50 protein-coding genes and 9 pseudogenes (2 of these 59 cut by a window edge) are annotated in these 55,696 nt (G+C 68.4%); 22 read left to right on the top strand and 37 right to left on the bottom strand.

From position 1 onward, the window contains the following. The 4 genes in view from ACNYS0_RS43745 to ACNYS0_RS43730 are tightly spaced (at most 59 nt apart) and all read right to left on the bottom strand, a layout consistent with a single transcriptional unit that may run on beyond the window. A protein-coding gene (locus tag ACNYS0_RS43745) for an ABC transporter permease (protein WP_422405000.1) crosses the window boundary here: on the bottom strand, positions 1-614 show its 5' portion. The gene continues 262 nt to the left of window position 1, outside the view; the window shows 614 of its 876 coding nt (coding positions 1-614); it begins with the start codon at positions 612-614; its stop codon lies off the left edge, out of view. Then, on the bottom strand, positions 611-1,564 hold the full coding sequence (locus tag ACNYS0_RS43740) for an ABC transporter permease (protein WP_422404999.1): 954 nt from the start codon (positions 1,562-1,564) through the stop codon (positions 611-613). The genes ACNYS0_RS43745 and ACNYS0_RS43740 overlap by 4 nt, the downstream gene beginning before the upstream one ends. After that, a complete protein-coding gene (locus ACNYS0_RS43735; RefSeq protein WP_422404998.1) occupies positions 1,561-3,219 on the bottom strand; it encodes an ABC transporter substrate-binding protein in 1,659 nt (552 codons plus the stop codon). The genes ACNYS0_RS43740 and ACNYS0_RS43735 overlap by 4 nt, the downstream gene beginning before the upstream one ends. 59 nt (positions 3,220-3,278) lie before the next feature. Continuing rightward, the gene (locus tag ACNYS0_RS43730) at positions 3,279-4,964 is read right to left on the bottom strand and encodes a CocE/NonD family hydrolase (protein ID WP_422404997.1); all 1,686 of its coding nucleotides are present in this window, start codon (positions 4,962-4,964) and stop codon (positions 3,279-3,281) included. A 104-nt stretch (positions 4,965-5,068) separates the two neighbouring features. Between ACNYS0_RS43730 and ACNYS0_RS43725 the strand changes: the two genes are divergently transcribed. From ACNYS0_RS43725 to ACNYS0_RS43715, 3 genes are all read left to right on the top strand, one after another. Next, complete coding sequence (locus ACNYS0_RS43725; RefSeq protein WP_422404996.1) at positions 5,069-5,665, top strand: TetR/AcrR family transcriptional regulator; 597 nt, start codon at positions 5,069-5,071, stop codon at positions 5,663-5,665. A 195-nt stretch (positions 5,666-5,860) separates the two neighbouring features. Continuing rightward, entirely contained in the window at positions 5,861-7,321 is a 1,461-nt protein-coding gene (locus tag ACNYS0_RS43720; RefSeq protein WP_422482943.1) for an amidase, read from the top strand. Positions 7,322-7,560: 239 nt separating this feature from the next. Further along, on the top strand, positions 7,561-9,276 hold the full coding sequence (locus ACNYS0_RS43715; RefSeq protein ID WP_422405065.1) for an IS1182 family transposase: 1,716 nt from the start codon (positions 7,561-7,563) through the stop codon (positions 9,274-9,276). Here the strand turns inward: ACNYS0_RS43715 and ACNYS0_RS43710 are convergent. Further along, positions 9,266-9,418, bottom strand: a complete 153-nt coding sequence (locus ACNYS0_RS43710; protein ID WP_422404994.1) for a hypothetical protein — start codon at positions 9,416-9,418, stop codon at positions 9,266-9,268. The two genes, ACNYS0_RS43715 and ACNYS0_RS43710, sit on opposite strands and share 11 nt — an antisense overlap. A 331-nt stretch (positions 9,419-9,749) precedes the next feature. Between ACNYS0_RS43710 and ACNYS0_RS43705 the strand changes: the two are divergent. Both ACNYS0_RS43705 and ACNYS0_RS43700 read left to right on the top strand, forming a co-directional pair. Beyond that, positions 9,750-10,205 (top strand): annotated as a pseudogene (locus tag ACNYS0_RS43705) (hypothetical protein); the annotation flags it as partial. Between the two features lie 27 nt (positions 10,206-10,232). Then, a pseudogene (locus ACNYS0_RS43700) lies at positions 10,233-11,071 on the top strand (IS5 family transposase). Positions 11,072-11,121: 50 nt separating this feature from the next. Here the strand turns inward: ACNYS0_RS43700 and ACNYS0_RS43695 are convergent. The 4 genes and pseudogenes from ACNYS0_RS43695 to ACNYS0_RS43680 form a co-directional block, all read right to left on the bottom strand. Further along, on the bottom strand, positions 11,122-11,340 hold the full coding sequence (locus tag ACNYS0_RS43695; protein WP_031031882.1) for a hypothetical protein: 219 nt from the start codon (positions 11,338-11,340) through the stop codon (positions 11,122-11,124). Positions 11,341-13,020: 1,680 nt separating this feature from the next. Then, positions 13,021-13,839 (bottom strand): annotated as a pseudogene (locus ACNYS0_RS43690) (IS5 family transposase); the annotation flags it as partial. A gap of 68 nt (positions 13,840-13,907) precedes the next feature. Then, positions 13,908-14,325: pseudogene (locus ACNYS0_RS43685) on the bottom strand (RacP protein). A 2-nt stretch (positions 14,326-14,327) separates the two neighbouring features. After that, on the bottom strand, positions 14,328-14,522 hold the full coding sequence (locus tag ACNYS0_RS43680; protein WP_422404993.1) for a DUF6192 family protein: 195 nt from the start codon (positions 14,520-14,522) through the stop codon (positions 14,328-14,330). 13 nt (positions 14,523-14,535) lie between these two features. Here ACNYS0_RS43680 and ACNYS0_RS43675 point away from each other — a divergent pair, with 13 nt between their 5' ends. Next, positions 14,536-15,828 carry an IS256 family transposase gene (locus ACNYS0_RS43675; protein WP_422404992.1) on the top strand — a complete coding sequence of 431 codons (1,293 nt, stop codon included), beginning with the start codon at positions 14,536-14,538 and terminating at the stop codon, positions 15,826-15,828. A gap of 189 nt (positions 15,829-16,017) precedes the next feature. Here ACNYS0_RS43675 and ACNYS0_RS43670 read toward each other — a convergent pair whose 3' ends face one another. The 7 genes and pseudogenes from ACNYS0_RS43670 to ACNYS0_RS43640 all read right to left on the bottom strand — a co-directional run bounded on the left by ACNYS0_RS43670 (position 16,018) and on the right by ACNYS0_RS43640 (position 23,597). Then, positions 16,018-17,070 carry a PP2C family protein-serine/threonine phosphatase gene (locus ACNYS0_RS43670; protein ID WP_422404991.1) on the bottom strand — a complete coding sequence of 351 codons (1,053 nt, stop codon included), beginning with the start codon at positions 17,068-17,070 and terminating at the stop codon, positions 16,018-16,020. A gap of 233 nt (positions 17,071-17,303) precedes the next feature. Further along, a pseudogene (locus ACNYS0_RS43665) lies at positions 17,304-17,644 on the bottom strand (transposase); the annotation flags it as partial. A 19-nt stretch (positions 17,645-17,663) separates the two neighbouring features. Further along, a complete protein-coding gene (locus ACNYS0_RS43660; protein ID WP_422404990.1) occupies positions 17,664-18,431 on the bottom strand; it encodes an IS5 family transposase in 768 nt (255 codons plus the stop codon). 99 nt (positions 18,432-18,530) lie between these two features. Beyond that, positions 18,531-19,465 (bottom strand): annotated as a pseudogene (locus tag ACNYS0_RS43655) (IS256 family transposase); the annotation flags it as partial. 87 nt (positions 19,466-19,552) lie between these two features. Next, a complete protein-coding gene (locus ACNYS0_RS43650) occupies positions 19,553-20,659 on the bottom strand; it encodes an FUSC family protein (RefSeq protein WP_422404989.1) in 1,107 nt (368 codons plus the stop codon). 18 nt (positions 20,660-20,677) lie between these two features. Further along, positions 20,678-22,111, bottom strand: a complete 1,434-nt coding sequence (zwf, locus tag ACNYS0_RS43645; RefSeq protein WP_422404988.1) for a glucose-6-phosphate dehydrogenase — start codon at positions 22,109-22,111, stop codon at positions 20,678-20,680. A 22-nt stretch (positions 22,112-22,133) separates the two neighbouring features. Then, positions 22,134-23,597 (bottom strand): sugar porter family MFS transporter, encoded by a 1,464-nt coding sequence (locus ACNYS0_RS43640; RefSeq protein WP_422404987.1) that lies wholly within the window; start codon positions 23,595-23,597, stop codon positions 22,134-22,136. Positions 23,598-23,884: 287 nt separating this feature from the next. Between ACNYS0_RS43640 and ACNYS0_RS43635 the strand changes: the two genes are divergently transcribed. Beyond that, complete coding sequence (locus tag ACNYS0_RS43635) at positions 23,885-25,090, top strand: IS256 family transposase (RefSeq protein WP_422405064.1); 1,206 nt, start codon at positions 23,885-23,887, stop codon at positions 25,088-25,090. Positions 25,091-25,367: 277 nt separating this feature from the next. Here the strand turns inward: ACNYS0_RS43635 and ACNYS0_RS43630 are convergent, their stop codons facing one another. From ACNYS0_RS43630 to ACNYS0_RS43615, 4 genes and pseudogenes are all read right to left on the bottom strand, one after another. Beyond that, complete coding sequence (locus ACNYS0_RS43630) at positions 25,368-26,009, bottom strand: DUF1345 domain-containing protein (RefSeq protein WP_422482942.1); 642 nt, start codon at positions 26,007-26,009, stop codon at positions 25,368-25,370. 137 nt (positions 26,010-26,146) lie between these two features. After that, positions 26,147-26,407 carry a phosphoketolase family protein gene (locus tag ACNYS0_RS43625; RefSeq protein ID WP_422404985.1) on the bottom strand — a complete coding sequence of 87 codons (261 nt, stop codon included), beginning with the start codon at positions 26,405-26,407 and terminating at the stop codon, positions 26,147-26,149. Then, positions 26,347-26,574, bottom strand: a complete 228-nt coding sequence (locus tag ACNYS0_RS43620; RefSeq protein WP_422404984.1) for a phosphoketolase family protein — start codon at positions 26,572-26,574, stop codon at positions 26,347-26,349. Before ACNYS0_RS43620 ends, ACNYS0_RS43625 begins: the two co-directional genes overlap by 61 nt. A 114-nt stretch (positions 26,575-26,688) precedes the next feature. Continuing rightward, a pseudogene (locus tag ACNYS0_RS43615) lies at positions 26,689-26,820 on the bottom strand (IS110 family transposase); the annotation flags it as partial. A 343-nt stretch (positions 26,821-27,163) separates the two neighbouring features. Here ACNYS0_RS43615 and ACNYS0_RS43610 point away from each other — a divergent pair. Then, positions 27,164-27,391: pseudogene (locus ACNYS0_RS43610) on the top strand (hypothetical protein); the annotation flags it as partial. A gap of 28 nt (positions 27,392-27,419) precedes the next feature. Here the strand turns inward: ACNYS0_RS43610 and ACNYS0_RS43605 are convergent. The 6 genes and pseudogenes from ACNYS0_RS43605 to ACNYS0_RS43580 form a co-directional block, all read right to left on the bottom strand. Further along, positions 27,420-28,671: pseudogene (locus tag ACNYS0_RS43605) on the bottom strand (IS3 family transposase). A 28-nt stretch (positions 28,672-28,699) separates the two neighbouring features. Further along, on the bottom strand, positions 28,700-30,115 hold the full coding sequence (locus tag ACNYS0_RS43600) for an IS4 family transposase (RefSeq protein WP_422404983.1): 1,416 nt from the start codon (positions 30,113-30,115) through the stop codon (positions 28,700-28,702). 271 nt (positions 30,116-30,386) lie between these two features. Beyond that, on the bottom strand, positions 30,387-31,289 hold the full coding sequence (locus ACNYS0_RS43595; RefSeq protein ID WP_422404982.1) for a hypothetical protein: 903 nt from the start codon (positions 31,287-31,289) through the stop codon (positions 30,387-30,389). A gap of 132 nt (positions 31,290-31,421) precedes the next feature. Then, positions 31,422-31,979, bottom strand: a complete 558-nt coding sequence (locus tag ACNYS0_RS43590; RefSeq protein WP_422404981.1) for an SPDY domain-containing protein — start codon at positions 31,977-31,979, stop codon at positions 31,422-31,424. 243 nt (positions 31,980-32,222) lie between these two features. Beyond that, the gene (locus ACNYS0_RS43585) at positions 32,223-33,257 is read right to left on the bottom strand and encodes a hypothetical protein (protein WP_422482941.1); all 1,035 of its coding nucleotides are present in this window, start codon (positions 33,255-33,257) and stop codon (positions 32,223-32,225) included. Positions 33,258-33,711: 454 nt separating this feature from the next. Then, complete coding sequence (locus tag ACNYS0_RS43580) at positions 33,712-34,524, bottom strand: zinc finger domain-containing protein (protein WP_422482940.1); 813 nt, start codon at positions 34,522-34,524, stop codon at positions 33,712-33,714. Positions 34,525-35,331: 807 nt separating this feature from the next. Here ACNYS0_RS43580 and ACNYS0_RS43575 point away from each other — a divergent pair. The 5 genes from ACNYS0_RS43575 (at position 35,332) to ACNYS0_RS43555 (ending at position 40,124) form a co-directional block, all read left to right on the top strand. Then, on the top strand, positions 35,332-36,423 hold the full coding sequence (locus ACNYS0_RS43575; protein ID WP_422404978.1) for a bifunctional DNA primase/polymerase: 1,092 nt from the start codon (positions 35,332-35,334) through the stop codon (positions 36,421-36,423). After that, on the top strand, positions 36,420-37,970 hold the full coding sequence (locus tag ACNYS0_RS43570; protein WP_422404977.1) for a DNA primase family protein: 1,551 nt from the start codon (positions 36,420-36,422) through the stop codon (positions 37,968-37,970). Before ACNYS0_RS43575 ends, ACNYS0_RS43570 begins: the two co-directional genes overlap by 4 nt. 160 nt (positions 37,971-38,130) lie before the next feature. Further along, positions 38,131-38,508, top strand: a complete 378-nt coding sequence (locus ACNYS0_RS43565) for a DUF6009 family protein (protein ID WP_422404976.1) — start codon at positions 38,131-38,133, stop codon at positions 38,506-38,508. A 395-nt stretch (positions 38,509-38,903) separates the two neighbouring features. Then, complete coding sequence (locus ACNYS0_RS43560) at positions 38,904-39,530, top strand: hypothetical protein (RefSeq protein WP_422404975.1); 627 nt, start codon at positions 38,904-38,906, stop codon at positions 39,528-39,530. 72 nt (positions 39,531-39,602) lie between these two features. Next, a complete protein-coding gene (locus ACNYS0_RS43555) occupies positions 39,603-40,124 on the top strand; it encodes an HAD family hydrolase (protein ID WP_422404974.1) in 522 nt (173 codons plus the stop codon). 1,423 nt (positions 40,125-41,547) lie between these two features. Here ACNYS0_RS43555 and ACNYS0_RS43550 read toward each other — a convergent pair. From ACNYS0_RS43550 to ACNYS0_RS43520, 7 genes are all read right to left on the bottom strand, one after another. Next, positions 41,548-41,811 (bottom strand): type II toxin-antitoxin system RelE family toxin, encoded by a 264-nt coding sequence (locus ACNYS0_RS43550; RefSeq protein WP_422404973.1) that lies wholly within the window; start codon positions 41,809-41,811, stop codon positions 41,548-41,550. Then, positions 41,808-42,110, bottom strand: a complete 303-nt coding sequence (locus tag ACNYS0_RS43545; RefSeq protein WP_422405063.1) for a DUF6247 family protein — start codon at positions 42,108-42,110, stop codon at positions 41,808-41,810. The genes ACNYS0_RS43550 and ACNYS0_RS43545 overlap by 4 nt, the downstream gene beginning before the upstream one ends. 84 nt (positions 42,111-42,194) lie before the next feature. Continuing rightward, complete coding sequence (locus tag ACNYS0_RS43540; RefSeq protein WP_422404972.1) at positions 42,195-42,791, bottom strand: hypothetical protein; 597 nt, start codon at positions 42,789-42,791, stop codon at positions 42,195-42,197. Then, positions 42,788-43,318, bottom strand: coding sequence for a hypothetical protein (locus tag ACNYS0_RS43535; protein WP_422404971.1), 531 nt, complete (start codon positions 43,316-43,318; stop codon positions 42,788-42,790). The genes ACNYS0_RS43540 and ACNYS0_RS43535 overlap by 4 nt, the downstream gene beginning before the upstream one ends. Positions 43,319-43,423: 105 nt before the next feature. Continuing rightward, positions 43,424-43,984, bottom strand: coding sequence for a telomere-protecting terminal protein Tpg (gene tpg, locus ACNYS0_RS43530; RefSeq protein WP_422404970.1), 561 nt, complete (start codon positions 43,982-43,984; stop codon positions 43,424-43,426). 4 nt (positions 43,985-43,988) lie between these two features. Continuing rightward, the gene (gene tap / locus ACNYS0_RS43525) at positions 43,989-46,109 is read right to left on the bottom strand and encodes a telomere-associated protein Tap (RefSeq protein WP_422404969.1); all 2,121 of its coding nucleotides are present in this window, start codon (positions 46,107-46,109) and stop codon (positions 43,989-43,991) included. Between the two features lie 192 nt (positions 46,110-46,301). Beyond that, positions 46,302-46,454 carry a hypothetical protein gene (locus ACNYS0_RS43520; protein ID WP_422404968.1) on the bottom strand — a complete coding sequence of 51 codons (153 nt, stop codon included), beginning with the start codon at positions 46,452-46,454 and terminating at the stop codon, positions 46,302-46,304. 345 nt (positions 46,455-46,799) lie between these two features. On the opposite strand from ACNYS0_RS43520, the gene ACNYS0_RS43515 reads away from it, so the two are divergent. Together ACNYS0_RS43515 and ACNYS0_RS43510 are read left to right on the top strand one after the other, a co-directional pair. After that, positions 46,800-47,654 carry a hypothetical protein gene (locus tag ACNYS0_RS43515; protein ID WP_422404967.1) on the top strand — a complete coding sequence of 285 codons (855 nt, stop codon included), beginning with the start codon at positions 46,800-46,802 and terminating at the stop codon, positions 47,652-47,654. 145 nt (positions 47,655-47,799) lie between these two features. Further along, positions 47,800-48,558: an Abi family protein gene (locus tag ACNYS0_RS43510; protein WP_422404966.1), complete on the top strand. Its 759-nt coding sequence runs from the start codon at positions 47,800-47,802 to the stop codon at positions 48,556-48,558. Positions 48,559-48,885: 327 nt separating this feature from the next. On the opposite strand, the gene ACNYS0_RS43505 is transcribed toward ACNYS0_RS43510, so the two are convergent. From ACNYS0_RS43505 to ACNYS0_RS43495, 3 genes are all read right to left on the bottom strand, one after another. Further along, positions 48,886-49,197 carry a hypothetical protein gene (locus ACNYS0_RS43505; RefSeq protein WP_422404965.1) on the bottom strand — a complete coding sequence of 104 codons (312 nt, stop codon included), beginning with the start codon at positions 49,195-49,197 and terminating at the stop codon, positions 48,886-48,888. Next, a complete protein-coding gene (locus ACNYS0_RS43500) occupies positions 49,194-49,394 on the bottom strand; it encodes a type II toxin -antitoxin system TacA 1-like antitoxin (RefSeq protein ID WP_422404964.1) in 201 nt (66 codons plus the stop codon). The genes ACNYS0_RS43505 and ACNYS0_RS43500 overlap by 4 nt, the downstream gene beginning before the upstream one ends. A 190-nt stretch (positions 49,395-49,584) precedes the next feature. After that, positions 49,585-50,028 carry a hypothetical protein gene (locus ACNYS0_RS43495; RefSeq protein ID WP_422404963.1) on the bottom strand — a complete coding sequence of 148 codons (444 nt, stop codon included), beginning with the start codon at positions 50,026-50,028 and terminating at the stop codon, positions 49,585-49,587. A gap of 198 nt (positions 50,029-50,226) precedes the next feature. On the opposite strand from ACNYS0_RS43495, the gene ACNYS0_RS43490 reads away from it, so the two are divergent. Then, on the top strand, positions 50,227-50,475 hold the full coding sequence (locus ACNYS0_RS43490; protein WP_422404962.1) for a hypothetical protein: 249 nt from the start codon (positions 50,227-50,229) through the stop codon (positions 50,473-50,475). After that, positions 50,472-50,933, top strand: coding sequence for a hypothetical protein (locus tag ACNYS0_RS43485; RefSeq protein WP_422482939.1), 462 nt, complete (start codon positions 50,472-50,474; stop codon positions 50,931-50,933). The genes ACNYS0_RS43490 and ACNYS0_RS43485 overlap by 4 nt, the downstream gene beginning before the upstream one ends. Before the next feature lie 128 nt (positions 50,934-51,061). Here the strand turns inward: ACNYS0_RS43485 and ACNYS0_RS43480 are convergent, their stop codons facing one another. Further along, positions 51,062-51,463: a hypothetical protein gene (locus tag ACNYS0_RS43480; protein ID WP_422482938.1), complete on the bottom strand. Its 402-nt coding sequence runs from the start codon at positions 51,461-51,463 to the stop codon at positions 51,062-51,064. Positions 51,464-51,975: 512 nt separating this feature from the next. On the opposite strand from ACNYS0_RS43480, the gene ACNYS0_RS43475 reads away from it, so the two are divergent. The 5 genes from ACNYS0_RS43475 to ACNYS0_RS43455 form a co-directional block, all read left to right on the top strand. Beyond that, positions 51,976-52,272 carry a hypothetical protein gene (locus ACNYS0_RS43475; RefSeq protein WP_422404959.1) on the top strand — a complete coding sequence of 99 codons (297 nt, stop codon included), beginning with the start codon at positions 51,976-51,978 and terminating at the stop codon, positions 52,270-52,272. Positions 52,273-52,964: 692 nt separating this feature from the next. Continuing rightward, positions 52,965-53,528 (top strand): hypothetical protein, encoded by a 564-nt coding sequence (locus ACNYS0_RS43470; RefSeq protein ID WP_422404958.1) that lies wholly within the window; start codon positions 52,965-52,967, stop codon positions 53,526-53,528. 285 nt (positions 53,529-53,813) lie between these two features. Continuing rightward, positions 53,814-54,293: a DUF6166 domain-containing protein gene (locus ACNYS0_RS43465; protein ID WP_422404957.1), complete on the top strand. Its 480-nt coding sequence runs from the start codon at positions 53,814-53,816 to the stop codon at positions 54,291-54,293. A 128-nt stretch (positions 54,294-54,421) separates the two neighbouring features. Continuing rightward, the gene (locus ACNYS0_RS43460; protein ID WP_422404956.1) at positions 54,422-54,820 is read left to right on the top strand and encodes an N-acetyltransferase; all 399 of its coding nucleotides are present in this window, start codon (positions 54,422-54,424) and stop codon (positions 54,818-54,820) included. 608 nt (positions 54,821-55,428) lie between these two features. Beyond that, positions 55,429-55,696, top strand: the 5' portion of a protein-coding gene (locus ACNYS0_RS43455) for a hypothetical protein (RefSeq protein WP_422404955.1). 224 nt of this gene lie beyond the right edge of the window; 268 of the gene's 492 nt are visible here — the first part of the coding sequence; it begins with the start codon at positions 55,429-55,431; the stop codon falls past the right edge of the window.

Below are 55,696 nucleotides of genomic sequence, written 5' to 3'. Positions count from 1 at the left end.
TTGGGCACCAGGTGGCGCAGGCAGATGCGTGGGCCCGACATGCCGAGCATCTCCAGCGCGGAGATGTAGGGCAGGGAGCGTTCCCGCAGGGCAGCGCTGCGGACGACACGGGCGACGTACGGGAGGTAGGCGATGGACAGTGTCACCACGGCGATGTCGAGGCCGGCCCCGAACACCGCCGCCCCGACCACGGCGAGGACGAGGCCCGGAAAGCCGAAGATGACGTCGAGCAGACCGGAGATGAGGCGGTCCCCCCAGCCTCCGAGCCATGCGGCGAGCACGGCGAGCGCGGTACCCACCGCTCCGGCGGCGACGGTGATGACGGCCGGGGCGAGCATGCTCGGCCGCGCGCCGTACAGGAGGCGGGAGAGGATGTCGTGCCCGGTGTCGTCGGTGCCCAACCAGTGGGCTCCCGAGCTGCCCTGCGAGACGGCGAGCGGGTCGACCGCGTTGGGGTCGTACGGCGCGAGCAGCGGGGCGGACAGGGCGGCGCCCACGACGAGCAGAACGACTACCCCGGCAGCGAGTTGAACCGCGTGGCCGCGGACGAGGGTGCGCACCCGCCCGGGGGCGGTGCGGGCCTGGGCCGCGGCAGCAATCTGGTAGGTGCTCATGTCGCCCTCTCCCCCAGTGGGATGCGGTGGTCCAGAGCTGCGGTGGCGAGGTCGACGGCGGTGTTGACGACGGCGAAGGCAATCACCGTGAGGAGCGCGATGGCCTGGACCACGGCCAGGTCCTGTTTGGCGGCGCTCTGCACGAGCAGCGCACCGACGCCGTTGACGCCGAAGGCCTGCTCGACGATGGCGCAGCTGGCGATCAGCCCCGCGACGGCGACTCCGGACACCGAGATGACGGGTCCGGAGGCGTTGCGCAGGATGTGTTTGCGGACGACGAGCCGTTCGGGAATGCCGCGGCTGCGCGCGGTCTGGACGTGCTCGGAGGCACGTTCGGCGCGCACGGAGGAGCGGGTGACCTGGGCGACGTAGGCGATCCATGCGGCGGCGAGCGCGGCGGCGGGCAGGGTGAGGCGTTCGAGCCGGCCGGTGAATCCGGTGCCGGACCCGTAGGCCGGGAGCCAGCCTAGGCCCACCGACAGCCACCAGATCAGCAGGACCGACGACACGAACACCGGGACGGCCATGAGCGTGGTGGTGACGACGGTGGTCAAGTGCTCGATCCAGCCACCGCGGAGCCCGCCGAGGGTGCCGAGGGTGACCCCGCAGACGACGATCAGCACGGCGGCGTAGGCGATGAGAAAGAGGGTGTTGCCGGTGCGGTCGGCGAGCAGATGGGTGACGGAGTCCTTGTAGCTGAGGGACTGTCCGGCGTCGCCGTGTGCGATGCCGGACAGCCACCGCCAGTAGCTGCGCACGAACGGGTCGTCCAGGTGGTACTGGTGGTGAATCTCCGCCAGCAGGGTGGGGCTTGGCGGCTTGCCGCCGCCGACGAGCAGGGTGGCGGGGTCGCCGGGGGCAAGGAACAGGGCGCCGTAGATGACGACGCTCGCAACGAGCAGGGTGACGGCGAGGGCGGCCGCGCGGCGGCCGAGGAACCGGACGATCACGAGGCCCCCTTGCCGGTGCCGCCGAGGTACGCCGCCCACGGCATGTGCAGGTAGGCGAAGGACGCCGGCACACCACTGAGCCGCTTGTTCACGAAGAGCCGCTCGTAGGGCGAGGCGATGGGCAGGACGGGATAGTCCTTGACGTACTTGGCCTGGGCGCGGGTGAACAGGGTGGCCGTCTCGGCGGGGTCGAGCGTGCCCTGGGCCTTCTTCATCAGGGCAGTGACCTGTTTGTTGTCGTATTTCGCCCAGTTGAACAGCGATCCGGGTGTCATCATCTGGGCCGCGTACGACAGGGGGTCGGGGATCTCCACGTAGCCGAGCACCATGGTCGCGTCGAGGCCCTTGCGCAGCGACGGGTCGTAGAAAAGTCCTGACATCTGGGTGGGCTGGAGTTGGCGGATGATGAGTTTCAGGCCGACCCTCTTGGCGCCCGCTTGGAGGAACGTGAGGGTCTGCAGGGACTGTTGGTCGCCTGCGGCGAGGGCCACGCTGATCGTGCGACGCGTCGTCGCGGCTCGTGCGACGAGCTTCTTCGCGCGGTTCACGTCGGGGGCGGGGACGGCGGGGAGGGAGGAGTACGCCTTGTCATACGTGTCCTCCGCGGGCCTGTTTCGCCACACCAGCGGCGGGATGAAGGTCTTCAGTTTCCGGGCAGCGCCGTTGTAGACGTTCTTGATGAGTGCGTCGCGATCCAGGACAAGGGACAGGGCCCGCACGATGTGCGGGTCGGCGAGGGGCGAGGTGGGAGAGGTGGCGGTGAGGAAGTTGGTCTGGGCGGACGGCCCGTAGTAGACGGTTCCCGTGTTGGACGCGGTGGCGGCCTTGGCGGTGGAGGTGCTGATCTCGTAGCTGCCGTCGATCTGCCCGGACAGCAGCGCGCTCGTCAACGCGGACGAGTCCGTGATGAACCTGAAGTCGAGGGATTCGACCTTCGGCTTCAGAGCCCTGTCCCAGTAGTCGGGGTTGCGTTCCAGGGTGATCGAGTCGCCGGGCTTCCAACGTGTCAGTTGGTACGGGCCCGTGCACATCAGGCCGCCCTTGGCGGTGCCGTAGCTGGCCTTGGCCTGATCGAGGTAGGCGGCCTCGCTGACCGCCCCGAAGCCATTGACGAGTGCCTTGAGGAACAGCTCGTCCGGGGCCTTGAAGGTGATGGTGACCTGGTGGCTGCCGGTGGCCTCGATGGATTTCACGTTGGCGAGCAGCGAGGCGTTAACGCTCTGGGCGGCCCGGCCGCCCTGCCGTTCGAGGCTGGCGACCACGTCCTTGGAAGTCATGGTGTGTCCGTTCCAGAAGCGGACGCCGCGGCGAAGGTTGAGTACCAGAGTGGTGTCGTCGCGCTGTTTCCATGAGGTGGCCAGGCCCGGCGCCACGGAGTAGTCGGCCTTGAGACGCAGCAAGGGGTCGCACAGGTTGGTCTCGACGGTGCTGGGTGAGTAGTCGCCGACCTTGGCCGGGTCGAGGGTGGTCGGCTCGCCCATGGGCAGGTTCCACGTGACCTGGTCGACGTGGCCGTCTGCCGCGGGGGTCATGGTGGTGAGCTCAGGGGCGCTCGGTGCGGCGGGGGCGGCGTCGGAGCCCGATGTGCAGGCGGTGGTGGCCAGGAGGAGACACACGCCGACGGTGGCGCGGGTGGTGGTTCTTGGAGCCGTCATGAGGGAGCTCCTCGTGAGGGTGGCTGGGCGCTGAGCGCGCGGATGAGTGGGAGACCTGGTCAGGAGCTGGTGTGCGGCAGGACCGTGACGGTCAGTCGGGACGCGCGTCTGTCGCCGCCGGTGTGCAGTCCTTGGGTTGCGGGCTTGGCGACCGTGGCTGTCCAGGGGTTCTCGCCGGTGCCGGTGGTGGGCAGGTACAGCGGGTGGTCGCTGCCTGCGACGAGGAGCGCGAGGCGATGTCCGGGGCGCAGCCGGTAGCCGGTGTGCCCGAGGACGATCGTGGTCCGGGCGCATGGTGTGGCCGCGGTAACGAGGACCTGTCCGCGGGCGACGAGTCGGGCCTGGCCGCCCGGATGCAGGTCGAGGAGCTTGGCGAACACCTCGTAGGTGGGGGCCGTGCCGCTGACGTCCAGGTGCAGAGTGATCGGCCCTGCCAGGTCCAGCGGTGTGTCGAGCACAGGGCCAGAGAACGCGAGGACGTCCGCGCGGGCGGCTACGTGCGCGAAGTCGGGATGACCGCGCAGAAGGGCGAAGGAGTCCTCGACGAGCGAGGGAACGGGGGCGTCGGGGTCGTGCGTCCAGTGAACCTCCGCCGGCCGGCCAGCGGGGGCGTCGGTGAGTAGTCCGCCCGGCAGCGCGCCGGTCGCGCGGTCCGGCTCGTCGAGCCAGTACGTCCGAGTGGAGGTTTGCGGCGGAGGCCAGGCCGGGGCGGTCCGCCATCCGGCGTGGCCGAGTTCCCAGGTCACCTTCGCGAGGGAAGCGGCGGGGCGCACGCCCTTCAGGAAGACGTCGAAGAAATCGAGCGCGGGGGCGACATATCCGGGCAGCATCCGGTCGAGCGCGTTCTCGTCCAGGGCGTGGTCGTTCTCGGGCATGACGGGGGCGTGCGACAGGCGGTAGTTCTCGTGGTCGATCGCGCCGGCCCACAGGTACTGGAGGTCGTTCCAGCCGGGACGGGAGGCGAGTTCGGCATAGTCCCGCATGTGGGCGACGCCGATGTTGTCGAACCAGCCGACGCAGTGCAGCACCGGCACGGGGGCAGTGTCGAAGGGGTGCGGTCCCGGTTGGGTCGGCCGCTCGGTCTGGCGGGGTGCCATGAGGTCGAACCAGGCTGAGCGGGCGCCGATGGCCTCGAAGGCCTCATCGAAGCGGTCGAGCAGCGGGCGCGCGGAGTGGTCGACCACGTACTCGTAGGTGTCCCGGTCGACCCAGTGGTGGGCGAAGTACTCGATGCCCTCCAGCCAGACGGGGGCCGGCCGCTGGTCCGGCCGCCAGATGGTGCTGAAGTCGGCGGCGGTCACGCGCGGGACGATGGCTCGCAGGGCCGGGTGTTCCGAGGCCACGGCCGCCCACTGTGTGAAGCCGTAGTAGGAGTCGCCGAACATGCCAACTACCCCGTCGGACCAGGGCTGTTGGACGATCCAGTCGATCGAGTCGTAGCCGTCGTCAGGTTCGCGCAGGAACGGCAGGGTGGCACCGCCCGAGCGGAACTTTCCGCGGACGTCCTGCACCACGACGGCGTAGCCACGGGCGGTGAAGAGGTGTGCGATCCGGTCGAGGTGCACGTACCGGCTGTTCTTGTCGTACGGGAGGCGGACGAGCACCGCCGGGAGCACCGTTCCGTCGTCTCGCCCTGGGAGGTAGACGTCGGTGGCGAGCCGCACACCGTCACGCATGCGGACCATGTACTGCCGGGCGTTCTCGGAGACCGGCGCCGCGCCGACCCTTTCGAACATGAAGGGCATGGGTCGTCTCCAGCCAAATTAGATACAACAACGTTGCATAACGTTGTTGCGTGACAAGATGGCACCGGTTCGCCATCCGGTCAACACCCCTTAAGGTCGAGGACATGCCGATCGAGGTAGACGAGGCTCAACGGCTCGACGAGATCGCCGCCGCCACCATCGAGGTCGCCCGCGAGCGCGGAGTCCGTGCCGTGACCATCCGCGCTGTGGCCCAACGGCTGGGCGGATCCACCGCGATGGTCACCAACTACATTCCCAGTCGCTCGGCCCTGATGGCCAACGCCCTGCGCCGCGCGGACAAGGAGTGGGAGCGCCAGGAAGCCGTGGCGCTGGAGGGTGTCGAGGGTGCGGAGCGACTTCCCGCGCTGCTGCGCTGGATGTGCACCACGACGCACGACGACGAGGTGCTGCGCCGACTCCTGTTCGAGATTGTCAGTGAGGGCCCGGCCGCCGGGCAGGAGGTGGAGCAGGTCCGCAGCTCGACAGCGCGTGCCCACCGCGAGGCCTTCCGTGAACTGGCTGCGCAGGCGGGTGTCCCCTCCGCCTGTGACGCAGGTGACATCCTTCATCTGCTGCTTCGCGGGTACTGGCTCTCAACGCTGGAGGACCCGGAGGGCTGGCCGACCGAGCGAGGTATTCATGTCGCGCTGGCTGCCCTGGAGTTGCTGCGCGGAGAGCTGCCAGAGCGGCCGTCCATCTGATCCCACCCGGAACCCTTGACAGCGCGCACCCCGGACGCAATGGTAACCCGAAATAAAACGCCGTTTCATCACGGTTTGTTGCGTGACCGCCGCGGCGCCCGCCGCTCGCTCGCAGCGCCCCACCTCTCCATGTTCATGTCCGTGCCCGAGCCGGCACACCTCCGCGCCGCCGGCCCCCCGTCCTTAGAGGCGATCATGGAATCCCAGCAGTCCACCACTCCGTTGTGGCAGCGCTCCGCCACCGAACTGGCCGCCGCCATCCGCGCGGGAGAGGCCTCGTCCGTCGAGGTCGTGCGGTCCTGCCTCGCCCGGATCGAGGAGACGAACCCGCGCCTGAACGCCCTCGTCGACCTCCGTCCCGACGCCGCACTGGCCGACGCACGCCGCGCGGACGCCGCCGTGGCTGCGGGCGGGCGGCTCGGCCCCCTGCATGGGGTGCCCGTCTCTACCAAAATCAATACCGATCAGCGGGGCCACGTCACCAGCAATGGTGTTGCGGCGCTCGCCGGACCGCCGGCGAAGGAGGACGCCGCCTGCGTCGCCGCCCTGCGTGCGGTCGGCGCCGTCCTGCTCGGGCGCAGCAACTCCCCTGCGTTTTCCTACCGTTGGTTCTCCACGAACGCTCTCCATGGGCGCACCCTCAACCCCTGGGACCCCGACCGTACGCCGGGTGGCTCGAGCGGCGGCGCGGCCAGCAGCCTGGCGGCAGGCATGACGCCACTGGCCCAGGGCAACGACATCGGGGGCTCGATCCGCTACCCGGCGGCGTGCTGCGGCGTCGTCGGCGTCCGCCCCACCGTGGGCCGGGTCTCCGGATGGATGCCACCGATGTTCGTCGACACGCCCGAGGGCCCGAGTCGGCTCGACTTCCCGCTCGCCGCCCAAGCCTGCGCCGTGGAGGGCCCGTTGGCCCGCACAGTGGCCGACGCGCGGCTCGCCCTCGATGTCATGACCTCACCCGATCTGCGCGACCCGTTCGGCGTGCCGGGCATGCCCGCACCCCCTGCGGCCGCCACGAAGCCCCGCGTAGGCCTGGTGCGTCACATCGGCGGCGCCCACAACCACTCCGCCGTCGACGCCGCGCTGGACACCGCCGCCACCCATCTGTCCACGGCCGGTTACGAGGTCGAGGAATGCGAAGCGGCCGGCGCCCTGCTCGCCGAGGCAGCCCGCCTGTGGGCCCTGCTCATCTACGAAGACTTCCGCGGCGCGCTCCCTCTGGTGGAGCAGGTCGGCGACGAGGACATCCAAACCTCGCTCACGTACTCCTTCGCTGCCGCGGCCGAGATCTGGGGCGAACGCCCGACCTTGGAGGACTACATCCAGGGCTGGGCCCGCCGCGGCACCCTGATCGGGGCGCTCCAGGAACTCCTCGGCAGCGAACGCGTACTGCTCACTCCCGTCGCGGCCGAGCTGCCCTTCGAGCAGGACGCCGACCTCAAGGGCCCCGAACGCGCCTCGGAGTTGCTCGCCGCGATGTGGCCCATGGCCGCGGTCCCGATCCTCGGCTTCCCCGCCGTGAGCGTCCCTGCCGCCCACACTGCCGGACTCCCGATCAGCGTCCAACTCATCGCGGGACGCTTCGCCGAAGACCTGGCGCTGAACGCGGCGCAGGTGGTGGAGGCCGGGGCACCGCAGCTCACCCCGGTGTTGTGACCGGGCCGCCCCGGAACACGTGGCGAGCCGTGCGCGCATCGCGAGACCTGGGGGAAGAGGCGTGAGGCTAAAGGGTGTTGCACAAGGTTGTGTTCGGGCAGGCCAGGGCCCGTGAGGTCGGTTTTGCGGCTGGAGGAGACTCTGTTGCTGAATTGCCTGCAGGGGCGCGGGGTAGTTCGGCATGATCGTTGGTGCGGTCGTCATGTCTGCCCCGGCCGCAGGGGGTCGGTGTGGTGTCCATGCGACCGGGGGGATTGCCGCCTGTTCCTGAACAGACCGCCAGGACGGCCCGCGCCGCCTTCCCTGGTGGCAGTCTGCCCATGCGCCTGCGTGATCATCTGGCCGAGGTCTTCGACGACGCGTTGTTCACCGATGCGTTCCCCGACCGCGGTGCTCCTGCCCAGTCTCCGGCGCTGCTCGCGCTGGTGACGGTGCTGCAGTTCACGGAGAACCTCACCGACCGGCAGGCCGCGGACGCGTCGCGGGACCGTCTGTCGTGGAAGTACGCGCTGGGCACGGAACTGTCCGACACCGGCTTCGACTTCTCCGCGCTGTCGAAGTTCCGCACCCGGCTGGCCGGGCACGGCCTGGAACGGACCCTGTTCGACAGGCTCGTCGAGCACTGCCGCGCGACCGGGCTGATCAAGGCCGGCGGCAAGCAGCGCACCGATTCCACCCACGTGATCAGCGCGGTCCGGGATCTGAACCGTACCGAGCTGGCCGGGGAGAGCGTGCGGGCCGCCCTGGAGGCCCTGGCCGTCGCGGCACCGTCCTGGCTGGCCGGGGTGATCGACATCGCCGAGTTCGCCGAACGCTACGGGCCGCGCGTCGACGGCTGGACGATGCCACGTTCGAAGACCGGGCGGGACCGGCTCGCCCAGGTCTTCGGCCAGGACGCGCTGGCCTTGTGCCGGGCCGCCTGGTCCGACACCGCCCCGGCATGGATCCGCGAGATCGAGTCGGTCGCCGTGCTGCGGCAGTTCCTGGTGCAGACCTACATCATCCGCACCGACGCCCGGGGACGGGAGGTGGTCAGGAAGCGGGACGCCGACGACGGTGTTCCGCCCGGCCATATCCGCCTGGCCTCCCCGTACGATCCCGACGCCCGCTGGTCGGCCAAGGGCGAGGACCTGTTCTGGCTGGGCTACAAGGTCCACCTCACCGAGACCTGCGACACCCTCCCCGAAGCCGAAGCCGAAGCCGAAGCCGAAGCCGAAGCTGTGAGGCCGCCGTTGCGGCTGATCACGGACGTGCACACCACCGAGGCGACCGTTCCGGACGTCAAGGCCACCGTGCCCGTCCAGCAGAACCTGGCCGGGCGGCAGGTCGCACCGGGCGAGCACTACCTCGACTCCGGATACGCCTCCGTCGACCTGGTCGCGGAAGCGGCAGACCGGGGCATCAGCATGGTCACCCCACTCCTGGCCGACCACTCAGCCCAGGCCAAGGCCGCCAAGGGCTTCGACAAGAGCGCGTTCCGCGTCGACTGGAAGGTCCGCCAGGTCCGCTGCCCCCAGGGCGCCACCAGCACCGGCTGGTACCCGGTCGCCCAACACGGCCGCGACGCCATCGTGATCGACTTCGCCCTCACCGACTGCCGCCCCTGCCCCTCCCACGACGCATGCACCACATCCGTCCGCGGCACCCGCATGCTCAGCCTGCGGCCCCGTGAACTCCACGAACGCACCACCGCCGCCCGTGCCGAGCAGGACACCGGGTCCTGGAGAACCACGTACGCCCTCCGCGCGGGCATCGAGGGCACCGTCAACCAGGCCCTCGACATCACCGGCATCCGCCGGGCCCGCTACCGCGGCCTGCCGAAAGTCACCCTCCAGCACGCCTTCTCCGCCACCGCCCTCAACATCGTCCGCCTCGACGCCTGGTGGACCACCAACCCACTACGCAAACCCCGCACCAGCCGGCTGGAACGCCTCAGCCATCAGCTCACCAGCTGACGAATTCAGCAACAGAGTCCTCGGCGGTGTCAAAGACCGTGTCGGCCAGGGCCATGAACTGCTCGCGGCTCAGTTCCACGTCTCCCCGCGTAGGCACGCACCGTCCCACCAGCACCCGGGCGGCCTGCTGGCGCTTGCTCAAGCGGCGAGACCATCCACCTCGGGGACCACCCGCCAGAGGATCACTGACAGCTACTTTTCCCCTGGGGCAGAGGTAGGAGTCCGCGGCCGACCAGGGGCTTGGCCTACCGACCTTCCAAGTAGTCGGCGGCGCGTTCGGCGGCCTCATCCCGGGACAGCCTGCGGCTCTGGGCTGGCGGCCGGTCTCGCCGGTCCACGCCGCACAGATCGTCAGCGGCCCGCTCCACTGCCTCCTCCCACGACAACCGCCGCGGCCCCCGCGCACGACGGACCTCCCGCCGACGCTCAAGGAACCGCGCCAGCCGGCCACCGCGCACACCAGAATTCTGCTCATCAGTCACGGAGCAAGATCATCCCATGGCCCCTTTTGGGCTCACCTCGGCGATACCCCCAAAGGGGACGCGGCCAGACGGCACGCGGACACCGTCCGCTTCGTCCTGTTCGAGGCCCGCCCGGCCGGGCTGGAGTTCCACCAGCTCGTTCGTGCCAGTGCCCTGTCCCCGCACCAGGTCCGGTCCGGCCTGGCCGCGCTGAAGGACGAGGCCGCGTCGAAGGGATGGCCGCCGCTGATCTGGAACCGCGTCGACGGCTATCAGCTCGGCGCGGAGCGGGCCGCGCTGGAAGCCTACGAACGGCAGGTCATCTCCGAGAAGCTGACCCAGTTCCGCCGCTTCATCACCGGCACCGTCGCACCGCACGCGGCCGCCCACCCGAACGACGAGTGGGTGCGTCTCATCGTCGCCCAGCTCAATTCCATCGAATCCACCCTCGACCTCATCGCCTCGGCCCCCGCCGCAGGTCACCAGGGAAGAACCATGCGTGAACGCCGCTATCCCTCGGACATGACAGATCACGAGTGGGCGCTGATCGAACCGCTCCTTCCGCTGCCCGCGAGTGAGACCCCGCGGGGAGGCCGGAGAAGCACCCGAGACGCGAGATCGTCGACGCGATCCGCTACGTCGTCGACACCGGCTGCAAATGGAGGGCCCTACCTGCGGACTTCCCGCCCTGGAGAACCGTTTGGGGGTTCATGGCCCGCTGGGCAGCGGCCGGGGTCATCGGCCAGGTCCGTGACGCACTCGCGGGGCGGATCCGCCGGGAGATGGGCAGAGGCCCCAGAGCCGTCGCCACGATCATCGACTCCCAGTCGGTCAAGGCGGCCTCGACCGTCGGGAAGGACAGCCGGGGCTACGACGCGGGCAAAAAGATCAACGGACGCAAACGGCACATGGTGGTCGACACCAAGGGCCTGCCGCTGATGGTCATAGTCACCCCCGCGGACCTCCACGACTCCGCCGCCGCGAAGGAAGTCCTCTTCCGCCTCCGTCTCACCCATCCCGAAATCACGCTCGTCTGGGCCGACCGCGCTTACGCGGGCAAGCTCGTGACCTGGGCTAAGAAGTATCTGAACCTCACGATCAAGACGATCTCCCGGCCCAAGGACACCACCGGGTTTGTCGTCCTTCCCCGCCGCTGGGTCGTCGAACGATCACTCGCCTGGATGGTGAACGCCCGCCGCCATGCCCGCGACTCCGAGAGGCTCATCCAGCACTCGGAAACGCTCATTACCTGGGCTGCCATCACCCTCATGACCAGACGCCTGGCCACGAGCATGGGACGTCGTCACTCAGCAGGGCCTGCGGCCGGCGTCTGACGCGCCGGTGGGGCCGGCCATCGGCCGACCCCACCGGAACCAGCGGCCGGTCAGTCCTTCTCGTACTGCGCGAGTGCGAGTCCGAGGCCGAAGAACGTCGGCGCCCACTCACCCACGAAAATCCCCCACCGGTCAGCACGGTCCGTCCCCGCTGCCTCTCCCTTGACCGACGCCGTCCACGACAGGAACGACAGCCCGATCGAGACCACAGCAGCCGTATAGGCGTGATCACTACGCAAACCCGCCTCGTGCAACTTCTTGATGATCATGGCCAAACTCCTCTGACGGAGATCTGCAGACACTGCCACCGTCACCCCCGCCCGGCATAACCGCTCACTCCGCACCACCAAACGGGTGACCTCAAAGGCAGCGCTCACAGCCCTCGCCTTTGAAAACAGCTTCGTTGTTTTCAAAGTCGAGTCGGAGTTGGCCGGTTACGGGTTTGCGACGGGTGGATTACGAGTTGGCCTGTGATGGTTGCCGGATCACGTGATGGGTCGTTGGCCGGGGCATGAGTGCTGTCGATGATCAGACAAGCGGCGTGGTCTTTGCTGAGCTCACGGGCGCCTATTGGCTGGACGGCCCGGGCTGGGCGTGTCAGGGGTGTCGCCTGTTGCTGTCTCCGCAGGACCTGCAGGGACGCGATGGCGGGACCGGGCTTGCGGACCGACTGGTGAGGTGGCGGGAGGTCATGATGCCGGTGGCAGTGCTCACCGTCGTGGTCGCACTTGTCATGGGAACGTGCATCTGAATGTCTTCGAGTGCGCCCCTTGTGTGCGTAAGTGGATGACAGTGTGTCGCCTGTGAAGCAGTGAATGCGCAAAGTGACGGCTAGTCTGCCTTTTGTGGCTGCGTCGGCGGTGGCGTGGGCGGGAAGGCGGATGGTTGATGACGGGGCTGTGGCGGAGAGTGCTGGCTGTCCTGTCCGACGACAGCGTCGACCCTCGAGAGCGTGAGCGAGTTCTTGCTTCTGGTGCCGCCCGACTTGCCACGGTGCGGGCCGCGGCTGGAAGGGCAGTGACCGCCGAGGACGTCGTGCGTATCGCGATGGAGGAATTCGGGGTGCTGCTGGACGCCGGCACAGCCCGGGCGGCTCTGCGTGAGTGTCGCAGTCACCAGCGGTGACTGTCCGAGCCCGTGTGCGTTGGGTCCCGTGTGACCACGATGACGGTCGGCTTCATGCCCGGCCTTGTAGTGCGGGACGGTGGCGGAACGGTTCGGCCCGCTGATGGGGCGCCGGTGCCGATCTTTGACGGTCTTGCCCGGTGTTGGGAGGCCGCATGGTCCCTGGCCTGCCCCGATGCCGAATGGGGTCACCTCGCGGGTCCGTACGCTTGGCCAGAGCAGGTGTCCGGGCAGAGCCCGAAGCGGATGCTGCAGGGCGGGTGACCAAGAGGGAACTGCGTCGTTGGGCTCTGCAGCACGCACGTCCACGCGTCAGGCCAGTCCCCGGCCGGCCCTCTCCCACGCGGGCTGGGGGCCGGCCGGGCACGGTCCGGGTGTGTCGTGCCAGGGGCGGCTCGACGGCCCCGGGCCGCCCTCGACACCGGCCGGCCCGGGGCCGTCACCGCCTGCCACGCCTGCGCCGAACCAGCGCAGACGGTCGTCGGCAGCACGTGCACCAGCCGCGGTCGCGGGCGCATGCTGGAAGACGTGGAAGGGCCACCGATTCTTGTGGGCCGGCCCTGCTGGAGCGGCGGCCGACAGGTGACCTTGCGCCGTGCCGGGGGTTGAGAAGGTCCTCGGTCTCGCCCATTCCGACCACGACCTGGTCGTCTTCCTGGAGGCCACTGGGGTGCACGATGTGGATGGTCTGCTGGATGACCCGCAGTGGGTGCGGTGGCAGGGGGCCCGTGCGCATCAGTGGAATGCGACGTGAACGACCGACGCAGCAGGTTTCGCGCCTGCGGTGTGGCGGCTTTCGCTGGTCTGGGCCAGGAGCCCGGCGGCGGTCTTTCTCGACCAGGTAGTGCTCGCGCGGGTGAGTCGGCGGGTCATCAGGGAGATCGCGGCCCAGGTGATTAGTGTTTCCGAGCGCTGGATGAGCCGTTCGTGGTCGCGGGCGTGCCGGCGGGCGTTCCTCATCCAGGCCAGTGAGCGTTCGACGACCCAGCGGCGGGGAAGCAGCACGAAGCCGGAGGTGTCCTTCGGGCGGGCGACGGTCTTGATCGTGAGGTGCAGATGCCGTTTGGCCCAGGTCACGAGCTTGCCCGCGTAAGCGCGGTCGGCCCAGACGATGGTGATCTCCTGGTGCATCAGGCGGAGGCGGAACAGGACTTCCTTCGCTGCCTGGGAGTCGTGCAGGTCGGCCGGGGTGACCATGACCATCAGGGCAGGCCGCGGGTGTCGACCACGAGATGGCGCTTGCGGCCGTTGATTTTCTTCCCTGGGTCGTAACCGCGGGAGTCCTTCCCGACGGTCGAGGCCGCCTTGACTGACTGCGAGTCGATGATCGTGGCCACCGCCCGCGGTCCTTTGCCCATCTCCCGGCGGATCCGCTGGGCCAGAGCATCACGGATCTGACCGATCACCCCGCAGGCCGCCCAGCGGGCCATGAACCCCCACACCGGTGCGCCAGGGCGAAAAATCCGCGGGCAGGGCCCGCCATTTGCAGGTGTCCACGACGTACCGGATCTCGTCGACGATTCACGCCGGGGATGCTTCTCTGGCGGGCCGCCGCGGGGCGTGTCGCACGCCGGCGGCAGCAGAGGCTCGATCAATACCCACTCGGCATCGCTGGTGTCCGAGGGATAACGGCGAGAGCGCACGGGAGGTCCTTGACAGCGACGAGCGGCCCGCCGACGGGGGGGGGACAGCGGGCCGCTCACCAGTCGCATTATGCACTGGCGATGAGGTCGAGGGTGGATTCGATGGAGTTGAGCTGGTCGACGATGTGTTTGACCCACTTGTCGGTTGGGTGGGCGGCGGCGTGCGGGGCGACGGTGCCGGTGATGAACCGGCGGAACTCGGTCAGCTTCTCCCTGGCCACCGCCCGTTCGTATGCCTCCAGCGCGGCCCGGTCGGCGCCGAGCTGGTAGCCGACTGCCCGGGTCCAGATCATGGCGGCCAGCCCCTCTCCGCGGCCAGGTCCCGCAGGGCGGCCAGCCCCGACCTGACCTGATGAGGGGACAGGTCACTGGCCCGCACCAACTGGGGGAAGTCCAGACCGGCGGGACGCGCTTCGAACAGCACGAAGCGGACGGTGTCGGCATGCCGCTTGGCTGCATCCCCCGCCGCCGTGAGGCGCGGGGCATGGCTATTCACCCTTCAGCAGGCGGGCGATCTCGTCGTCCATGTCGACCTTGTCGGTTTCGACGGCCTGCTCGATCCAGTCGAGGGTGGCCCGGCACTTGGCGATGTTCTGCTGCACGATCGTGCGTTCGTCGTCGCTCAGAAGTCGTTTTCGCCTGTAGTGCGGGACTGTAAATCGTTCGGTGTAGCTCCCGATCATGGAGGATGCATCGATGACCAGTGAGAACGTGGCTGAGCCCGAGGCCGTTGAGCCCTCGCAGACTGTGTCGGCGAAGGCCGTGGACGACCAGTTGATCGACGAGCTGGTCGGCCGGGCCCAGGCCGAGGGCCTGCAGCTGACCGGCGAGGGCGGGCTGCTGCAGCAGCTGACCAAGCGGCTGCTGGAGTCCGCCCTGGAAGGCGAGATCACCGACCACCTCGGCTATGACAAGCACGATCCGGCGGGCAAGAACGGCGGCAACTCACGCAACGGCAAACGCTCCAAGACGGTGCTGACCGATGTCGGCCCGGTGGAGATCACCGTGCCCCGCGACCGCGACGGCTCCTTCGAACCGAAGATCGTCAAGAAGCGGCAGAAGCGCCTGACCGGCGTCGACGAGATGGTCATCTCGCTGGCTGCGAAGGGCCTGACCACTGGTGAAGTCCAGGCGCACCTGGCTGAGGTCTATGGCGCCGAGGTCTCCCGCCAGACCATCTCCACCATCACCGACAAGGTGCTGGAGGGCATGGCCGAGTGGCAGAGCCGACCCCTCGACCCGGTCTGTCCGGTCGTCTTCATCGACGCCATCCACGTGAAGATCCGCGACGGCGCGGTCGCCAACCGGCCCATTTACGTGGCCCTGGCCGTCACCACCGAGGGCCGGCGCGAGATCCTCGGGCTGTGGGCCGGGGACGGCGGCGAGGGCGCCAAGCACTGGCTGCACATCCTCACCGAGATCAAGAACCGTGGCGTCAGCGACGTGCTGATGCTGGTCTGCGACGGGCTCAAGGGCTTGCCCGAGGCGGTGGAGACCGTCTGGCCGAGGACGATCGTGCAGACCTGCGTGGTGCACCTGCTGCGGAACTCCTTCCGCTATGCCGCCCGCCAGGACTGGGACAAGATCGCCAGGCTCCTCAAGCCCGTCTACACCGCGGCGACCGAGGAGGCCGCCCTGGAGCGGTTCGCCGAGTTCGCCGACGCCTGGGGCAGGAAGTATCCGGCGATTGTGAAGCTGTGGGAGAACGCGTGGGAGGAGTTTACCCCGTTCCTGCGGTTCGACACCGAGATCCGCCGCATCGTCTGCACCACCAACGCGATCGAGTCGGTGAACGCGCGGATCCGCCGGGCGGTCAAGGCCCGCGGCCACTTCCCCAACGAGCAGGCCGCCCTGAAGTGCGTCTACATGGCGATCATGTCTCTGGACCCCACCGGCAAGGGACAGGCTCGCTGGCCCATGCGCTGGAAGACCGCACTGAACGCCTTCGACATCACCTTCGACGGCCGCCTGACGGCGGCCCGCCAGTAACCCCAACCACCCTGATTACACCGCTCGTTTGACAGACCCGATTCCGGGAACTTGCGCAAGCCCTGTTTCGATGCGCGGCGGAATGGGGGCCTCGCCCAGTGAGGCGAGACCCCTGCAAGCACGCTGCCAGGTGCCGACGCTCCGTGGAGGCTGGCACCCTGAACCCAGCATTTCCTCTGTATGGGTGGATCAGTCATGATTGGGACTGATCTGCCCCATGCGGGTCAGAGCGACTACCGCCATGTCGTCATCGTGTCCACCACCGGTCCATTCCGCGACGTCTTGAAGAAGAGCATCCAGTAGCAGGCCCGGTTGGCGGGGTGGGTGGGCAGTAAGACAGGTGGCGGAGCAGGCGTCATAGAATCTGCCACGTGCATCGCGAGCCTCAGTCACACCGTCAGTGGCCAGTAGTAGGTACGCCCCTTCTGGCAGAGGAAAGGTGCCTGTCGCTGGTGACTGGTTCCCGGCATTCTGGGTCGGTAGCAGTCCGACGCCTAGCGGCAACTCGTGCTGAGTGGGATCGAGCGGGACGACAGCACCGTTGTGAATGAGGTACGGCGGCGGGTGCCCGCAGTTGATCACCCGTACCGTGGCGCCGTCCGACGAGACCTCGGCCAGCACCGCGGTCATGAAATCCTCGGCAGCGGTGGGGCCTTGGCGTTCGTTTTCTCGGCACAACGCCTCATCCAAACGGCAGGCCAATTCAGCCAGCGTAGGAGATTTATCGGCCTCTTGGCGGAAAGCTCCGATGGCTACGCAGACGGTGGCAACTGCCTGCAACCCTTTGCCCCGGACATCACCGATGAACACACGGGTTCCAAAGGGGGAGTCCTGGACCGCGTACAGATCACCGCCGATCCTTGCCTCGGCCAGCGCCGCTTCGTACCGAGCCGCCACCGCGAGCGCCCCTACCCGGGCCGGCGGGTCAGGCAGTACTGCCCGCTGTACCGCCTCCGCCACGTCCCGAGCCTGAGCAACGTTGTGCCGCTCCCGCGTCAGCAAACGGTTGATCGCCGCCCCTGCGAGTCCAACCACTGCAACCGTAGCCAGGTCAGTCAACAAGGAGACCGTCGAACGACCGTGATAAAGGTCCAGCATAGCCGTGACCAGTAACGTCAGGATCAAAAATGCAACACTCGCGCGCAAGCTCAGCATCGCACCAGTAACGAGCGGAGCAGCCGCCAGCAGAGGCAGACCAATAAATGGCTGGGGCCCCAAGAGATTTGCCACCGCGCCCGCCACGATAAGTAGAATCGTCAGTGCCCTTCCAGCCCTGACTGCCGCTCTGCCACTTCTGATCATTCCCTTCAAACCTGCCCTGTGCTATGAATGCTTTTCATCCTGAGATTCGCGGATGATGGCGATCGGTGGTCGGGACCCGTGACGCGCCAGATACCCTGACCGTTACGCTAGTGATTGGGACTCTCCCGAATCTCCATCGGACGTGTCAGTGTTTTTGTGTAAGTCCTTGGAGGTCACCTGGTGTTGAGCCGGTCCTCGAAAAAGAGTGAGAACTGGTTCAACGCCTTCTTCCAGTGTGCCGCGACGTGGTTGATATTGCGAGCCTTGGGGATGATCAGCTCGCGTACCGTGAGGTAGAGAACCTTCAGCGCGACCTGCTCGGAGGGGAAGTGCCCGCCGGTTTCGGGTGGTCTTCCGCAGCCGAGCGTTGATCGACTCGATCAGATTCGTGGAATAGACGACCTTTCTTATCTCCGGCGGGAAAGCCAGGTAGGGGGGTGAACTCGCTCCAAACGGCCCGCCAGGTCCGCACGACCGCCGGGTAGCGTTGGCCCAACTCCGAGGCGCTGAACTCCTTCAGTGAGCCTTTTCCATCATCGGTCTGAGCTGGCCAAATGCAGGGTCACGACGGCTCGGACGAGGCTTGTGACGCGAGTGGTCGAGCACCGCAGCTTGCGAAGGAGTCGCCAGGACTTGAGGGTGGCGATGGCTTGCTCGACCAGGGCCCGGATCTTGGCGTGAGACCGGTTGACGGCTTTCTGACCTCGGGAAAGTACCTCCCGACGTCCCCAGTATGGGACGCGGACCGTGCCCCCGGCGCCTCGGTATCCCTTGTCGGCACAGCACGTGATGCCAGCGTCCGTGAGAGTGCGGACGACGCCGTGTTCACGGGCGGCCCGGACGTCGTGGACGGCACCGGGCAGAGCCGGAGAGGCCCACAGCAGCCGGCCGGACGGATCGGCCAGGACCTGCACGTTCATCCCGTGTTTCTTGTGCTTGCCGGAGTAGAAGGGGCGGTCCGCGGCGATGCGGTCGATGGGCAGCAGGGTGCCGTCCAGCGGCACGAATGCCTTCGTCGATGCCGTACGGGCTGCCTCCTCGAGGGATGGGGCAAGTGCGGCCAGGAGCTCGACGGCCTCGGCGACGTACCGGTAGGCGGTCGTGGTGCCGATGCCGAACCCGGCCGCGAGCTGGGCATATGGGTGGCCGTTGCGAAGGTGGGCGAGAGTGAGCAGGGCCTGTCGGCCCGGGCTCAGGCGCCGCCACCGGGTGCCGAGCTCGTGACGGTGTCGGCGGAGCTTGGCGGACAGGAAGCGCAGGGCAGAGCTGGACAGGTCGATGCCCGACGGGTAGACAAGCACACGAAGCCTCTGGTGGAGACGGTTCTCTTGGTCGAAAACCCATCTACCAGGGGCTTCACCTGTCTGTCAGCCCAACTGGACTGTCCAGCAGCCAGGTTGGAAAGGGCTCAGTGCCTGCTTGGCGGCCTGTTCGATTGGCGCCGTGTAGATTGCCTTCAACGCCGGAACAGGCCTGGGGGTGGTCACGGCTCGAGGTGAGCCGCAGCGGGGCCGGCATCAAGTGGATCACGCACGTGTGGACCGTGGTCTTGGGCCAGATCGCGGTGACTGCATCTGGCAGGCCCTTCAGCCCGTCGCAGGCGACGATGCACACGTCCTCCACCCCGCGGTTGCGCAGTTCGGTGAGGACCGTCATCCAGGCCGTGGCGCCTTCGCCCCCGTCGCCGACCCACAGGCCCAGGACGTCCTTGCGGCAGTGCATGTCGACGCCGACGGCGATGTGGGCCGGCTTGGAACCACTGATCCAGACCGGATCTTGATCCACAGGGCGTCGATGTGGATGGTCGGCCCGAGGGCGCCAGCGGCCGGTTCCGCCAGTTGGCGAGCTCGTCGGCGACGGCGTCGGTGACCTTGCTGATCAGGTCCGGTGAGACCTCGACGCCATAGATGCCGGCCAGGTGCGAGCGGATGTCGCGCACGCTCATGCCACGGGCGCAGAGCGACAGGATCCGCTCGTTGAACCCCGCCAGCCGCCGGGCGTGTTTGGGCGCCAGTTGTGGCTCGAAGGACCCACGGTCCGGCGGAATCGCCACCGTCACCGCACCGGCATCGGTCAGCACGGTCTTCGGCGAGGTGCCATTGCGGCTGTTGCCCGAACCGCGGCCCCCTGGACCGTGCTTCTCGTAACCCAGGTGCTCGGTCATCTCGGCTTACAGCGCACGTTCCAGCACCGCTCGGGTCACCTCGGTCAGCAGCCCGTCCTCGCCCAGCAGGGCCGCCCCGGAGGCGCCGGCACGATCCATCAGCCGCTCGACGACCTCGTCCACCAGCTTGTGCTCGACCGCCTCGGCGGCGGGGGTTTCCATGTCTGCCATGTCCGTCCGTCCCGGCTGGTCAAGGCCCCAGAGCTGAGCCTCGGCCAGCCTGTCACATCACGGACTGACACGACCTTTCAGACACGATCATTTCCATCCGACCCGGCGTCGTGGTCGGGGCGACCACCGTAGTCTCGGCGGAGCGCTGATAGAGACGTCTGTGGCTCTCTCATCCAGGGCGCGTGCGGCTTCGTTGGCGTCGACGCCCGCGAAGACCAGGATGTCCGCAGCGACCAGTTGTACGCCTTCCCACACGGCGACGGGGAGGGCTGGGCCCTCGTCCGGTTTCGGAGTGCTGCGGACGATGCCGAGGGTCCGTTTGGTCGCGTGCAGGCGTACGGCGTGGTCCGCGGGGGCGGCTGCCAGTGCTTTCAGGGTCTCGGACAGCCCTCGTACCGTGTGGGCGAATGCCTGTCGGTGTTCCGTGTCGAGGGCCGAGGCGCCGCGGATGAGGGTGAGGCAGCTGTTGCCGAGCAGGTCCAGGTATTTCGTAGTAGCGATCTCCCGGGCGACGGGCTCGCGTCGGCCCCTCCAGAGCAGGGTGCGTCGGGCTACGGCGATGGCGTCGTCCCGTGTTCCGCCGAGATCGTTGAGCAGGGTGTAGACGGGACGCAGTTCCTCCCACGGCGGGGCGTCGCGTTCCTCTTCCGACTCATCCAGTGCCCGCGCCGTCAGGATCAGTGCGCGGCCCAGCCCCGCGAGCGTGGCGGTCTCGGCACGTCTGAGCAGGGCGAGTGGATGTGCCGGGAAGAGGAGCTGGCTGAACAAGAGGGCCACCCCGGCTCCGAGCAGGGCGTCCAGCACACGGTCGATGCCCGCCTGCTGTCCAGACGCGACGGAGATCACCGCGCCCACGGCGGCTTGGGCCATGGTGATGCGCTCCGTGTCGATGAGAAGCGCGACGAGCAGCGCGCACAGGACGGCCACGCCGAGGGACGGGGCATCGTGACCGAGGAAGCGGAGGGCCAGTTGTCCGACGACGACGCCCGCGATGACCCCGGACAGCACCCGTACGGCGTTGGTGCCTCGCCCTCCGACGGGTGTGTTGAGCGCGACGAGGGTGGCGATCGGAGCGAAGAGCGGGGCGTGATGGTCGAAGGCGTTCCTGCCGATCCACCAGGAGACCGCGGCGGCCGTGGCTTGCTGGAGGACAGGCCACAGATTGTCCCTGACACGCAGCCACGCCTCGTACATCGCTACCCACGCTCGTGATCAGTGCACGTGGCCGGCGTCGAACAGGCGGGGGCCCAACTCCTGCCAGCTCCGCAGGCCGGGGAGTCGGCTGGCCGCCTCGGGGCCCCAGCTGCCCCGTGCGTACGGCAGGGGCGGGGCGGCCGGGTGGAGCACCGGCTCCACGATGCGCCAGCACTCCAGGATGGCGGGGAAGAAGGCGAAGCACTCGGGATCGCCTTCGACGGCCCCGTGCAGGATGTTCTCGTACGGCAGTTCCTGCCGTCCCAGGACCTGCGCGTAGTCGACTCCGATGGGGACGGTCATCGGCCCGGTGCCCTTCTCGGGCTTGCTCACCATCAGGTCCGCCCTGATCCCGGTGTCGCCGTCGATGCGGAAGCGGATGAGGTTCGGCGGCGTCCGCGTGTTCTCGCCGACGAAGAGTTCCAGGGGTGGTTCGCGCAGCTCGACCACGACCTCGGTGGCGGTGACGGCCAGCGCCTTGCCGCTGCGGAGGTAGAAGGGCACTCCAGACCAGCGCCAGTTGTCGATGAACAGACGAGTCGCGAAGTACGTCTCGGTCGCGGAGTCCGGCTGGACACCCTCGACGTCCCGGTAGCCGTCGTACTGGCCGCGGACGGTGTCGGCGGGGTCCATCGTGCGGGTGGCGTGCAGGACCCGCCACTTCTCCAGGCCCTGTGCCCGGGCGTTGCCGGCGCTCGGCGGGTCCATCGTCAGGAAGGCCAGGACCTGCAGCATGTGGTTCTGGACCACGTCACGCAGGCAGCCCACCTTGTCGTAGAAGGAGCCCCGGTCGGCGACGTCGAAGTCCTCGGCGAGGGTGATCTGGACGTTGTCCACGTAGGCGCGGTGCCAGATCGGTGCCAGCAGTGTGTTGGCGAACCGGGAGACCATCAGGCTCTCGACCGCGCGGTTGCCCAGGAAGTGGTCGACGCGCAGCAGGTGGTCGTCGTCGAAGTGGGTGCTCAGCTCTTCCTGCAGCTTCCGAGCGGAGTCGATGTCGTGTCCGAAGGGCTTTTCCACCACCAGGCGGGCGTTGCGGTTCAGGCCCGCCGCGGCCAGCGCGGCGGCGACAGTGGTGAACAGCGACGGGGGGATCGCCAGGTAGTGCGTCACGAACCCGAACCCCGCCAAGCGGTCGCGCAGCCGGGTGAAGGTGGCGTCGTCGGCGAAGTCCCCGGTGATGATGGACAGGCTCGCCGCGAACCGGGCGAAGACGGCCTCGTCGATGTCCGTGCCTGCGGCGGCCACCGCCTCTCGCGCGTGCCCGCGCAGCGCGTCGTCGTCCCAGTCGCTGGCCGCCACTCCGATGACGGGCGCGGTCAGCTTGCCGGAGGCGGTGAGCCGGTACAGCGCGGGCAGCAGCATCTTCTTGGCGAGGTCGCCGGTGATGCCGAAGAGCACCAGGGCGTCGGAGCGTTCGAGGTCGGAAGGGCTGAGGAGGGTGTCACTCATCGTGAGCGTCCTTTCTCGGAAGTCATCGCACGTGGTCGTCTTCGGCCGATGCCAACGCGTCGGGGTGGTGTCCGAAGCGGGACTGCAGGGCCGCCTGGATCTGTTCGGTATCGCGGTTACGGGTCTCGGGCAGGTAGCGGCCGACGAAGAAGAACGCGAGGACACAGATTCCGGCGAAGATCCAGAAGGTCTCGCCCTGACCGATCGCGGACGCCAGGGGCAGGAAGGCGAGGCTGACGAGGAAGTTGGACACCCAGTTGACCGCAGTGGCCACACTCGACCCCTCGGCCCGCACGGACGGCGGGAAGATCTCGCCGAGCAGCGTCCAGAACACCGGTCCGAGGCCGCCCGCGTACGCGGCGATGTAGACGACCATGAACAGGAGCGTCAGCACCGAGTTCATGCCGACCACGAACGCGAGGCCGAGCATGAAGATCGTGACGGCCATGAGGGCCAGCGAGAGGAGAACCATGACGCGGCGGCCGGCCCGGTCGACCAGCCGGATCGCCACCAACGTCATGACGAGGTTGATCAGTCCGATGGCCACGGAGTAGAAGATGGAGTTGGACGCGTTCAGGCCGGTCTGCTGGATGATGGTCGGCGCGTAGTAGATGATCGTGTTGATGCCGCCGAACTGCTGTACGACGGCGAGCGTGAGCCCGACGACGAGTGCCGGGCGCACGTCGGGGGTGAGGAGTCTCCTGGCCCCCTGGCCGGTCGCCCCGGAAGTCCGGGTCCGCTTCTCGCGCTCCTCGGCGATGCGGCGCCGGGCCCGCGCGATGAGCTGGTCCGCCGTGGCCTCGTCGGTGACCGAGGCGATGTCTCTCCGCGCCCTGTCAACTTCGTCGTGGGAGATGAGCCACTGCGGTGATTCGGGAAGAACCCACAGGGTGGCGGCCACCATGAGGGCGGCCGGAACCGCACCGACGGCGAACATCGCCCGCCACATCTCGCTGCTGGAGAAGGCGAGGTTGACCAGGTAGGCGATCAGGATGCCGAGCGTGATCATCAGCTGATTCATCGTGAGCAGCCGCCCGCGGGTCTTCGTCGGTGAGATCTCGGACAGATAGACCGGCACCGTCGCCGACGCCGCGCCGACCGCCAGGCCGAGGACGACACGGCCCGCCATGAGCACCGGGTAGCCGTTCGCCGCGCTTGCGATCGCCGTACCGATGATGAACACCACACCGATCGTGCCCAGGGCCTTGCGCCGGCCGAATCGCTCCGACAGCCGGCCTGCCGAGGTGGCGCCGATCACCGCGCCGATGAGCAGCACGCTGACTACGCTCCCCTGCTCGAAGGAGTTCAGACCGAAGTCCTTCTTGATGTAGAGCAGGGCACCTGACACGACCCCGGTGTCGAAGCCGAAGAGGAAGCCGCCCAGAGCGATGGCGGCCGCCCAGCCGGTGATCTTCCGCTGTCCCTCGGGGGAGACCTCGGTGAGTGGTCCGTGAGTGCCCGGTTCCTTGGAGAAGCCCTGGACCATGTCACTCCCACATGTCTCGATGAGTCCGTCCGGTCAACGCAACCACGGTTCGGGATGTGGAGACACAAAAGCGACGCAATCGGGTGGCATGGGGCTCGCGCATCATCTCGATTACTGGCTTGGGCTCGTCGGAGTGAACTTTCGCGAATCGCGGGAGTGTCTATTCAACGGCGGATCTGATGATCAAGGAGACGCCAGAGATGACCGACACCGTCGTTGAGCACGAGCCCGCTGAGCAGCCGGTCCAGGTGCCGTCGAGTACGGCGACGGACGAGCAGTTGATCGCGATGCTGGTGGACCGCGCCCGTACGGACGGGCTGCACCTGACCGGCGAGGGCGGGCTGCTGCAGATGCTGACCAAGCGGGTGCTGGAGTCCGCCCTGGAAGGCGAGATCACCGATCACCTCGGCTACGAGAAGCACGATCCGGCCGGGAAGAACAACGGCAACAGCCGCAACGGCACCCGGGCCAAGACCGTGCTGACCGACGTCGGCCCGGTCGAGGTCCGGGTGCCCCGGGACACCGCCGGCAGCTTCGAGCCGCAGATCGTCAAGAAGCGGCAGCGCCGTCTGACCGGCGTCGACGAGATGGTGCTGTCGCTGTCCGCGAAGGGTCTCACACACGGCGAGATCTCCGCGCACCTGGCCGAGGTCTATGGCGCCGAGGTGTCCAAGCAGACCATCTCCACCATCACCGACAAGGTCATGGACGGCATGGCCGAATGGCAGAACCGTCCCCTGGACCGTGTCTACCCGGTCCTGTTCGTGGACGCCATCAACGTCAAGATCAGGGACGGGCAGGTCGCGAACCGTCCGGTCTACGTGGTGATGGCGGTGACCGTGGACGGCACCCGCGACATCCTCGGCATCTGGGCCGGCGACGGCGGCGAGGGCGCCAAGTACTGGCTGCACGTGTTCACCGAGCTGAAGAACCGCGGCCTGGGGGACGTGCTGATGCTGGTCTGCGACGGACTCAAGGGCCTTCCCGAGGCCGTGGAAACCGTCTGGCCCCGCACGATCGTCAAGACGTGTGTGGTTCACCTGCTGCGGAATTCGTTCCGTTACGCGGCCCGCCAGGACTGGGACAAGGTTGCCAAGGCCCTCAAGCCGGTTTATACCGCCCCCAGCGAGGACGCGGCGACGGAGCGGTTCCTAGAGTTCCAGGAGACGTGGGGCAAGAAGTACCCGGCGATCGTGAAGCTGTGGTCGGACGCCTGGGCCGAGTTCGTACCCTTCCTCTCCTTCGACGTCGAGATCCGCGAGGTCATCTGCTCGACCAACGCGATCGAGAGCGTCAACGCCCGCATACGCAAGGCCGTCCGAGCCCGCGGGCACTTCCCCAACGAGGCCGCCGCCCTCAAGTGCGTCTACATGGCAATGATGAGTCTGGACCCTACGGGGAAGGGACGCAGGCGGTGGACCATGCGCTGGAAGGCGCCTCTGAACGCGTTCCAGATCGCCTTCGAGGGCCGGCTCACCCCGGTCAACAACTGACCACTCAACAACCAAGATCAGCCGTTAAATTGACACACCCGGCTTCTCGGTCTTCCTGGCCTTGACCACCCAGCTCTGCAAGGGTCCGGGGCTGATCTACAGATCATCGGCAATCTGCGTGGAGTTCTTCCCGGTCTCCGTAACGATCCGTACAGCCCCCTCACGGGAACTCGGCATCGAACGTCCGTCGCCTCTCGGCCATGACCCTCAACTACCCACATGGTTACGGACGCCACAGTATCGGGGGAACCGCAACTACGGAACAGACCCGCTCACCCTACAGCCCCCCCCCCGTGACGATCCCGGTGACCAGGTTGATCGTGGTGGCCAGAATAGTTGTGCCGAAGACGTAGGAGAGCAGGCAGTGCCGCAACGTGACAGCGCGGATCATAGAGCTGGAGACGTCGGTGTCGGAGACCTGGTAGGCCATGCCAAGGTTGTAGCTGAAGTAGAAAAAATCGCGATACGACGGCGGCCGATCGGTGTTGAAGGCGATGCCTCCGGAGGCCCGGTAATAGAGGTACGCGTAGCGGGCGGCGTACATGAGTTGGAGCGCCGCCCAGGACATGAACACACCGCCCAGCGCCGTCGCGGCCGCGGCGACGCGCCGATCGGACTTGCCATCCACCAGCAGCACTACGATGGCGACGAGTCCGCACAAGGCGGTCCCGACGACTACGCACTCCTCCAGGGCAGGGCGGAAGTCCTCGCGCCGGGCGTTGCGGTGCGTGTCGTCGGCGTCCATCGGCCACAAAGCGAGCCAACCAGCCAGGACGAAGAGCGACTGCGTCACGGCGATCCCGGCGAGGACGCCCAACGAAGCGTCGTCCAGCAAACCGACCACGACGCCGATCACCAGTCCGACCGTAATCGCGGCGGCCAACCGAGGTACCACTGACAGTGGCAGCCAGATACTCACAAAACGTGACGCTACAACCCGATGCGCATGGTTCAGCGCGACTACGGGCGGCGCCGTCCGTCGACCTATCGCCGAGAGCGGTTTTTTCATCCCGATGGGGCAAGAACAGGTCCCGCATCCCGATGGCCGTCGGCAGGTCACTGGGGCGAGGAACCCTCGTGGATCGCGCCTGGCACCGCCTGGGACAGGTGGCTCGGGAAGCCGTGGGGTGCGCAGTAGCGGCGGGTCAGTTCCGTCAGTTTGGCCTCGTTCCGGGCAAGGGCCGGGTCGTACTGCTCGTGGGTTCCTTCCAGCCACAGGTTGGCGTGGTTCGCCGGAGCGCCGTGACCGGGGCCGGTCACCAGCAGCACGTCGGCCTCCCGCTCGCGGATGAGTGTGTTGAGTGCCGCATAGACCATGGTGATGCCCGGGCATGATCCCCAGTGGGGCCCAGCAGCCTGGGCCTGATGTGCTCGGCTCGCAGCGGTTCCCGCAGTAGCACGTTGTCCTGCAGGAAGATCAGTGCGGCGGCCACATAGTCGGCCGCTCGCCGGTACGCCGAACCGTCCCTGTGCTCCAGTCCCATCCGGCAGCCTCCGTTCCACGAGGCCGCCGCGGTACCCCGGGACGTCGCGAAGCACACGCCCCCGGTACGCTGCCGAGGATTGGCGCAATAGGGAGGAACTTCCCAATCGTGATGTCAAGCCGCCAGCGTGACGGGAGGTGAATCGTGGTAACACTCTCCGTCACGGATCATTGCCCAAAGGACGTTGAGGCGTCGGCGTGCGAGAGCCAGCAGCGCTTGCTTGTCGCCCTTTCCCTCGTGCCGCTCCTCACCGCCCGTGCCACCCGGCAGCTGAACAAGATGCGGGGCCACCTGCTCTACGACAACCCTGACGGCTTCCTCCTCTGCGCTTTCAAGCCGGACAACGCGTTGTGTGATCCGGACGAAGGGGCAATCGCCCCGCTGCCTTCGCCTGCCAGACAGGCTGCGGCAACGCGGTCCGCACCGACACCCACGCCCAGGCCGCCCGTGCACACGCCGACCGGCTCGAACAACAGGCGGCCCACGTCCCGGGGCCGATGGCGAAGGCACCCAACATCGCCGCCGCGAAGTGGCGTGGCGTCGCCGACACTTACGACGCCACCGCCCGCACCGCCCCGGAGACCCTCGCATGAGCCACGACCGGACCGTCCACGCCGCCGAACGCGAGCGGATCGACGCGGCCATCAACCGCCTCCTGACAGGCGCCCCAACGCGTTCCAGCGGCAGCCTCACCGTCGAAGCCCTCGCTGCCGAAGCCGACGTCCACCGAATGGCGCTCTACAAGCGCCACTCCGACCTTCGCGAAGTTTTCAACGAGCGCATCCGCAAAGAAACCAAGCAAATGCCGGAAGGCGAAATGAACCGTTCCGGGTTCGGTAGAGATCTCAGATGTTGGTTGTGACTTGGGGTTTCGTGGTTGTGAGGTAGTGGTTGTTCTCGTATTCGACGGGTGGGACGTGGCCTATCTCACCGTGGAGTCGTCGGTAGTTGTACCAGTCGACGTACTCGGCGGTGGCGAGTTCGACGTCGGACAGCGTCTTCCAGGGCCGTCGGGGCTTGATGAGCTCGGTCTTGAACAGGCCAATCGTGCTCTCCATCAGGGCGTTGTCGTAGGCGTCGCCGACCGATCCGATCGAGGCGGCGATGCCGGCGGCGTCCAGGTGCTCGGCGAGCCGGAAACTCGTGTACTGCGACCCGGCGTCCGAGTGGTGAATCAACTCGCCTTGCAGGATGGGGCGTTGATCGCGGTTGCGTTGCCAGATCGCCATCTCCAGGGCGTCCAGCACGAACACCGTCTCCTTCACGGTGGCCGCCGACCAGCCGACGATCCGGCGGGAGAAGGTGTCCACGACGAAGGCGACGTAGACGACACCGGCCCAGGTCTTCACGTGGGTGAAGTCCGCGACCCAGCAGCGGTTCGGGGCGCCGGCGACGAAGTCGCGGTCCACCAGGTCCGGGGCCCGCTCGACCTGCCCGCCGGGCAGCGTGGTAATGACGCGTTTGCCGCGGACCGCTCCGGCGATGCCGAGCTCGCGCATCAGGCGTTCGACGGTGCAGCGGGCCACGTCATGGCCCTGCCGGTTCAGCTCGCGCCAGATCTTCCTCGCTCCGTAGACACGGTAGTTGGCCTCGAAGACCTCGCTGATCTGTTCCTTCAGTTCGGCGTCCCGCACGGTCCTGGCGGACGGCATGGTCCGGCGTTTGTGGTGGGCGTAGTAGGTGGAGGGGGCGATCTTGCAGTCGTGCTCGGTCAGCACGCGGCAGATCGGCTCGACACCGCCGAAGCGGTCCCGGTGCTCGTCGACGAAGGCTACGAGCGCGTGTGTGGCCGGTCGAGCTCGGCCGCGAAGAAAGACGCCGCGGCTTTGAGGATCTCGTTCGCCCGCTTCAGCTCGGCGTTCTCCTTCTTCAGCCGCTTCAGCTCGGCCGACTCCTCCGTCGTCGTGCCCGGCCGGTGCCGGTATCGATCTGGTCCTGCCGCACCCACTTGCGCAGCGTCTCGGTCGTACCGATGCCCAGTTTCTGGGCGACCGCTTTCATCGCGGCCCACTCGGTGTCGTACTCCGGTCGCACCTCGGCGACCATCCGCACCGCACGACGGCGCAGCTCAAGCGGGTACTGGGAAGGACGTGCCATGACTCGATCCTCTCAAATGATCGAGTCCCTACCGAACCCGGGACGGTTCAGAGGTCGTCTGGCTGGGGGCCTGTGTGCCGGGAAGGGCCGGCGGGTGGACGGTGATCTCGATAGCGCTGATCGGTGTGCTGTCGCGGGGGCGTCCGTCGCGATTCCAGGTGTGGTAGCGGGAAATTCCGCTCTTGACGATGCGAGTGGAAAGCCGCATCCGGCGTCTGGGAAGGAGCGTGCGCAGGATGCGGGTGCCGATGTGTCCGACCAGGTCGGAGTAGTTGTACGGTCCGGTTGTTGGAAGTATTCCGGTGAGGCTGACGACGGTGTCGCGGGCTGCCTCCAGGGCGGCGGTGAAGCCGGCTCGGTCGGGGTCACAGCCGGGTTCGGTCTCCACCGCGGTCACCATGATCGAGCGCAGTGCCTGGTAGAGGGCGAGCAGTCCCCACACTTCCTGGCAGAGACCCACCGGGTCCTTCGAACGCAGCACCCGGCCTTGAAGGAGGGTGTGGCGCAGTGCCAGGTAGGCGGTCTCGATCTCCCAGCGTTCGTGGTAGAGGCGCATCAAGCGGGCGGCGGGGTCTGCGCGATGGTCGGTGAGTGTTGTCAGCAGGCGGTAGGTGTCACCGAAAGTGCCGCCGTCGACGGTGCGTGCTTGGACCTCGGCCTCGATCACTCGCAGCGAGAGGCTGCCGATGCGGGTGAGGTACGAGCCGTCGGGCAGCATTGCCAGCACCGGTGGGCGCCATGTGCTGGTGCAGCGCACCAGAAACTGCGCGCCCTGTCGCGTGATGGCGGCCAGGAGTTCGTTGCCGTCGAATGCGCGGTCTGCCAGGAGGAGCATGTCCGGGGTGAGGTGGCTGGTCAGTTCCCGGGCGTAGTCGCTCTCGGCTTTGACGGCGGGGCCGAAGGTTGCTGCGATCAGGCCGCGGGTGCCTGTCTCGCACAGCGTCATCAGCATCAGCCGGGGGTATCCCGCCGGGCCGTGGCGTCGGACGGTGCGACCGAGCCAGGACCTGTTGCGCTCGTGGTCGGGGACCGACAGGCTTCCGCATCCGTCGAATGCGACCGTGCGCCAACGGCGGTAGCGCACTCCAGGGGTGGAGGGCTGGGCCAGCGGGCCCGCCAGCACGTCGAAGAGCCGCTGCAGAGGGGCGACGCCCACCCGCCGGCGCAGATCACGAAGTGCTTTCTCGGACGGCCGTGGCACGTTGTTGCTCAGCCCTGCTACGAGTTTGTCCCACACCAGCTGGGCACCCAGATGCTCGAACAGGCCGAGAGCCAGGACGAAGTAGACCCCGACTCGGGATGGCAGACTCCGCAATCGTTTCTCGCGGGCTCCGGTCTCCTCCACCACCGCATCCACCAGCTCTGGTGGGATGACTTGGGTTAACTCGCCGATGTGACCGGGCGCGAACACGTCAGGCGTGCCGCCCGTGACAAACTGGGCCACAGGGCCTCTGCTCTCTCAGGAAGATCTTGGTCGATCCCCTGGATAGCAGAGGCCTGCCATATCTCACGAACCCCTTGACATTGCCATCGGGGCCTTAACTTCGCGGCATTGCATGATCGACAGCTTCTGTTAGGACCTCTAAGGCCCGCTCGGCGGAGTGAGACATAGTCGCATCTGGGCCCCTGCCACGTGATCCTTCGTGGCAGGGGCCTTCCGCATCGTGATTCCGCCGTTTTCGGGCTGAGGCGAGGCCCGTCGTCGAGAAGGCGTGTCAGAGGCGAAGGGCCTGGAGTGGCCAGCTGCTCGCCGGGGCCAAGACACGGTTAGCGGCGGGCCGGCGGGGGCGCCCGGCCTGCCGGTGCCGCCACCAGCGGGCCGGGCGCCGCGCCCCTGTACGCAGGTCAGCGTAGCGAATTGCCATATCTGGATGCTGAGTTCGCACCCATAGCGGCCTGCCGACGATGATCCGTTCTGCACCGGCGAGCGGATCGCCATCATGGTGGCTCCAGCGTTGAGGGTCCAGCACGACGTCGGAGTAGACCTCGGCGAAGACCGTGCACCTCTCGTGGTGGCCGACGGTGAATCCACGAGTGTGTGGATGGTCAGCGTGCTCCTCGTCGGTGCCCGTACTGCCCTGGCAGAGGGCGACCTTCAGCGCTTCGAGGGAGAAATACTCCTCGTCGTCGATCCACGACGTGCCCGCTGTCCCTTCGGCACGTAGGAGTTCCTCGATCGCGGGCATCTCGGAGGAGGTCCAGCCGTCCTCGAAGTCGTCCCACGGGCCAAAGCCTTTGACGCAGTCCATGCTGCCGAACAGACAGATGTCGACACGCCGTCCTGCGCCGGTGTGCAGCTGCAGATGGAGCAGGGCACCGGGGTTCTTCGCGTACCGGAGCTGTACCCGCGCAAACGAGATCTTGCCGCTGAGACTGACGAAAGCCGCCGTGGGCGGCGTGGTGAGTTCCGTGACGACAGCTGCACCGAGCCCTTTCTCGATACGCCGTGCCTCCTCGCCTCGGTTTCGGGTAAGCCGCTCCTGAGCGGTCCGACTGACCTGGACGAAGCCGCCGGCCACACCAGCTGTCCAACGCGCGCGTCCGGCCAACTCGATGCCGTTGTCTTCCGCGGTCCGCCGGATCGCCCGATCCGACCAATACACATAACTCCCGGCCACCCGCTGTCCTTTCGCCCGCGCGATCAGCCTTCAGCCTGGCGCACGGCACGTGTGGCCGTGACGGCAATAGCAAAAGGGCCCGGTTGCCGAGCCAGAAGGCTCAACAACCGGGCAGAAGAAGGGCCAGATGCGTCACCGGCCGCGTCGGACGACGGTGAGACGCTCCTCCGCGCCGTCGGGCAGTACCCGGCGCGGTACCGGGCCGGGTGCCGCGAGCGAGGAGGCGAAGGCGGCGACCAGCTCGTGCGGGGCGCTCGCGCTGAAGCTCGCACACCACAGGTACGGCGCCCCGAGCACGGGCTCCGCCCACGCCTGCCACCCCAGCAGGTCGTCGCGGGGGTCGGCGTCATGGATGAGTGGCGGCAGCATCTCCAGCGAGACGCTTGTGGAGAGGCCCGGGTCGGTGGCAGCCGCCTGCGGGCGGTCCCTGTCGCGCAGCCAGCCCCGCGCGGTGAGGGCGGTGAGTACCGACTCGGTGTCCTCGAGTCCGGCATCGGGGGTGTCGAGCGCGAGCAGGAAGTCGGTGAGCGCCTCGTGCGGTAGGCCCGCGGTGAAGTACGCGGTCCACTCGGTCAGGGCCGACGCGGGGTGCGGGCGCGCAGACAGCTGCCAGGCCACCGGAAGGCCGCCCAGCTCGAACGGGTAGCCGGCGAGGATCCACTCGGCGCCTCGCAAGCCGTCGGGACTCACGTACAGCCAGTCTTCATGCTTGCACGCCGTTGCGGTCTCGGGGCGGTGCTTGGCGCACGTCGCCGAGCCTCATTCCGCTTGCGGTGTCCGTCCGTTCTCGTGCCGAGAGCCGCTGCGCCGGCTGCTGAGCCTGCCAGGTTGAGGGCGACTACTCTGAGAGCCGCGGTGCGGGCTACGAGACGCACTCATGCCCGCACCGCGCCAGCTGCTGGCCGTACGGCTTTGCGTCGCTGAGCCTGCCGGTCAGCTCCCCGCGGCCAGCTTGTGGGCAGTGTTGCCGTCGCAGATCCCTGCGATCAGTTGCCGCGCCGGCGGCTGCAAACCGGCGCCGAGGTAGCGGATGCCCTCCCCTTCGGGGGCAGTTCCGGTCTCCCGGCCGAGGGCATGGCGGCGGGTCAGGGCCGTACGCCAACCCCACCGTTCGTCCCACACCAGTGCCGGCACGGGAGCGTTGGGAGCGAGGGGCACGGCTGCGGCCACGGCGTCGCTGGCCACGTGGACCATCTCGACGTCCTGCTGCTCGGCCAGGCCCGCGGCGGCGAGCTCGTCCACGACGTCCTGGACGTACGGGCGCAGCCGGCGTCCCCGGAGTGCGGTCCGTGCGTACACGATGGCGGCCTGGCGGACCGCGGCCGGGAAGCCAAGCCGTTCGGCGGCCTGCTCCGGTGTCAGGTTCTTCTCACCGGCGCACAGGTCGGCGATCCGTTCTCCGCGGACGCGGGGCAGGGCCCGGGTGGCGGTCGAGTTGGCGATGCCCAGTTCGTCGGTCAGCCTCGCGAGCGTCAGGGCGGGGTCGTCGTCCAGGAGCTCGGAGATCCGGGCGTGCAGCTGGTCGCGGGGCACGATGTCGCCGCTCCCCTTGGGCCGGTGCGCGGCCGGCTCCGAGGAGGCCGGCTTCTCTCGGTAGGCGCGCAGGACGCCGCGCGGGCAGTGTTCGACCCCGCCCACCTTCTCCAGGTGCGGGGCGATCCGCGGGTCCTTCTTGTAGGAGTCCCAGGTCTTCGGCGACACGTTCAGGTACGCGGCCGCCTCGGTGCGCTCGAGGAGGTCCTCGTCGTCATCCGTTTCGGGGAGCTCCGGCACCGGGGCGCCGGCGAGGTAGGCCGCGGTCTGCTCGCCGTCCCACAGCTTCCCCTTCGCCTCCGGCGGGCTGATCGGGGCCGGGAACCCCTCGGCCTCGTACGGCTTCTGGTTGCGGAACGTCTTCAACCCGACGCCCACGGCTTCCGCCAGATCAGCACTGTTCTGCACAACGTCGCGCCGGCCCGCCCGGATCATCTCGAACTCCCCTTCAGCAGTCGCCCCGCAAGGAAGCTCTCCAGGGTTCCGCGCACGGCGGCAACGCCGGGGCAGGAACACGGACTTCACAGCGGCCGACGCCTGCGGCGCCGCGAGACAAGGGTATGGGACTTACATCACAGCGGGCAAGAACCCGGTCCCGCACGCCGCCCCGCCGCTACACTTTGCGTCATCACGCCCTGCAGGTTCTTCCTCCAGGTGTGGTCTTCGAAGGCCGGCGCCCTGGCCACCCCGCTCCGGCGGGTTGGGCGCCGGCCACCTGCTTTCCCCCAGCGCCTGGTTGGGTTTCTGCGCCGCTCCATACAGGCCCGCCATTCCGGAGGGGGCTGCGCGGTGGGCCTGCATCCTCGCCGATCCGGCACACTGAGCGAGGACCGTGTTCGGGCCTTCGCCCGGGCACAGGGGGAAGGCAGTTCGTGACGAGTGGGCAGCGCTACTGAACGAGTTCTCGGCTCGTCCCTGCAGTCTGCATCGCGTCGTCGACGCGCTCCGGGTGGAATTTGCGGTGGGGCCGGCCCGGTTGGACGCACCGTTCTTGAGCAGTAGCACCACATCGGGGGCAGGTTCGGGCTCGGACACGGTCTTCGTTTCCCGCTTCCGCCATCCACATCGTCCGGTGCGCTTCATCCATTTTGTGCTGGGCCGCCGCGCGTTGCTCGGTGGCGTAGCGCTCACGCGCCTGCTCGGTACGGTCCTGCAGCGGATGGTTCAGTACGGTGCGCGGGTCGTCGTTCAGCGGCGGCTCCGCGACGCGGGGCGTGAACCAGCTGGTTGCTTCGACAACGTAGTCCTTGGGCCCGTCTACGCCCGCCAGCTGGCGGCGCGCTCGATGCAGGGCGCGGGTCGAGTGGCCCTTGGGCATGCGGCACAGAGTGGCGGCGGGGGCTGAGCAGTGCGGGCAGGTCACCGAAAGCATCTCGATCAGATTCTCCCGGCGGGCGGCGGTGTCTGCTCGCCGCTGTTCCTCGGCTTCGACGCGGCGTGCTTCCTCGGCCTGGCGGCGTTCTTCCTCGTACCGCAGTTCCTCAGGCGAACGGTGGACCCGGCAGGGCTCGCGGGTAATGATCCAGCCACACGGCGAGCCGTCCTTTTTTGGCTGCCCGCAACGGTCGGGGTCGGTCAGATCCAGGGCCCGGCCGATGCGCCACGGCCCGGTGGGGGCGGCTCCGCAGCCGGTGCACTGGGGGACAGATCCCGTCTCGACAGGGACGACTTCGTAGCGGTATCCGCTGACGGTCACCGTCATGTGCGGGTGGGTGCAGGAACACGTCGTTTGGTGGCATTGCTCGGATGACGACACACCATGCGTAACGGCCCTGTGCAGGGACCGGCGCCGGGACGGCACAACGCATCACCCGGACGGCCGGGGCCCGGGGGCACACTACCCAGTGGCTGGCGGCATCGCGGCGCGGCCTACAGAGTCGAGGAGTCCGCCGTCCAGAGTCAGCATCCTCGGGGGACTTTCTCCGCGGCCAGGGCCAGGGACTCACAGGAGGGAGCGGTACGTCCCTTGGTCCCTGCGAAGAATGTGCAGGTCAACCGACCAACAGGGGCCCAGGCAGGGACTGAAGGGACTCAATCTCCTAATTATGAGCTGTACAGGTATCTGTCTATGTGTACGCGCGCGCCATACAACACAGGTAGAGGACTAGCTCATAATTAGGAGATTCGGTCCCTTCAGTCCCTGAACATGGGGGCATTACCCTTCTGACCTGCGGCGATGTCGAGGGACCGAAGAGAGGGACGGAAGGGATCCAGCCGCCCGCTGGCCCCTGACCCCTGTCCCGGGGTGGTCGACGAAGCCCCGCTGCGGCTCGCAGGCAACGCGGCGTGAGAGCCGCCACCCCGGGACAGGGACTGAAGCGGTACGCCGACCCGCGGGAGGGACTCAAGGGACCGGCCAACGAACAGTGCGGCGCGCGCGGGAAGGTGCAGCGCCGACGCGTCGGAAACGCCTAGACTCTTTCCGAAACTACAGTCCCTTCGGTCCCTGTCGAGGCGTCACCAGTCTGTTGACCAGGCGCTTATCAAGCGGGACCGGCTGATGCGAAGGATGCCCGTGCTGCGCTCCGGCGAGTCTCCCTCGCCCGCCCCGGCAGGCGGGCAGGCCACGCCGCACGCAGTTGCCCGATGGTGCGCCGCGCAGGGCTGGCCCGTTCACCCGCTGGCCCCTGGCCGGAAAACTCCCGCCGCGAACTGCCCCGCGTGCCGCCGCAGCCCGCACCCGGCCCAGGTGTGTCCCTGCCTGCCCGCAGGCCGTCCCTGCCACGGCTTCCACTCGGCTACCACCAACCAGCAGCTGGTGGACGCGTGGTGGAGCACGGTCCCCACCTACGGCATCGGGGTGGCCACCGGCCCGGCATCCCTGGTCGTACTCGACATCGACGCGCACCACGCTCAAGTGCCCGACCGCACCCGCCTGCTGCCCGGCATCCCCATCCCCAGCCAGGTCAACCTCGACGGCCTTGCCTCGGGCTTCGACACCCTCGCCCTGCTGGCCGCTTACCGGGGCGAGCAGGACCCCGCGTACGACGACACCACACTGCGCGTGCGCACCCCCTCCGGCGGACTGCACGTCTGGTACCTCATCACCGACGAGGGCGTGAAGCTTCGGTGCTCGACCGGGTCCAGCCCCAAGGTGGCGCTCGCCTGGCAGGTCGACGTCCGTGCCGACGGCGGCTACATCGTCGCCCCCACCACCCGCACCGCGCAGGGCACTTACGACCCCGAGGGCCCCACCCGGGCTCCCGCCCCGCTCCCCCGCTGGCTGCTCGACGAACTCGTCCGCACCGGACACCTCGTCACCCCTGAGCCGCCACGGCCGCCCGTCCCCACCCCGCGCAGACGAGGCACACGCCGATCTCCGTCCGCGGCGCAGCGCATCCTTGATCCGCTGCTCGCGGAGGTCGATGCCTGCGCGGCGGTCCCCGAGGGCGCCGCTTTCACGGAAAAGCTCAACCGGGCGGCCTTCACCGCTGGGGGCCTCGCCGTCGCCGGTCACGTCGACGAGCACGAAGTGCGGGCCCTGCTCGAGGAGCACGCCACCCGAGCACGCCCGCGCCAGCAGGCCCGCAATGCCCGCATCATCAGCGACGCCCTGGCTGCAGGGACCGCCCGACCGCTTGATCCCCGAGGACGTTCATGAGCAGCGCCGACAACACGCCGTCGTTCGACGCCCGCGCCGCGGCCCAGCAGATGCTCGACCTCCAGGGCGAGCAGCCCGCGGCCGCGCCAAGTCTGCTGCCCGCACAGTTGCCCGCCGCCGGGCAACAGCTCGCGCCCGTCCCCCAGGCAGCAGACCTTCTGCTGCCCAAGACGCTGTCCGACCGCGGCAACGCCCGGCTGTTCGTGCGGCTCTACCGGGACGAGTTCCGGCATGTCGAGGGCCTGGGCTGGTTCTCCTGGGACGGCTCCCGCTGGAAGCGCGCAGGAGGCGAGAAGGCGGTCCTGTGGGCTGCGGGCGAGATGGCCGAGGACCTCGCCGACACCGACCCGAGCGGCACCTTCAGCAACCGCGACCTGCAGCGCCACAAGCGCCGCACCCTGTCCACCACCGGCATCAAGGCGCTGCTCACCCAGGCCAAGGCCTCGCCCGACCTGTCCGTGGACCCCAGCACCCTCGACGGCGACCCCTACGCCCTGTGCACCCCGGCCGGCGTCGTTGACCTGCACACCGGAACCCTGCGCAAGCCCGATCCCACCCGTGACTTCCACTCCCGCGCCACGAGTGTCGGACCGCAGTCCATCGAGACCCCGCGCTGGCGCCGCTTCCTCGCCGACACCTTCGGCGACGACGACGAAGGCCGGGAGATGATCGACTTCCTGCACCTGCTGCTCGGCTATTCGATCACCGGCGATGTCGGCGCCCAGGTCCTGCCGTTCCTGCACGGCCAGGGCAAGAACGGCAAGTCCGTTCTCCTCGACGTCATGATCCAGATTCTGGGCGACTACGCCGATGCCGCGCCGCCCGGCTTCCTCATGGACCGCGGCGCCTTCTCCGAACACTCCACGGAACTCACCGAACTCCACGGCCGGCGCCTGATCGTGTGCAGCGAGCTCAAGCCCAACGACAAGTTCGACGAGGCCCGCGTACGCCTGCTCACCGGCGGCGACAAGATCAAGGCCCGCCGCATGCGGCAGGACTACTTCTCCTTCGCCCCCACCCACCACCTGTGGCTGATCGGCAACCACCGCCCCGAAGTCTCCACCGGCGGCTTCGCGTTCTGGCGCCGCATCCGCCTGGTCCCCTTCGAGCGCGTCGTCCCCGACGAGCAGAAGATCGACAACCTCGCCTTCGAACTCGTCCGCGACGAGGGCCCCGGCATCCTGCACTGGCTCATCGACGGCGCCCGCCGCTACCTCACCACCCGCGACCCGCTGCACGGCCCCGACCGGGTCCGCCTGGCCACCACCGCCTACGCCGCCACCGAGGACCACATCGGGCGGTTCCTGTCCGAGTGCTGCACCCGCACCGCGGAGGAGTCCGACGCCGGCGACCTGCGCGTCGAACAAGGCCTGCTGTATGCCGAGTACAGCTCCTGGTGCCACGCCAGCGAAGGCATCCGCCCCGCAGGCACCAGGGCCTTCGCCAACCGGGTACGCCAGGAACTCGGCCTCGCCTCCCCCAGCGACATGATCAAGTCGAACGGCCGCAAGTACTACCCCAACCTGGCCCTGGTGACGAGCGAATGACCGCCCACCCCTGCCCTGCATCGCGCCGAGCGCCCCTGCCCGAAGAGTCCAGGGCGCTCTACGATGGACACCAACCCACCCGCGTGCAGGCGCCCTTGCACCACATCGCACATACCCGCCGGCACTGCCCGCAGCGGCCGACCCTGGAGGGGTTCCAGCCATGAGCTCGCTACTGACCGAGAGCGACCTCGCCCACGAGGACGACGTGGTGTGGCTGGAAGACCCTGGGGCGCTCGACTACGTCCGCCAGGCCCTCGACAAGACCAAGCGCCGCAACACCAAGCCCCCGTACCAGCGGGACGGGCGCATGATCGGCTACGTCCGCCTCAACGCCGACGCCGAGCCGGACCCGGACAGCGGCCTGTACAAGCGGCGGGTGTTCTTCCTGCTCCCCCACGACCGTGACAGCCACCCCACCGGCCTGTACCAGGAAGGCGCCCCGGGCGAAGCCGTCGACCCGCGCACCATCGAACCCGGAAAGCCCGGCACCAAGACCGAGCGCTCCCAGCACGGCCCGAGCATCGCAGCCTCCGCCTGACCCACATCGCACGAAGCCGATTCGCTGCCAATGAGCCCTGCGGCAACGTGATCGGCGTTGGCGGGCGCGGCCGCCGGGCCAGGCGAAATCGAGTCCACACGGCGCTGCCCCTCCCGGTGCAGCGTCGTACGTAGTTCGTGATGCTGCCGATCACGTGCACAGCCGCCAAGCACTCCTACTGATCCGGCGACATCGTCGCGGCTCCGCTGGACGGCGAAGCCATCGTGACGCAGCTGAAGCGGGACGGCGCCACCCTGTGGCTGGCCCCCGGAGAACGATGCCTACACCTCAAACGAGGGCATCGGCACCGGCATCCTCGGCAAGGGTGTCACCGTCCTGATCGGGCGTTCCCGCCTTTCCCGATGCCGCCGCCAACTGCCGGGCTACAGTCCGGCATGGGCATCACAGACACCTCCATCGCGGCAGCCTCAGCCCTGCTGAGTGGCGTTGCGGCGTTAGCCTCCTGGCGTTCGTCCCGCGAGGCGAACAACACCGCGGCGACGATTGCGCAGATCGAACGGGACCGCTGGCACCACGAACTGACGCCCGTTCTACGCCTCAAGCTCGACGAGGGCCACGGCCATCTCCTGGTCCGCTCCGACGGCCCCGCCAACCTCGAAATTGTGGAGGTGGAGCTGCACGTCAAGGACGACCGGGACCGCTCTCAGGACCCGGTACTCGCTGGAGGCGCATCACCGGAGGAGATCGCCGCAACAATCTGGGGCCCCTACCGCTTCCGGCCGGGAGTCGACGGAACTCTCCGCGAGGGGCGCATGGCAGGCGACTTCCGCCTGGACGTCGACGACGTACGGCGAATCGCCGTGGATCCGACCTTGAAACCTGCCTGGTACGAGGGCGTAGAAGGCGAACAACGCTGGCGAGATCAGTACAGCAACCACAACTTCCGGCTGTTGATCCTGTGTACGGCGCGCGGCTTCAACCCCTGGTTCCTCAGTGCCGAAGTGCCGCGGAACGGTGCGTGGATCCAGGCTGGCGTCCCTGTGTCTCTGCCCGACGACTAGCCAGCAGCGCGCCACGTGCCCCCGTACGCCAATGCCTCCGCGCAGTGCGCTGTCTCGCCTACGGTCAATGCCATGACCAGCGACGGCGTAGTGGTGGACGAAGCGGTCCGTGCAGCATGGGACTCCTACCGGGTCCTGGAGAAGCGGACGTCCGCTCAGGAGCGCCAGCAGGCGCAGCAGCGGCTCCAGGCCGCGATGGACTCCCTCGGGCGCGAGGAAGTTTCCCGGGGCACGGTGTTCCTGGTGGGGGTCCTGACCGGATACTTGATCGCCGAACACGCCGGCAGTGGCGAGGATCGTCTGGATCCGCTCAGCGATCTGATCCCTGCGGTGATCCGTCGGCTCCCCGCCTTCGAGAAGGCCGACCCGGAGCAGGTTCCGATGGCCACAGGTGTCCTCATGGCCGCCGCGATGGGTATGGACACCGTGGCCTGGCGCGACCGGTTCGGGCAGATCCCGGCGGAAGAGGCCCTGGTGCACAGCTTCGTGCTGTGGCTGCTCGCCGACCTCTTCGACTCCCTGGTCGAAATGCCCGGAGCCATCGACCGGATCATGCGGGAGACCTTCGATGCCATGACCGCCGAAGGCGGCTGAAGTTCGATCGGGTCGAGAAGAAGCGCCCCGCGGGCCCCAGCTCGCATGCCAGGGAACGGCGCTGTCGGCGCTGACCGAGCCGGGTGATGGTCAGGACGGACAGGTGGCGCAACGGCCGGTTCACCCAATACGCGAGGGCAGTTGGCCGGTGCGGTGGGTCGGGGTGTCCTCCCTCGGAACCGCTCCAGCAACATTACGCCGGCGCTGTCGGTCAGGATGCTGGTCGGGCGTTTCATCCTGGCCGACTGCTCGTCGCCCTATCTGGCGTGCGAGTTTCGCGGCTAGCGTGTCCCACCTAAAGCGTCGTTTTCACACTCATCGCCGTGGCAGAACCACACTTGCCGCTGCCGTCAGGCCAGAGGCCGCGATCGCTGAGGCCGTTGCGGTGACGTCCGGCTCCTTCGGAAGAAGGACTGTGATGACGACGGCTGCGCTGAGCGCGGCTATCGCGAGCGTGAGGGCGACGATCACTGGTATCCAGTGAGAAATTCCGCGAACCCTTGGTTCCACATCCGGAGGGATATCGGACATTGGTTTCCCTTCGACTCAGAGGTGTGCAGTTTTGACTGTGAAACAAAGACACGGTGGTAGCAGCCACCCTGTTGCCTTTGCCGGGTTGTGCCCTCTGTGGTGCCAATAGAAACCAGCGTCCCGCCAACTCTGAAATTGGCAGCAAAATGTATGAGTTGGCTATTCACTTGAGTCCCCATCATCACTTATCGCTAGTGATGGAGGCTCAACCCCGATTCGGCAACATCAGCCCCAACCTGAAAGGTCTACCATTCTCTACAACTTCCCGCCATCTTTGGGGAGTTCACAGTTGGTGGGTATGAGACGCCTTCTGGGTTGCGACTAGTTGGTCACCAACTTCAGCAAGGTGGTGACATTCCGGTCCTGTTTTCCTGTTCGGGCCTTGCTCGTGCGAGTCTCCGGGCGACACCGGCACCAGGCGCAGCGTTTTCCCTCTGTTGTACTCAGGCACTGTTCCGTCCAGGACCTGCCGCCCCAACGGCAAGGTCATGGATAATTTTCCGGAAAAAACACATGCTGTGATTCTGTGTGACCAAAGAGACCGGATTTACGGGCGAGTGGCGACCTCCTGAGTCACGGCCAAACGCTACAACTCCACTCAGCCCCATGGAGTTGTCGTGTAAGTGTTTATGTGACGCAACCAAGTGGGGATAACGGTAAGTGAGTTGGTCTCCAACTTGGCCGATCTGGTGCGATATTGGCTTCAGGATGGCCCAGGCTCAGAGGTGTGCCGTGCACGGCGCCGTAGCAGCGGAGTCGAGCAGTTCGTCCAGTGGAAGTACGAGCCCGACAGGCATCGTCGGGCTCGTACTCCTCACTTCCGGTGTGAAGACCAAGAATCCGATGTAGATAGGCGATGCCTGGCCTGCGGCTTCTTCCAGCAGGCGGCAGATCAGCCGAGCCAGACGATGTCCAGAACCGACAGGCGGCCCAGAGCCCCGTTGACGAAGTAGATGACGGATAGCTGGCCGACGGAGGCGATGCGTACATCCTCGCCCTCCGGGTCGCTGGTGTCCCACTGCTGGAATCCCCACGGGTTCCCAGCAGCAGCGTCCAGGACGTCCCAGACCAGCTGCTCCGTGTGATCAGGCAGGGCGTCGAGCACTTTCGCGGCCGGAGGCGACAGCCGGACCGCGTACGGTTGCTGCCCGCTCACCGGTGCCGGTCGCGGAGCTTGGCCACGTCGATGAACTCGCTGTCGTCGTAGCCGGAGGCGACGAACGCGTCGACCGCCGGCGCTGCGGCGAGACGGCCCTGCCACTGCTGGACGACCTCGTACAGGGCGGCGAGGGAGAACGTGCGGCGCGACTCCTCCAGCGCGGCCGCCCACTCCCGCTCGAAGGCCGGTGCCCAGGTGTCGGCGCGCCGGTCGGCGCGCAGCTGGGCGAGGAGTTCGGCCGGCGCCCCCGGCGCGAGAGCGTACGTGGTGACGGGTGCGTGGTCGGGCGCGCTCATCGGGTCCTCCCGGCGGGTCGTCACCTCACCGTACGCGCGCCGGGTGGCGGTGGGGGCGGGCATGGGCAGATCCCTTCTGCCGCGTCAGAGGACGGGCGAGAGCTCGTGCGTTGGCTGCTTGAGGAACTGCTCGTAGGCCCGCTCCTGGAACCACCAGGCCTGCGCAGTGTGCCGCTTGGGGCGCCAGGGCCGCGGCTTGGCCAGCGTCTCCAGCTCGCCGTCGGGGTGCTGCAGGAAGACGCCGATGCCGTAGACGCCGAAGTCCAGCAGCTGCTCGGGATTGAGCAGGCGGTTCAGGGGCCCGGTGATGACGATCTGGCGGGCGCAGAACGGCGAGAACTGTGAGGCCGCGTCCAGCGCCACCCTGGTCGGGATGCTGGGGCGGACCGTGGCCAGCGTCACCCGGCAGGGCCGGGTGACGTGGCGGGTGACGTGTCCGTCGTCGACTGTGCAGATCCCGGCCGGGGCGCGCCGTACGTAGGCGCGCTGGTGGTCGGTGAGGTCCGCGACGGGAACGGGCAGGCCGTGCGGGAGCGCCATCAGGACGTCCAGGCCGCCGAAACCGTAGCCGGTGGCGACACCCAGTCCTGCGGTACGACGGCGCTCGTGCTCGGTGTCGTCGATGTCGAGCTGCAGCTCGGCCTGCCCGAAGCCCGCGGAGGCGGGGACGATGGCTATCACCCCTCGCTCCTTCGCAGCATGACAACCCGGGTGAGGGCCGATGCGTTCTCGCGTACCTGGGCGTCCTGGAACTTCCAGGTCGCGGCCACGGAGTTGAGGAGTTCGGCGATCGCGCGGTCCTCAACGCGGGGGGTGCTGCTGAGGATCCGGTCCACGGCGGCGGGGATGTGCACGGGCGGCGCACCCTGCTCCTCCTGGCCCGCGTTTCCCTGTTCGGGGTCGACGCCCAGGACCAAGCGGTGCCGGAGACCGTCGCGGGTCTGGACGGTGAGGGCGTCGTCGTTCGGCGAGTCCGGGGTGGCTTCCACAAAGTGCTGGTGGTTGAGGATCGCCGCAGCGACGGCCTCGATCAGCAGCGGCTCGGGCAGCCGGTCGTCGTCGGTGGGCTCCGCCTCGTTCAGCGTCAGCGTGTACGCCGCGCCGGACGCGGTGGTGAAGTGCACGGTGTCGTAGCCGGCATCCCCGTCTGCGGAGTGGATGTGCGGGCTGCGGCGCAGCGCGTCGGCGCTCGGGGTCGTGGTCCGCATCGAGCAGCGGGCTCTTGTCGCGGTCGATGAGATTCACCGCGGCGGAAAGCGCGATGCCATTTGAGTCGACGGACGGGAATTCAGAGGTCATGATTTCTTGATCCTTCAGTAGTCGAGATCCAGATAATCGATGTTTTTGATTTCGACGTCCGACAGTCCCATAGCGCGGCTTCCACCGTCCTGGAAATAGACCTCTTTCAGTCCTTCGGCGATGATCCCACGCATCTGCTGGTCGTCCGCCCCGGCGTCGCGGGCGTCGAACAGGCGCTGCGCGTAGTCCTCGGGGAGGCGCACGGTGAGTCGCCGGAAGCGCCCGTCGTCAGTCGAGCCGGCCGAGGAGGTGTAGCCGAACTGGGCCCGGGTCTCGACCGTGATCCCGCCGCCAGTGGCGGCGGCCTGGCGCTGGCGGCGCTTGCGGACCTGGGGCTGCCACCGCTGCCGCACCACGTCGTCGATCTTCGCGGCGACGTCGTCACGGGCGTGCTTGCGCGCCCCGCGGCGGTAGCGGTTGACGGAGTCGGCGGTCACCCCGATCTCGGCAGCGACGGCCTTCGCGCTGCCCAGCTGCTTGAGCAGGTAGTTGATCCGGCCCTTGAGCGTCTTGGGCGGTTCACGGGTGAAGGCTTCCCGGTCGGCGCGCTCGATCGCGTCGTCGATCTCTCCCACGGCTCTACTCCCCGTCCTCGAGGACGACGTCGCCGCCCTTGATGTGGCGGGCCGGGTTGAGGCCCTGCTCCATCAGGTCGACCGCCCACAGCATCGACTGGACGCCCTCCAGCTTCGCCAGGCCCGGCGTGGGCCCGAGACGGAAGCCGCCGGGCTGCGGCTTGCCGGACGCCGCGTACGGCAGGAAGTCGAGCGGGCTCTCGCCGGGGCTGGGGTAGACGACGCAGTCGGACAGCACGGCGAGCGGGAACAGCCCGGTCATCTTCGCCATGTTGTTGAGTTTGCGGTGCATGTTGACGCGGGCCTTGGAGATGACGGCGGCGCGGATGTCGGGGCGCCAGGTCGGCCGCTCCAGGGCCGGCCACCGCTCCCCTTCCTTGTAGTGCCGTCCCTGGGGGCGCTCGCGGAGCTTGCCGATGCCACCCTTAACCGTGGCCTTGATCGCGGACAGCACCGCGGCCAGGGCCGGGTCGGTCTGCTTGTGCTGCTCCATCGCGGCCAGGAACTCGGGGTCGGTGAGGTCCTTGGTGACGCCGAGGTCGGCGAGCGTGTCGACGTAGGCGCTCTTGAGGCGGTCGTGCCACGGGTCCAGGTACGCGCCAGTCTCGCGGCGCAGGAACGCCTCGATCGGATGCACGTCGTAGCCGAGCTCCTGGGCGTAGGCGACGGTGTGCGTCTGGTACCAGGCCGGGCCCGTCGGGCGGGATCCGTCCGGGGTGAACGGGCTGGGCAGCCGCTCATCGAGCTCGATGTGGGAGAGGTCGACGAGCCAGCTGCCGGGGATCTTCGGATTGAACGCCGGGGCGTGGAAGTGGTCCGGGGCGCTGAGTCCGACGACCAGTCGGGCCGCGGCCGCCAGAAAGGCGGTGTTCAGGTCGAGGCCGACGGCGAAGGGCTTGTTGTCCTCATCGCCGAGGGTGTCCACGTCCCGCACCCACTGGTAGGCCTCCTCGTTGAGGAACCCGCCCGTCCAGCCGGAGTTCACCACGACGGGATGCTCGGCGGTGGCCTCCGGCGGCGCCGGGTCCATCGGCTGCGTGCCGAGCGAGCCCGGGTTGTGGCTGGAGATCCAGTTCCCGGTCGTCTCGTCGCGCTCGGGCTTCGTCGGCGGGCGCAGCGCCGTCATCAGTTCCAGGCCCGAGACGGCCGTGGAGCCGCGCGGGGTGATGACGCGCTGGGCGTACACGCCCAGGACGCGGGCGATGTCGGCCGGGTGCATCTCGGCGACGCCGGGCCAGGCCCGCTCATCGAGGGCGTCCCACGACAGGATCGCCAACTGCACGCACTGCCGCTCACGGCCCTGCGCCTTGCGGTAGATCCGCGCCCACGGTCCGAAGCCGCGCTGGGTGAGCTGCCACTTCGCCTTCGCCACCTGCTTCACGACCGGATGGTCCTCGGGCAGCCGCAGAGAGCGGCGCTGCTCGTGGCCCTCCAGGCGCTCGGGCAGCCCGAGCTTCACGGCGGCCGCGGCGGTGAGCACGATCAGCGGGTCGGAGTCCTTGCCGTAGCGGTTGAGCTTCGCCGCTCCCAGACCGGACTCGCGCAGCGTCCATTCCACGAGCTCCACCACCGTGGTGGCCGGGCAGTCCAGCACGATCCCGTCGACGCCGTACGCGCAGCCGTCACCGTCCAGGACGGCGAGCGGGCCGTGCGGGAACCGCGGGTCGAGGGCGGGCTTCGCCGCCTTCTTCGCCGCAGGCCGCCGTGACGACGAACCCGGGCGTGCGGCGCGTTCCGGGGCGGGCTGCTCAGCGGCCGGCACGCTGCTTTCCGGGGCGACGGCCGCGGGGGCAGCGGTGGGGCCGGTGAAGGCGGCCGGGGTCGCGGGCTGCGGCACTGCGCTCGGCGGCGGAGTGGGAGCGGCGGGGCCGGTGTGCGCGGGGTACTTCTCGGCCCAGCCCTTCAGCAGCCGCTGATAGGCCTCCAGGCGCGGGGACTTCGGCTCGGAGCGGCCGTTCTCGTAGTTCTTCACCGTCTGCGTCGACGTCTTCAGTGCCGTCGCGAGACGGGCCTGGGTGATGCCGGCGGCCTCGCGCAGCCGGGCACGTTCCGCCGGGGGCGGGAGCTGCGGCTCCTCCTCCAGCAGGGCGTCGATGTTCGCGAACAGCTCTTCCTCAGATGCCATGCGTCTCTACCTCCACCCCAGACACTAGCATCTCTTAGCCTTGCCTTTAACCCATTCCTTTAACCCGTTCTGATTCATCGACGGGTGTGAGGTGGACGTGCGTGTCGGGTCTGGAGCTCGCTGTCCCGTGCCACCCAGCCTTGAGCGCGCGCCACGGATGTTTGATCAGATCAGATACGGCGCGAGCTCTCATCACCGATCCTTCATGAGGAGGTGGAGCAGTGTCACAACCGCGACGCCCGTCATGAGAGCGGCGCCGAGCACGGGGTTCTTGAAGGCGGCATAGGTGGCCCCGCCCCCGATGAGCAAGAGCAGCACCGTCCGCTGATCTATCTGACCGCCCATGGATCCGAGCCCTTCTTCTTGGTGTGCTTCGGGTTGAACAGCACCTGACGGCCCCGACTCATCGCGTTCCGGCCCCATGTGTGCGCTGGCCGAGGTACACGCTGCAGGTGGTCGCGGTCCTCGGTGCCCCACCCCAGGCCGCCTTGATCGCGGAGTACTACTACCAGTCGCCCTCGACGATCCGTTGGTCGTGGCAGTCGGCTATCCGCAGGCAGTCCCTGGAATGCACGGCTGCCCCCGGCTCCTTTTCAGCTCTTCCGTGAAACCTCTAGTCGGCTCCGGCCACTCAAACTTCGATGACACGCGATCAAGGTTCGGTGGCACAGGGCACTCGCGGGAGAACGGGTGACGCTCTCCGCCTCGGCAACGCAGCGAGCGGTGAGCCGACTGGTCATCGAAGGACAGGACCTCGCGCACGATGCCGGGGCGCTAAAGGAGCCCGAATCCCGCCGTCTGCTGCTCGATGCGACCGCCGGAAACCGGCACCGCATCCGAGCACGTCGTGACACGCTGTCCGTCACCACCGCACGGCACCACCAGGGGGGCAGGGTGTACCAATTTCCCGATGGCATCACCGATCTCGGGCCGGTCGAGCCCCTGGAATGGGAGACCCTCCAGACCTTGAGCCTGACGTGCACCCTGTCCCAGGCGCAGTGGCGGGCCGCACAGGCAGCGACCCATGTCACCGACGTTCAGATCGAACTCCTGGCCAGCCCCGCAGGGGAAGCCGTCCCTGTGCTGTACGCCCACACCGTCAAGGAGCTCGCAACCCTCGCCTCACGCCACGACGACCAGGTCAGCGCCGTCGCATGGCGCCACGCCAGCGCCCGCCTCGTGCTGGGCATCAGCCTCCTGGACCGGCTGCTGCGCGGCGCCCCGCCCCTGACCGTCAAGACCATTGGCGACCTCGCAGCCGGCGACCCCACCCTCGGCCTGCTCCAGGACCTCCTGGGTGAACCCCTCGAGCGGTGCTCCGCCATCCGTACCGACCTGCCGCCGTACGAAGAACGCGCGGAACTGCGCGACAGGCTGGCAGCAATCATTTCCTTCGCCACCGAGGACCACGACAAGGTCCGCGAGCGCCGGCTGGGCGACAGGCCGCAGGACACTACGTGGGACGGGCTGCTGGAGGCGGCCTTTAGCGTGGGCGAGCAACTCCCGTACGACATCTCCTACTGGCTCGGCCACCGCGACGAGTGACACAGCGCCCGTGGGCATTGACGACGGCCAGGGAAAAGCTGAAGGCCCTCACCAGATGGTGAGGGCCTTCAAAGTCTGACCCCGGTCGCGTGACGTAAGTCAGAGGCTGAACCGGGGAATCTGTCGCCCATGATACATCAGGGGTGTGCAGCTACAACCGACCGCGACGCAGCTGAGCCTTCTCGAACCGCTCATCTCCCGGCCGCGCCTGGCGCCGTTCCTCGCCGCCACAGCCACGCCCGAGGCGGCGATGGAGCTGTACCTGTGGAACGTGCGCCTGTCGGCAGCGTTCAGTGAGGTGATCGCCCTCGCCGAGGTCATTCTGCGCAACGCCATGGCGGAACAGCTGGCCGCTGCCTACGGGGCCACCTGGTACGCGCGCGCCGAGCTCTTCGACGACCGCACCATGAACGGCTTCAGGACCACCTGGCGCAACATCAGCATGCCCACCGATCCGAAGACGCGAAAGCCGGCGAAGAAGACCCTCCGAGACGTCCCGGCCGGGAAGATCGTGGCGGAGTCCACCTTCGGCTGCTGGGTCAACCTGCTCGACAGGGGAGGCGCCCGCGGAGACGGCCCGTACCTCAAGAATGTCGACTACGACTCAACGTTGTGGCGCAAGGCCCTCCATAAGGCCTTTCCGAACAGTGGCGGCAAGCGCACCACTGTCTTCACCACGGCCAGCCATGTGCGGTGCCTGCGCAACCGCACCGCCCACCATGAGCCATTGATCGGCGGAATCCCTCTTCCGGGCCAGAACGATGCCCGGGGCCGGACGAGGCGGCTGGCCCTTGCTGACGCCCACGATGAGGTCCTGCGGCTGGTCGAGTACATCGACAAGGACGTCGCGTCCTGGCTCGGGCAGATGAGCCGCGTACCTGAGCTCCTGAGCTGCCGGCCATGACCGAGGACCAACCGGGGGGGGGGGGGGGGCACCTGGCAGCGCTTCGCCCCGCTGGATAACCAGCGGGGCGAAGCTCACCCGAATTCGCCAACAGCGTCCGTAAGCCGGGGCGGGCATCGACGTATGTGCGGCGGGTTGCGAAACCCGGGATCGGCCGACGACGGCGACTTCGATCACGGCTCGGCAGCAGGGTGGAACGTCATGACCTGCTGCAAACCCCTCAGCAGCGCCTCAAGGATGGGCGACACTAGTCAGGCCCGGCGGGGAAGGGGGACAAACCCGTGACGAGCCCCGCCGGGCCATCGACGACAGCGGCCGCCATGGCGGTCACAGGTCGAGGACGGCGCTCAGGGCTGAGCTGATCCGGCCCATCGCGTCGGGGCCGACGTCGCCGTGCAGCGTGGCGCCCTCGAACCGCGTCGCCACCGTGAGCTGCTGAAGATTCATCGCGACGGCGGTGCGGTGCACAGGCCCGGTGATCTCCACGGACATCACGGTGTCCGGGTAGCGGCCTGCCGGGTGCAGCACAATCGCGAGGACGGCTCCGTACGCGTCGTCGAGGCTGGTCAGGGAGACGACCAGGACGTCCCGGCCATCTCCGAGAGTCCACACCTGGCCGCGCTTGATCTCCTGACTCACAGACTGTCGCCCTCGCCCGCGAGGTCCTGGCCCGCGCCGAGGCCGGCGAGCTGCCGCGCGGCATCCAGGGTGGCGGCGCGGCGGGCAGCGCGCACCACGTAGGCGTTCACGGACATGCCGGCCGCGTCGGCGGCCTGCCGGATCGAGGGGGCCAAGTCGTCAGGGACGCGGAGCGTCATGGGGGTCACAGCAGCCATGCCACCACATTAGCCACCGCGTAGTGGTGGCGTCATGGGGTTGAGGCGGGATACGAGCGCGCGGCCGGTGGGGCGTCCCAGAATTCTGGAACGCCCCACCGGCCGCGCGGCAGCCGACGCTCAGGGCAGCGGCAGCGCCGGCTTCTCTCGGGCTCCGGGTGCCCTGCTTCTCGGCAGGGTCCGGTACGGGCTAGGAGTCAGGCTGGTCGAGGGTCATCGTGAAGCTGAGGACCGGGGCCTCCTCGTACTTCGGGGGGAATCTCTGGGTCAGCTTGAGAAGGGACGCGGCGTCCATGTCCACGTCGTTCTGCTCGATGGTGATCACGCCGCCGTCGCCACCCTTGTAGGTGCTGCCAGCCTTGACGATCGCTTCAGCCTGCGGGCCGGAGACGGTCAGGGAGGAGGTGATGTTGTTGAAGTCGTCCCCGACGTCGCCCGTCTCGGTGAGGGCCTTGCTGCGGCCGAGGAACTCGGCGTCCTCGTACAGCGTGACCGTCCAGCCCTTGGGGACGGTCACGGAGCTGATGAAGTTGTCGCCGCCCAGGGCGCTCGTGTCGTAGACACCGGGCTTCAGGGTCTGGCTCTTTCCCTTGCCGCCACGTTCGCTGTGAACGATCACGCAGTCGTCGGCCATGACAATCCCCTCGCACTAGAAGTTGATCAAGACAAAGCCGACGGTAGGCAGCAACGACGCAGGTGGCGGCGGGTTCGCCCGACACTCACTCGTACGGGCAGGGGCGAGGAAACGTGTGCGGAACGTTCTGTGCCGACGAACCTTGAGCGCGTGTGGTTCCTTGGATCTGAAATCGAACATCTGTTTCCATTGGGCGTTATGGAGACCCAGACGATTCCGGACGATCTCGTGCGCACTCAGGTGGCCGCGCTGCGCATCTACGAGGCACTTGCCCACGCCGGGGGCGGCAGGTCGCAGACCGAGCTGCGCCGCCGCCTGGTCCAGCTCACCGCGCGCGTGGACGCACACCCCCACTGGCAGGGACGCACTCCCCCGGCGAGCGCCCGCGCCGAGGTGCGGCGTCTTGCCCGCGCACGCATGTCCGCACCGGAGACGGACCAGCCGTGACGTCTGTGCAGCGCCGTACGCGGCCCGCCCACGGCGCGGAGGCGGTGACGTGGCTGGAGTCCCAGGAACCGGCGCAGGCGCCGCCGTGGCGCAGCGACACGGGGCCCGAGCCGGTCGTGTTCACGTGGCCGCACGGCGACCGTCCCGCGATGTGGGTACAGGTCGGCCCGGTATGGCGCTACGCCCCCGTGACCGGGCGGTTCGAGTGGGTCGACGGCAGGGTGTCGTACGCGGTCGAGGTGGCGCTGGGCGAGCGCGGATCCAGCCGCGTGCACCGTGCCTACTGGTGGCCGAGTGCGAGGCTCCGGCCCGCGCACGGGAGCCGGGTGCCGGCGTCCTCGTCGGGGCGGCGCGGCGCGTACGGAGCGATGCCCGCGCTGCACGGCGTCCGGTCCTCCCGTGAGGCCCGGACGGGCCGGGCGCGGCGGGACCCCGGTCCGCCGCAGCACGGGGGATGACCACGACGGACCGAGGCCCGCACCGTACCGCCCAACTCCGGGGCCCGCCCGAGGAATCGACCATGACGCCGTGCCGTCACCATCGACCCGACAAAGCGGACATCGTTACGGCGCCGCGTCATGGTCGTCTACGCCGGGCGGGCACGCCGCCGCTCGCGGTAGGCGGCCTGGCGGCACTTCCCGCTGCAATACCGGGCGGTCGCCCGCCGCCACGTTCCGACCCCCAGCACCACGCGGCAGCTCGGCCCGTGGCACCTCTGCCACGCCAGGAGCCGCTCTTGCCGTCCGGTGCTCGTGCGCAGGAACTCCGCCGCCGACGCGTCGATGGTGACGGTCATCAGGTTCCAGGCCCGCTCACGCCGCTTGCGCATCCGGTACGCGCCCGCCACACAGTTGGGCCCGCAGTACCGGCGCCGCGACGACGCGCCCATCGGCAGCGGGCGGCGGCACCGCCGGTACTCGCACCGACGCCGCCTCAACTCGTCGGACACCACCAGAGTCACCTCCAGGGCCAGCATGACGGCGCACACCGCAGCAACTCCCCCGCACGCATGAACTCCCGCACTCAGTACGGGAGTCGCGTCAAACCGGCCGGGGCCCGCGGCTCCTTCGCCACTCCCCCATGTCGACCACCTCGGCCACGGGCGCTTCCGGGGCGCCGTCGTACGGGCCGGGACGCCGATGGGAGCGGTACGGCCGCCGGCACTCGGCCGAGTGCCCCCCGTATCTCGTCGGCCGGCAGTACGGGCACGGCGGCTGCGGCTTCCCGTCTGTACGGCGGTGACGCCCGCTCCCGACGCCCTGCGGCATGTACTCGAAGATCACGTTGGGACAACCCGTGCCACGCTCCGAAGGACACGGCGCCCGGTCACGCGGACAGCCCTCGGCGCGCGGCATGGGAACGGCCCCGGTCGAGGCTGCCCGCGAGCGGATCGCGGCCGCGCGAGCGACGGCCCGGGTGTGAGCGCTGTGCCGCGTCCGGGTGGGGCGGGGCGTACGGAACGATGCCCGCACTGCACCGCTCCTCTGGGAGGATGGGCGCATGACGGAGACGACGACGGACGAGCGGCTGCGCGACCTGGAAGCGGAGGCCTTCCGCACCGGCCGCACCCTGGCGCAGCACAGCGAGGATCTGAAGAAGATCGCTGATCGGCAGGACACCGCGTCGGACCAGCAGCGCACGGCCTTCGCGAACATCGACTCGCTCGCCGACGCCATCGGCGCTCCCGGCGACCGGTCGATCACGCAGCGGCTCGACTCGATCGAGGACCAGCTGGGCGACGTGACCCGGATGCTGCGCGTCCTCACCAAGGCCCAGGGCATCGACCCGGACGCCTGACCTTCACACCTCACTGGTCGGGGCCCGGCGCGCGACAGCGTGCCGGGCCCCGACCCGTTTCACCTCACGACAGCGAACGGCCCGCCGCAGTACGGGGGATGCCCGCGGCGGGCCGAGTAGCCGCACCATATAGCCCGAATCTCGGCCATCCCGAAAAACAGGACCCCTGCGTTCAGATACTCCGTATGCCCCGAAGGGCGTCGCTGTGAGTCCCCTCGGGATCCGGTGCCACGCGCCCCGCGTTGGTGATCCAGGCGTAGCCGCCGCCCACGCGGAACGTCCAGCCGCCCGGCACGGGCTCGAACCCCTCGGCCTCCGGCCAGACTTCCCGCGCACGCTCGATCGCCGCCGCTTAGTCCACGGTCCACTCCCGTCGTCAGGCCCCGGAAAGTCCCGGTTCATTGGGTGCCCGTCACTCCTGTCGTCGTTCGATGGCCCCCTCAAGGGACCGGCGACGCCTGCCGGTCGGCGCCCGGGCTGCTGTCGGTGCCTGTCGCTACGCTGTGGGCAGCGGCAGGACGCGCACGCCGCACGTCATGGTCACCGGCGCCCACGCTGCCCGGTAGACGGCCAAGGCCCCCCGGGAGAACGTCCCGGCGCGGGCCCGCGGAGTTGCAGCACGTACGTACGACCGTTTCCGTCCGGATGTCGATGAGCCCGGCGGGATGCGTGGGGTCCCGAGAGAGGCTGACATGACCAAGCGCGGACCCAACGGACCCAAGTCGCGTGCGCGCGCCCGGCAGGAGCGCGACGGCATCAAGTACACCGCTGCTGCCGCGGCGTGCCCCGACCGTCTCGCGGCCGGACTTGCCGCCCGCAGCGGCGGGGCTTTGACGGTAGAACAGGCGACCCGGCGCCTCGACCTCGGCGGACAGGAGTACCGCCAATTCCTCGAGCGCGGCCTGCAGGGCGTCGCCGAGGCTCTTCGGGCCGCACTCGAAGTTCCCGAGCTGCACTTCAGTCGCCCGGCCTCGCTGGGCGACGCCCTGGCGGCGCTCGATCGCCATGCGGTCGGCCCGGAGGCCCAGGACGTGGCCGGCCTGTACTGGACGGGGCGACACAGCGAAGCCGTCTCCCGGATCTGGCAAACCCCGCACACCGCTACGGAAGCCGCGGTTGTCCAGGCGGAGGTGGACGAGGTCCTGCACACGACCGTTGCCGTGCACGAGTACCTGTGGCCGACCTGCCACGACACCGATCCCTGGCACCCACTTCCCGGCCTGCCGGATCAGAGCCGTAACGGCGCCAGAAACTGATGGAGCACGCGGTCCTGCTGCGGCGCTCGGGCGCCATTCCAAAATTTTGGAATGAACCCGCGCGTCCCCGCCCGGCCCTCATAACGGAGGCTCGCGCTCACGGCCTCGACACGAACCACGCCCGCCGCAGCTGCGGCGGGCGGAATCGTTCTCCGGCACTGGTTCCCAATCACGCGTCCGGGCCACTGCCGTGCCCTGAACCGCCCCCGGCGCATCGCGCTCTGTTGCCAGAACGGCGAGTACGCCAGGCTTGGGTCCGCCGAAAGATCAACGGGAGGGGACGGCATGGCCTACGAGGACCGCACGTACCACGGCATCAAGGATGGCCCCGAGACTCCGCGGGGCGACGAAGAGGAACGGAAGCCTACCCAGATCCTCGTCGAGAGGCCCGAGTTCGGACCCACCGAGCGTAAGTACGACGTGACGGTGCTGCGCGAGCTCGCCGAGCCGAAGGGCCACGGTTTCGGCTGGGGATACAACGGCGGCGGCACCAGCGCGGCGGCCGCCGCGATCCTCGCCGACGCGCTCGACCTCGGCGACCCCGAAACGTGCGGCATCGGCTTCGTGTCGCCCTATGAGGACGGCGTGCTGGCGCAGCTGCGGGAGGACTTCTGCGACGACGTCCTGTCCCAGCTCTGCGACCAGTGGCGTCTACGTCGCGGCGTCATTCTGCGCTGGTCGCTGGCCTGGTACCTGCAGCGCGGCATCACCGACCTGCCCGCCGCCCTGACGGAGCTCCCACCGCTCCAGAGCCAGACCTCCTGATCGTGGGATCGGCGAACACGGCGCAACCGCGCCGCTCCTGGTGGGGCCGCCTGGCCGACGCCCTCCACGGTCGGGACACCGCGGCGCCCGCCCCGCCGGCTGTCCCGTTCAACAGCCTGGAGTGGAAAGTGGACCCTGACACGGAGGACTGGTCGTATCTGCCGCCCAGCTCTCCGGCCGGGCTGCAGGAGATCCGGGTCTGCGCGCCAGACGGCTACGACTTCGCCCGCCTGGTCTGGCAGTCCTGCGGGGTCTGCCGCCTCGGGCTGATCGCGAAGATCAGGGTCACCGAGCCGTGGCAGCGTCACGGATACGGCTCCCGCATGGTCCGCCTCGCCCTGCGCGACTGTGACGGGTACCGGTGGACCACGACGCCGCAGTCCGAGGACGCCCGGGCGTTCTTCCCGGTCCTCACCGCGGCGACCGGCGTCGCGTTCCCCCGGGACTCCGAGATGTGCGAGCACATGCGGCGGCGAGAGCCCCGGCATGACTGGTCCGAGCAGCGGATCGATCCACCGTCCGGATAGCTCACCGAGAGGCGGGGTCCGACGCGCGGGCCCTGCCTTACCGGACGAGACAGGACATACGCCCCGTATAGCTTTGCTGTATGGAGGAAAAGGAAGTCGCGCAGGAGAAGTGGCATGCCCTCACCGAGCAGGTACAGAGGGAGGGGCTCACGTCCGTGGGCGAGACCGCTGTACATGACGCAGTCGTCCGGGTCGCAGCCGCGCACGGCATCGACCTGGTCCCCGTCGACGTGTGCACCGGTCGCCCGCTGCAGCCCCCACCGTCATCCGCTTGAACAGTCACTTCCCGATGAAGCCCTTGGGCTTCCGGCCGCGGAGAAGGCCAAATGGGCCCCAAGGAGCTGGGCTTCGCCGCATGGAGCGGCTGACAACTGATCATGCGGTGGGGGTGGATCCGTTCCATCGCATGTTGAGGTCGTCCAGGGCCGTCTTCTGACGGGGGCTGAGCTGGTCGCTTCGAATCCGTTTGTTCGCCAGCCACATGCCGAGCCGGAAGCCGTCCTCGTCCACGCCGTCATCGGTTTGACCAGCCACTTTCACGTACTGGGACTCTTCGCCTTCCGTATCTGTGGCCCGGCTCAGCGCGCAGGCGAGTAGGGTCCTCGCGCATGACCGACGAGACTTCCCCCCTTCGCCGCAAGCCCCCGCGCCCCAGGCCGCTGGCCGAGGAGGTGCGGCACGCCCTGGCCAGCGTCGGCCTGCCGGGATCGGACTCCGCCGAGCGCGACCGTGCGCATGGCGTCGTCATCACCGGCGCGGAGGACAGCGCCGTGTTCGTGGAGTGGTTCACCTCCCGCACCCTGCGCGAGACAGCGGCCACCGAGCAGCGTGAGGCGATCGTGCAAGGCCCGGCCGCCGTTTTGCACCGGGAGGGCC

Source organism: Streptomyces anthophorae (genome assembly GCF_049310305.1).
GTDB lineage: Bacteria > Actinomycetota > Actinomycetes > Streptomycetales > Streptomycetaceae > Streptomyces.
Note: the sequence above shows the minus strand (reverse complement) of the source record. Positions and strands in the feature narration are given on the sequence as shown.

What these genes read in the sequence shown, in the direction of transcription:
- ACNYS0_RS43735 (WP_422404998.1), bottom strand. Translation starts at nt 3,219, where the DNA reads ATGACGGCTCCAAGAACCACCACCCGCGCCACCGTCGGCGTGTGTCTC.
- ACNYS0_RS43730 (WP_422404997.1), bottom strand. Translation starts at nt 4,964, where the DNA reads ATGCCCTTCATGTTCGAAAGGGTCGGCGCGGCGCCGGTCTCCGAGAAC.
- ACNYS0_RS43725 (WP_422404996.1), top strand. Translation starts at nt 5,069, where the DNA reads ATGCCGATCGAGGTAGACGAGGCTCAACGGCTCGACGAGATCGCCGCC.
- ACNYS0_RS43720 (WP_422482943.1), top strand. Translation starts at nt 5,861, where the DNA reads ATGGAATCCCAGCAGTCCACCACTCCGTTGTGGCAGCGCTCCGCCACC.
- ACNYS0_RS43715 (WP_422405065.1), top strand. Translation starts at nt 7,561, where the DNA reads ATGCGACCGGGGGGATTGCCGCCTGTTCCTGAACAGACCGCCAGGACG.
- ACNYS0_RS43695 (WP_031031882.1), bottom strand. Translation starts at nt 11,340, where the DNA reads ATGATCATCAAGAAGTTGCACGAGGCGGGTTTGCGTAGTGATCACGCC.
- ACNYS0_RS43680 (WP_422404993.1), bottom strand. Translation starts at nt 14,522, where the DNA reads ATGATCGGGAGCTACACCGAACGATTTACAGTCCCGCACTACAGGCGA.
- ACNYS0_RS43675 (WP_422404992.1), top strand. Translation starts at nt 14,536, where the DNA reads ATGACCAGTGAGAACGTGGCTGAGCCCGAGGCCGTTGAGCCCTCGCAG.
- ACNYS0_RS43650 (WP_422404989.1), bottom strand. Translation starts at nt 20,659, where the DNA reads ATGTACGAGGCGTGGCTGCGTGTCAGGGACAATCTGTGGCCTGTCCTC.
- zwf (WP_422404988.1), bottom strand. Translation starts at nt 22,111, where the DNA reads ATGAGTGACACCCTCCTCAGCCCTTCCGACCTCGAACGCTCCGACGCC.
- ACNYS0_RS43640 (WP_422404987.1), bottom strand. Translation starts at nt 23,597, where the DNA reads ATGGTCCAGGGCTTCTCCAAGGAACCGGGCACTCACGGACCACTCACC.
- ACNYS0_RS43635 (WP_422405064.1), top strand. Translation starts at nt 23,885, where the DNA reads ATGCTGGTGGACCGCGCCCGTACGGACGGGCTGCACCTGACCGGCGAG.
- ACNYS0_RS43625 (WP_422404985.1), bottom strand. Translation starts at nt 26,407, where the DNA reads ATGGTCTATGCGGCACTCAACACACTCATCCGCGAGCGGGAGGCCGAC.
- ACNYS0_RS43620 (WP_422404984.1), bottom strand. Translation starts at nt 26,574, where the DNA reads ATGGGACTGGAGCACAGGGACGGTTCGGCGTACCGGCGAGCGGCCGAC.
- ACNYS0_RS43585 (WP_422482941.1), bottom strand. Translation starts at nt 33,257, where the DNA reads ATGATCCGGGCGGGCCGGCGCGACGTTGTGCAGAACAGTGCTGATCTG.
- ACNYS0_RS43580 (WP_422482940.1), bottom strand. Translation starts at nt 34,524, where the DNA reads ATGACGGTGACCGTCAGCGGATACCGCTACGAAGTCGTCCCTGTCGAG.
- ACNYS0_RS43575 (WP_422404978.1), top strand. Translation starts at nt 35,332, where the DNA reads ATGCCCGTGCTGCGCTCCGGCGAGTCTCCCTCGCCCGCCCCGGCAGGC.
- ACNYS0_RS43570 (WP_422404977.1), top strand. Translation starts at nt 36,420, where the DNA reads ATGAGCAGCGCCGACAACACGCCGTCGTTCGACGCCCGCGCCGCGGCC.
- ACNYS0_RS43565 (WP_422404976.1), top strand. Translation starts at nt 38,131, where the DNA reads ATGAGCTCGCTACTGACCGAGAGCGACCTCGCCCACGAGGACGACGTG.
- ACNYS0_RS43560 (WP_422404975.1), top strand. Translation starts at nt 38,904, where the DNA reads ATGGGCATCACAGACACCTCCATCGCGGCAGCCTCAGCCCTGCTGAGT.
- ACNYS0_RS43555 (WP_422404974.1), top strand. Translation starts at nt 39,603, where the DNA reads ATGACCAGCGACGGCGTAGTGGTGGACGAAGCGGTCCGTGCAGCATGG.
- ACNYS0_RS43545 (WP_422405063.1), bottom strand. Translation starts at nt 42,110, where the DNA reads ATGAGCGCGCCCGACCACGCACCCGTCACCACGTACGCTCTCGCGCCG.
- ACNYS0_RS43535 (WP_422404971.1), bottom strand. Translation starts at nt 43,318, where the DNA reads ATGCGGACCACGACCCCGAGCGCCGACGCGCTGCGCCGCAGCCCGCAC.
- tap (WP_422404969.1), bottom strand. Translation starts at nt 46,109, where the DNA reads ATGGCATCTGAGGAAGAGCTGTTCGCGAACATCGACGCCCTGCTGGAG.
- ACNYS0_RS43520 (WP_422404968.1), bottom strand. Translation starts at nt 46,454, where the DNA reads ATGGGCGGTCAGATAGATCAGCGGACGGTGCTGCTCTTGCTCATCGGG.
- ACNYS0_RS43500 (WP_422404964.1), bottom strand. Translation starts at nt 49,394, where the DNA reads ATGGCTGCTGTGACCCCCATGACGCTCCGCGTCCCTGACGACTTGGCC.
- ACNYS0_RS43495 (WP_422404963.1), bottom strand. Translation starts at nt 50,028, where the DNA reads ATGGCCGACGACTGCGTGATCGTTCACAGCGAACGTGGCGGCAAGGGA.
- ACNYS0_RS43490 (WP_422404962.1), top strand. Translation starts at nt 50,227, where the DNA reads ATGGAGACCCAGACGATTCCGGACGATCTCGTGCGCACTCAGGTGGCC.
- ACNYS0_RS43475 (WP_422404959.1), top strand. Translation starts at nt 51,976, where the DNA reads ATGACGGAGACGACGACGGACGAGCGGCTGCGCGACCTGGAAGCGGAG.
- ACNYS0_RS43470 (WP_422404958.1), top strand. Translation starts at nt 52,965, where the DNA reads ATGACCAAGCGCGGACCCAACGGACCCAAGTCGCGTGCGCGCGCCCGG.
- ACNYS0_RS43465 (WP_422404957.1), top strand. Translation starts at nt 53,814, where the DNA reads ATGGCCTACGAGGACCGCACGTACCACGGCATCAAGGATGGCCCCGAG.